The sequence below is a fragment of the Enterobacter sp. AN-K1 genome (genome assembly GCF_020971765.1).
In the GTDB taxonomy this organism is placed as follows: Bacteria; Pseudomonadota; Gammaproteobacteria; order Enterobacterales; family Enterobacteriaceae; genus Enterobacter; species Enterobacter hormaechei_C.
On the sequence record NZ_CP087390.1, the window covers coordinates 1999827 to 2057497 of the forward strand.

At 56.1% G+C, this 57671-nt stretch carries 46 protein-coding genes and 1 rRNA gene (2 of these 47 cut by a window edge); 25 read left to right on the forward strand and 22 right to left on the reverse strand.

Annotation, left to right across the window (positions count from 1 at the left end; translation table 11 throughout):
* From LOC22_RS09655 to pepQ, 5 genes are all read right to left on the reverse strand, one after another.
* Positions 1–47, reverse strand: a 16S ribosomal RNA gene (locus LOC22_RS09655); it reaches 1495 nt to the left of the window's first position.
* Between the two features lie 355 nt (positions 48–402).
* The gene (gene hemG / locus LOC22_RS09660) at positions 403–948 is read right to left on the reverse strand and encodes a menaquinone-dependent protoporphyrinogen IX dehydrogenase (RefSeq protein WP_017382603.1); all 546 of its coding nucleotides are present in this window, start codon (positions 946–948) and stop codon (positions 403–405) included.
* 10 nt (positions 949–958) lie between these two features.
* Positions 959–2410: a Trk system potassium transporter TrkH gene (trkH, locus tag LOC22_RS09665; protein ID WP_006808591.1), complete on the reverse strand. Its 1452-nt coding sequence runs from the start codon at positions 2408–2410 to the stop codon at positions 959–961.
* A 41-nt stretch (positions 2411–2451) separates the two neighbouring features.
* Positions 2452–3066 (reverse strand): IMPACT family protein, encoded by a 615-nt coding sequence (locus LOC22_RS09670; protein ID WP_015572737.1) that lies wholly within the window; start codon positions 3064–3066, stop codon positions 2452–2454.
* Positions 3066–4397: a Xaa-Pro dipeptidase gene (gene pepQ, locus LOC22_RS09675; protein WP_017382602.1), complete on the reverse strand. Its 1332-nt coding sequence runs from the start codon at positions 4395–4397 to the stop codon at positions 3066–3068. The genes LOC22_RS09670 and pepQ overlap by 1 nt, the downstream gene beginning before the upstream one ends.
* Positions 4398–4587: 190 nt before the next feature.
* Here pepQ and fadB point away from each other — a divergent pair, with 190 nt between their 5' ends.
* Both fadB and fadA read left to right on the forward strand, forming a co-directional pair.
* A complete protein-coding gene (gene fadB / locus LOC22_RS09680) occupies positions 4588–6777 on the forward strand; it encodes a fatty acid oxidation complex subunit alpha FadB (protein ID WP_023295588.1) in 2190 nt (729 codons plus the stop codon).
* A gap of 9 nt (positions 6778–6786) precedes the next feature.
* Positions 6787–7950 carry an acetyl-CoA C-acyltransferase FadA gene (gene fadA, locus LOC22_RS09685; protein WP_000416981.1) on the forward strand — a complete coding sequence of 388 codons (1164 nt, stop codon included), beginning with the start codon at positions 6787–6789 and terminating at the stop codon, positions 7948–7950.
* Between the two features lie 142 nt (positions 7951–8092).
* Here fadA and glyS read toward each other — a convergent pair whose 3' ends face one another.
* The 3 genes from glyS to LOC22_RS09700 all read right to left on the reverse strand — a co-directional run bounded on the left by glyS (position 8093) and on the right by LOC22_RS09700 (position 11549).
* Positions 8093–10162 carry a glycine--tRNA ligase subunit beta gene (gene glyS, locus LOC22_RS09690; protein ID WP_015572740.1) on the reverse strand — a complete coding sequence of 690 codons (2070 nt, stop codon included), beginning with the start codon at positions 10160–10162 and terminating at the stop codon, positions 8093–8095.
* A 9-nt stretch (positions 10163–10171) separates the two neighbouring features.
* Entirely contained in the window at positions 10172–11083 is a 912-nt protein-coding gene (gene glyQ, locus LOC22_RS09695) for a glycine--tRNA ligase subunit alpha (protein ID WP_003860141.1), read from the reverse strand.
* A 160-nt stretch (positions 11084–11243) separates the two neighbouring features.
* Positions 11244–11549, reverse strand: coding sequence for a YsaB family lipoprotein (locus LOC22_RS09700; protein WP_230239508.1), 306 nt, complete (start codon positions 11547–11549; stop codon positions 11244–11246).
* 184 nt (positions 11550–11733) lie between these two features.
* On the opposite strand from LOC22_RS09700, the gene LOC22_RS09705 reads away from it, so the two are divergent.
* Positions 11734–12729: an acyltransferase gene (locus LOC22_RS09705; protein ID WP_023304607.1), complete on the forward strand. Its 996-nt coding sequence runs from the start codon at positions 11734–11736 to the stop codon at positions 12727–12729.
* Between the two features lie 52 nt (positions 12730–12781).
* Here LOC22_RS09705 and xylB read toward each other — a convergent pair whose 3' ends face one another.
* A complete protein-coding gene (gene xylB / locus LOC22_RS09710) occupies positions 12782–14236 on the reverse strand; it encodes a xylulokinase (protein WP_032669007.1) in 1455 nt (484 codons plus the stop codon).
* Positions 14237–14295: 59 nt separating this feature from the next.
* Positions 14296–15618 (reverse strand): xylose isomerase, encoded by a 1323-nt coding sequence (xylA, locus tag LOC22_RS09715; RefSeq protein WP_026080557.1) that lies wholly within the window; start codon positions 15616–15618, stop codon positions 14296–14298.
* Positions 15619–15989: 371 nt separating this feature from the next.
* On the opposite strand from xylA, the gene xylF reads away from it, so the two are divergent.
* From xylF to xylR, 4 genes are all read left to right on the forward strand, one after another.
* Positions 15990–16982 carry a D-xylose ABC transporter substrate-binding protein gene (gene xylF, locus LOC22_RS09720; RefSeq protein WP_006808602.1) on the forward strand — a complete coding sequence of 331 codons (993 nt, stop codon included), beginning with the start codon at positions 15990–15992 and terminating at the stop codon, positions 16980–16982.
* A gap of 72 nt (positions 16983–17054) precedes the next feature.
* Complete coding sequence (locus LOC22_RS09725; protein ID WP_015572746.1) at positions 17055–18596, forward strand: xylose ABC transporter ATP-binding protein; 1542 nt, start codon at positions 17055–17057, stop codon at positions 18594–18596.
* On the forward strand, positions 18574–19755 hold the full coding sequence (gene xylH, locus LOC22_RS09730; RefSeq protein WP_003860151.1) for a xylose ABC transporter permease XylH: 1182 nt from the start codon (positions 18574–18576) through the stop codon (positions 19753–19755). Before LOC22_RS09725 ends, xylH begins: the two co-directional genes overlap by 23 nt.
* A gap of 33 nt (positions 19756–19788) precedes the next feature.
* Positions 19789–20967 carry a D-xylose utilization transcriptional activator XylR gene (xylR, locus tag LOC22_RS09735; RefSeq protein ID WP_003860152.1) on the forward strand — a complete coding sequence of 393 codons (1179 nt, stop codon included), beginning with the start codon at positions 19789–19791 and terminating at the stop codon, positions 20965–20967.
* A gap of 35 nt (positions 20968–21002) precedes the next feature.
* On the opposite strand, the gene LOC22_RS09740 is transcribed toward xylR, so the two are convergent.
* Positions 21003–21827, reverse strand: coding sequence for a protein bax (locus LOC22_RS09740; RefSeq protein ID WP_023295596.1), 825 nt, complete (start codon positions 21825–21827; stop codon positions 21003–21005).
* A gap of 314 nt (positions 21828–22141) precedes the next feature.
* Between LOC22_RS09740 and LOC22_RS09745 the strand changes: the two genes are divergently transcribed.
* Together LOC22_RS09745 and avtA are read left to right on the forward strand one after the other, a co-directional pair.
* Entirely contained in the window at positions 22142–24172 is a 2031-nt protein-coding gene (locus LOC22_RS09745) for an alpha-amylase (protein WP_230239509.1), read from the forward strand.
* Positions 24173–24350: 178 nt separating this feature from the next.
* Positions 24351–25604: a valine--pyruvate transaminase gene (gene avtA, locus LOC22_RS09750; protein ID WP_015572749.1), complete on the forward strand. Its 1254-nt coding sequence runs from the start codon at positions 24351–24353 to the stop codon at positions 25602–25604.
* Positions 25605–25611: 7 nt separating this feature from the next.
* Here avtA and LOC22_RS09755 read toward each other — a convergent pair whose 3' ends face one another.
* Positions 25612–26067 (reverse strand): 4Fe-4S dicluster domain-containing protein, encoded by a 456-nt coding sequence (locus tag LOC22_RS09755; protein ID WP_230239510.1) that lies wholly within the window; start codon positions 26065–26067, stop codon positions 25612–25614.
* A gap of 3 nt (positions 26068–26070) precedes the next feature.
* Complete coding sequence (gene yiaJ, locus LOC22_RS09760; protein ID WP_015572751.1) at positions 26071–26889, reverse strand: IclR family transcriptional regulator YiaJ; 819 nt, start codon at positions 26887–26889, stop codon at positions 26071–26073.
* 224 nt (positions 26890–27113) lie between these two features.
* On the opposite strand from yiaJ, the gene yiaK reads away from it, so the two are divergent.
* The 8 genes from yiaK (at position 27114) to araD (ending at position 34692) form a co-directional block, all read left to right on the forward strand.
* Positions 27114–28112 (forward strand): 3-dehydro-L-gulonate 2-dehydrogenase, encoded by a 999-nt coding sequence (gene yiaK / locus LOC22_RS09765; RefSeq protein WP_015572752.1) that lies wholly within the window; start codon positions 27114–27116, stop codon positions 28110–28112.
* Between the two features lie 10 nt (positions 28113–28122).
* Positions 28123–28590, forward strand: coding sequence for a YhcH/YjgK/YiaL family protein (locus LOC22_RS09770; RefSeq protein WP_015572753.1), 468 nt, complete (start codon positions 28123–28125; stop codon positions 28588–28590).
* 26 nt (positions 28591–28616) lie between these two features.
* Positions 28617–29543 carry a DUF4862 family protein gene (locus LOC22_RS09775; RefSeq protein ID WP_015572754.1) on the forward strand — a complete coding sequence of 309 codons (927 nt, stop codon included), beginning with the start codon at positions 28617–28619 and terminating at the stop codon, positions 29541–29543.
* A gap of 45 nt (positions 29544–29588) precedes the next feature.
* Positions 29589–30908: an MFS transporter gene (locus LOC22_RS09780; RefSeq protein ID WP_017693796.1), complete on the forward strand. Its 1320-nt coding sequence runs from the start codon at positions 29589–29591 to the stop codon at positions 30906–30908.
* A gap of 76 nt (positions 30909–30984) precedes the next feature.
* Positions 30985–32490: an FGGY-family carbohydrate kinase gene (locus LOC22_RS09785; RefSeq protein WP_015572756.1), complete on the forward strand. Its 1506-nt coding sequence runs from the start codon at positions 30985–30987 to the stop codon at positions 32488–32490.
* Positions 32487–33140, forward strand: a complete 654-nt coding sequence (gene ulaD / locus LOC22_RS09790) for a 3-keto-L-gulonate-6-phosphate decarboxylase UlaD (RefSeq protein WP_017693795.1) — start codon at positions 32487–32489, stop codon at positions 33138–33140. Before LOC22_RS09785 ends, ulaD begins: the two co-directional genes overlap by 4 nt.
* Positions 33141–33142: 2 nt before the next feature.
* Positions 33143–34003: an L-ribulose-5-phosphate 3-epimerase gene (locus LOC22_RS09795; protein WP_045616101.1), complete on the forward strand. Its 861-nt coding sequence runs from the start codon at positions 33143–33145 to the stop codon at positions 34001–34003.
* The gene (gene araD, locus LOC22_RS09800) at positions 33997–34692 is read left to right on the forward strand and encodes an L-ribulose-5-phosphate 4-epimerase (protein WP_032649826.1); all 696 of its coding nucleotides are present in this window, start codon (positions 33997–33999) and stop codon (positions 34690–34692) included. The genes LOC22_RS09795 and araD overlap by 7 nt, the downstream gene beginning before the upstream one ends.
* Here araD and LOC22_RS09805 read toward each other — a convergent pair whose 3' ends face one another.
* Entirely contained in the window at positions 34693–35511 is an 819-nt protein-coding gene (locus LOC22_RS09805; RefSeq protein ID WP_123060853.1) for an AraC family transcriptional regulator, read from the reverse strand. It lies immediately after the preceding gene.
* A gap of 225 nt (positions 35512–35736) precedes the next feature.
* Here LOC22_RS09805 and LOC22_RS09810 point away from each other — a divergent pair, with 225 nt between their 5' ends.
* On the forward strand, positions 35737–37137 hold the full coding sequence (locus LOC22_RS09810; protein WP_230239511.1) for an MFS transporter: 1401 nt from the start codon (positions 35737–35739) through the stop codon (positions 37135–37137).
* A 10-nt stretch (positions 37138–37147) separates the two neighbouring features.
* Complete coding sequence (locus LOC22_RS09815; RefSeq protein WP_230239512.1) at positions 37148–39097, forward strand: glycoside hydrolase family 127 protein; 1950 nt, start codon at positions 37148–37150, stop codon at positions 39095–39097.
* Positions 39098–39229: 132 nt separating this feature from the next.
* Here LOC22_RS09815 and aldB read toward each other — a convergent pair whose 3' ends face one another.
* Positions 39230–40768: an aldehyde dehydrogenase AldB gene (aldB, locus tag LOC22_RS09820; RefSeq protein WP_006808612.1), complete on the reverse strand. Its 1539-nt coding sequence runs from the start codon at positions 40766–40768 to the stop codon at positions 39230–39232.
* Positions 40769–40934: 166 nt separating this feature from the next.
* Between aldB and LOC22_RS09825 the strand changes: the two genes are divergently transcribed.
* A complete protein-coding gene (locus LOC22_RS09825; protein ID WP_015572761.1) occupies positions 40935–41819 on the forward strand; it encodes an ROK family protein in 885 nt (294 codons plus the stop codon).
* Positions 41820–41822: 3 nt separating this feature from the next.
* On the opposite strand, the gene selB is transcribed toward LOC22_RS09825, so the two are convergent.
* The 3 genes from selB to LOC22_RS09840 form a co-directional block, all read right to left on the reverse strand.
* The gene (gene selB / locus LOC22_RS09830; protein WP_017693788.1) at positions 41823–43661 is read right to left on the reverse strand and encodes a selenocysteine-specific translation elongation factor; all 1839 of its coding nucleotides are present in this window, start codon (positions 43659–43661) and stop codon (positions 41823–41825) included.
* The gene (selA, locus tag LOC22_RS09835; RefSeq protein WP_023304616.1) at positions 43658–45043 is read right to left on the reverse strand and encodes an L-seryl-tRNA(Sec) selenium transferase; all 1386 of its coding nucleotides are present in this window, start codon (positions 45041–45043) and stop codon (positions 43658–43660) included. Before selA ends, selB begins: the two co-directional genes overlap by 4 nt.
* Before the next feature lie 103 nt (positions 45044–45146).
* On the reverse strand, positions 45147–45755 hold the full coding sequence (locus LOC22_RS09840; RefSeq protein ID WP_015572763.1) for a glutathione S-transferase: 609 nt from the start codon (positions 45753–45755) through the stop codon (positions 45147–45149).
* 436 nt (positions 45756–46191) lie between these two features.
* On the opposite strand from LOC22_RS09840, the gene LOC22_RS09845 reads away from it, so the two are divergent.
* The 4 genes from LOC22_RS09845 (at position 46192) to LOC22_RS09860 (ending at position 50357) form a co-directional block, all read left to right on the forward strand.
* The gene (locus LOC22_RS09845) at positions 46192–48099 is read left to right on the forward strand and encodes a PTS mannitol transporter subunit IICBA (protein WP_015572764.1); all 1908 of its coding nucleotides are present in this window, start codon (positions 46192–46194) and stop codon (positions 48097–48099) included.
* A gap of 101 nt (positions 48100–48200) precedes the next feature.
* Positions 48201–49349 (forward strand): mannitol-1-phosphate 5-dehydrogenase, encoded by a 1149-nt coding sequence (gene mtlD / locus LOC22_RS09850; RefSeq protein ID WP_017382581.1) that lies wholly within the window; start codon positions 48201–48203, stop codon positions 49347–49349.
* The gene (gene mtlR / locus LOC22_RS09855) at positions 49346–49936 is read left to right on the forward strand and encodes a mannitol operon repressor MtlR (protein WP_015572766.1); all 591 of its coding nucleotides are present in this window, start codon (positions 49346–49348) and stop codon (positions 49934–49936) included. Before mtlD ends, mtlR begins: the two co-directional genes overlap by 4 nt.
* Positions 49937–49994: 58 nt before the next feature.
* Positions 49995–50357, forward strand: a complete 363-nt coding sequence (locus LOC22_RS09860) for a YibL family ribosome-associated protein (RefSeq protein ID WP_015572767.1) — start codon at positions 49995–49997, stop codon at positions 50355–50357.
* 32 nt (positions 50358–50389) lie between these two features.
* On the opposite strand, the gene LOC22_RS09865 is transcribed toward LOC22_RS09860, so the two are convergent.
* From LOC22_RS09865 to LOC22_RS09880, 4 genes are read right to left on the reverse strand one after another with little or no spacing between them, the layout of a single operon-like run.
* The gene (locus tag LOC22_RS09865; RefSeq protein WP_230239513.1) at positions 50390–51484 is read right to left on the reverse strand and encodes a fimbrial protein; all 1095 of its coding nucleotides are present in this window, start codon (positions 51482–51484) and stop codon (positions 50390–50392) included.
* Positions 51485–51493: 9 nt separating this feature from the next.
* Positions 51494–53974: a fimbria/pilus outer membrane usher protein gene (locus LOC22_RS09870; protein WP_230239514.1), complete on the reverse strand. Its 2481-nt coding sequence runs from the start codon at positions 53972–53974 to the stop codon at positions 51494–51496.
* Between the two features lie 4 nt (positions 53975–53978).
* Positions 53979–54653: a molecular chaperone gene (locus tag LOC22_RS09875; protein WP_214603547.1), complete on the reverse strand. Its 675-nt coding sequence runs from the start codon at positions 54651–54653 to the stop codon at positions 53979–53981.
* 30 nt (positions 54654–54683) lie between these two features.
* Positions 54684–55265 (reverse strand): fimbrial protein, encoded by a 582-nt coding sequence (locus LOC22_RS09880; RefSeq protein ID WP_015572771.1) that lies wholly within the window; start codon positions 55263–55265, stop codon positions 54684–54686.
* A gap of 1098 nt (positions 55266–56363) precedes the next feature.
* Here LOC22_RS09880 and lldP point away from each other — a divergent pair.
* A protein-coding gene (gene lldP / locus LOC22_RS09885) for an L-lactate permease (protein WP_003860175.1) crosses the window boundary here: on the forward strand, positions 56364–57671 show its 5' portion. 348 nt of this gene lie beyond the right edge of the window; 1308 of the gene's 1656 nt are visible here — the first part of the coding sequence; its start codon is at positions 56364–56366; its stop codon lies beyond the right edge, outside the window.

The following is a 57671-nucleotide window of genomic DNA, read 5'->3' on the forward strand; positions in this document are numbered from 1 at the left end:
GCCTGCCGCCAGCGTTCAATCTGAGCCATGATCAAACTCTTCAATTTAAAAGTTTGATGCTCAATGAATTAAACTTCGTAATGAATTACGTGTTCACTCGTTGAGACTTGGTATTCATTTAGTGTCCGAGGACATTAAGAATCCATGTCACTTTGAGTGCCCACACAGATTGTCTGATAAATTGTTAAAGAGCAGTGCCGCTTCGTTTTCGCTGCGGCGCGGGGTGTGCATATTACGCTTTCCCGCTTCAGAGTCAAGCGTTTGTTTTGCTTTTCTCTGCTGACCCGGCGGCTTGCGTGCCGTTGTTCCGTGTCAGTGGAGGCGCATTATAGGGAGTTCTTCTGAAGTGACAAGCACTAAATACAAAAAACTTTCCGTTCGCTCACTTTTCAAACTCAACGCTTATTTATCCCGCGCATCGTCCGTTAAACGCGCAATTTCACGGGCAAAACTGGCGACCTGGGCCCAGTCGGTATAAACCACTTCTTTACGCGTATCCGTTTCCCCGCCCGTCATTTTCATGATCAGGCGGATCATAAAGCGGTCATACCAGCGGTAACGCGGGTAACGCAGCGCGCCAGCAAAGACAGAACAGATATCGGGCTGCCATGGCGAACTTAGCAAAAACTTGCGCGTATAGCTGTTGGTCTGCGGCGTACGCTTCTCCGCTTTACGGGCAACCAGGTTGACCGAGTAAAACGCGCCAGGCAGTTGAGCGAGCTCCGCCGTATGCTTTTTCACAAAGCGATCCAGCGCCGGATGGAAATGGCCGTAACGAATTGAAGCGCCAATGACCACGCGGTCGTAATCCTGCCAGGCAATCTGCTCTGTGCGATTCAGGTTCACCACATCAGAATAAATGCCCAGCTCTTTGAGTTCAGAAGCCAGATATGAAGCAATCTCACGCGTTTGTCCGTCACGCGTTGAGAAAAGAATTAACGTTTTCACCAATGTCTCCTTACTCACGCCAGAATGTTGGGGTAAACAGCACCAGCAGCGTAAAGACCTCAAGACGCCCAAACAGCATATTGGCGATTAAGATCCACTTCGCCACCGGGTTCATACTGGCGAAGTTATCCGCCACGACGCCCAGCCCCGGCCCTAGGTTGTTTAACGTTGCCACCACAGAGGCGAAGGCAGAGAAATCATCCACGCCCGTGGCGATAATCGCCAGCATACTGACAATAAAGACCAGTGCATAAGCGGAGAAGAATCCCCACACCGCTTCGAGGATGCGCTCCGGCAGCGCGCGGTTCCCCAGCTTAATACTGTAAACCGCATTCGGGTGGACCAGACGTTTCAGCTCACGGTTCCCCTGCTTGAACAGCAGCAGGATGCGGATCACCTTCAGACCGCCGCCCGTTGACCCGGCGCAACCGCCGATAAACGCAGAGCACAACAGCAGCACCGGCAGGAACAATGGCCAACGCGCAATACTGTCCGTGGTGAAACCAGCGGTTGTCGCCATCGATACCACCTGGAAGAAGGCCTGGTTCAGGGTCGTGACCGCCGAGTTATAAACATCGTGGAACCACAGTACCAGGGTACAGATAACCACCAGGGTCAGCTGGACGCCAATAAACATCCGGAATTCCGGGTCGCGCCAGTACACCTTCAGGCTCCGTCCGCTAAGCAACGAGAAGTGTAGACCGTAGTTACAGCCTGAAATCAGCAGAAAGATGGCAATGATGGTATTGATTGTCGGGCTGTCGAAGTAGCCGACGCTGGCATCGTGGGTGGAGAACCCACCGATAGCAATAGTCGCAAAGCTGTGTCCGATGGCATCAAACGCAGGCATCCCGGCAAACCACAGCGCCAGCGCGCAGGCCACCGTCAGCAGGACATAGATAAGCCACAGGGTTTTCGCCGTCTCCGCAATACGTGGGCGCATCTTGTTATCTTTCAGCGGGCCGGGCATCTCTGCCCGGTAGAGCTGCATCCCCCCGACGCCCAGAATGGGCAGGATAGCCACCGCCAGGACGATGATCCCCATACCGCCGAACCACTGGAGCATCTGCCGGTAAAAGAGAATCGCATGCGGGAGCGAATCCAGCCCCACCAGCGTGGTAGCCCCGGTGGTCGTTAATCCGGAGAACGATTCAAAAAACGCATCCGTGACGGTGAGATTCGGTTGTTCGGAGAAGATAAACGGCAGCGCACCCACGCTTCCCAGTACCGTCCAGAACAGGACCACAATCAGAAACCCCTCCCGGGATTTCAGTTCACCTTTCTCACGGCGGTTTGGCCACCACAGCAGGGAGCCAATCGTCAGCGCGACAAAAAAGGTTTGCGTAAATGCACGCCCCGCGCCGTCCCGGTAGATGAGCGCCACCAGTCCGGGAATGATCATTGTCCCGGAGAAAAGTATGACCAGCAATCCAACGATTCGGGTAATGGCACGAAAATGCATCTCTGCCGCTTCCTTAGGTATTCAAAATTGTGAGGTGGGGATTATTCTTCAATCGGCAGTAATTGCAATGAACCGCGACTAAAATCAGCGAGTTTTGCTGAAAAAGCAGCCAGTTCCGCCTGAGGAAGCGCCACGCGTAATTGCACCATTGCCTGATAATCACTGTGTGCGATGACACCGTTAAACTGTTTAAGCAGTGCTTCGATACCCGATAGCTGGGCGTAATCGCATAACAAAGTATATTCCGTAAGTGGCGTTTTGCGGGTTGTTATCAGCAGATTAAGCGCTTGCTGGACACCACCTCCGTAGGCTTTAACCAGCCCTCCGGTGCCTAACAAAATGCCCCCGTAGTAGCGGACAACAACGGCGGTGATTTCACCCACGCCGCTGCCCATCAACTGGGATAGCATCGGTTTTCCGGCCGTACCCGCCGGTTCACCGTCGTCAGAAAACCCGAGCTGCTGTGAGTCGTCTGGCGGCCCTGCGACCCACGCCACACAGTGATGGCGGGCATCGGGGTGCTGCGCGCGGACGGACTCGACGAACGCCTTCGCCGCCTCCACGCCGTCGGTATGCGCCAGCAGCGTGATAAAGCGGCTTTTCTTGATTTCCTCAACAAAGGTGACCGGCTCGGCCGGTATCAGCCAGCTTTCCATCAGGCCAGCTTCAGATCTCGCGTCATGTTCTCAATGCTGTTCTCGTGAATAACCACGTTATCCTCGATACGAATGCCGCCATACGGCTTCAGCGCTTCAATTTTCTCCCAGTTGAAGTGCTTGCTGAATTGCCCTTCGCGCCACGGTGCCAGCAGGGATTCAATAAAGTAGATGCCCGGCTCGATGGTCAATACCATACGCGGCGCCAGAACGCGGGTGCAGCGCAGATAAGGATATTTAGACGGTGCCGCCAGGTGCGTACCGGTATCATCCTGCATAAAGCCCGCGACGTCATGAACCTGCAAACCCAGCGGGTGACCGATACCATGCGGCATAAATGGCCCGGTCAGATCGTTCTCAACCATCGCCTCTTCGCTCATGTCTTTGACAATCTGATGCTTACGCAGCAGTTTAGCGATGCGCTGATGGAACTGGATGTGATAATCCACGTAGCTGGTTCCGGCCTTCATGGTGCCAATCAGCGCCAGCTGTTCGTCGTTCACGTCTTTGATCAATTGCGCAAAATCGGTGTCCGCATTCGCCGCCCAGGTACGGGTCAGGTCTGCCGCATAACCATTGTACTCAGCCCCCGCGTCCAGCAGGAAGCTGCGCATCTCAGCCGGAACCTGATGATCCAGTTTGGTGTAGTGCAGAACCGAGGCATGTTCATTCAGCGCCACGATGTTGCTGTACGGCACGTCGGTATCGCGGTGGCCGGTCGCCGTCAGGTAGGCCTGATTAATATCGAACTCGCTCATACCGGACTGGAACGCTTCGTGCGCCGCACGGTGGCCATTCACCGCCGTTTTTTGCGCTTCACGCATGCAGTAAAGTTCGTAGTCGGTCTTGTAGGCGCGATAGTAGTGCAGATAATCCAGCACGCCTTTCGGGTTGAGTTTATCTGCCGGAATATCCAGACCCAGCGCACGCTCAGGAACCGGACCAATGTAGCCGATGTTGCCGCGCGCCGCTGGCAGCTGGCTGCCAATGCCGTCTGCTTTTGGCAGCGCAATCACGTCAATTTCTTCGGTCCAGAATGAGGTCGGCAGCGGCTCCACGTTGTGCCAGTAATCGACCGGCAGGTAGAACCACAGTTTCGGCTTGTTCACGCCATCCACCAGCAGCCAGCAATTTGGAACCTGCGTGACAGGCACCCAGGCTTTAAACTGCGGGTTAACCTTGAAGGGATAAGCATGGTCATCAAGAAAAGTATTCATCAGCTCGCCGGAGTGGATCAGCAGGGCATCCAGCTTGAAGCGGGCCAGTACATCGCGGGTACGTTCCTGTAGGGTAACGATATGATTTTTATAAAGCGAAGCCAGTGAGTCCATCATTCTTCCTTTCGTTTTTTTGACCTCAAGTCATCGCATCTTAGCACACCTCACTGCGGCTGCGTGATTTCCACCGACCGTGATCAGCGCAGCAATTTCTTAATGACTAATTTGCATTTTATTAACATAAATTCCACACTCCGTTTCATCTGGTATGACCAGATCCAATTGCTGGATTCAGGAGACCGACATGCTCTACAAAGGTGACACCCTGTACGTAGACTGGCTGGAAGATGGCATTGCCGAACTGGTGTTCGATGCCCCCGGCTCAGTGAACAAGCTTGATACCGCGACGGTGGCCAGTCTTGGCCAGGCGCTGGATGTACTTGAAAAGCAATCAGATTTGAAAGGGCTGCTGCTGCGCTCCAACAAAGCGGCCTTTATCGTTGGCGCGGATATCACCGAATTCCTGTCGCTGTTCCTGGTGCCCGAAGAACAGCTGAGCCAGTGGCTGCACTTTGCCAACAGCGTTTTTAATCGTCTGGAAGATCTGCCTGTCCCGACCCTTTCCGCCGTTAACGGCTACGCGCTGGGCGGTGGCTGCGAGTGCGTGCTGGCGACCGACTACCGTCTGGCGACGCCGGACCTGCGCATCGGCCTGCCGGAAACCAAGCTGGGCATCATGCCGGGCTTTGGCGGTTCCGTGCGTATGCCGCGCATGCTGGGTGCCGACAGCGCGCTGGAGATCATTGCCGCGGGTAAAGATGTCGGCGCAGAACAGGCGCAGAAAATCGGCCTGGTGGACGGCGTGGTTAAGCCTGAAAAACTGATTGAGGGTGCTATCGCCATCCTCCGTCAGGCGATTAATGGCGATCTCGACTGGAAAGCCAAACGCCAGCCGAAACTGGAGCCGTTGAAGCTCAGCAAAATTGAAGCCACCATGAGCTTCACCATCGCCAAAGGCATGGTGATGCAGACGGCGGGTAAACACTACCCGGCGCCGATCACAGCGGTGAAAACCATTGAAGCGGCAGCCCGTCTGGGCCGTGATGACGCTCTGAAGCTTGAAAACCAGAGCTTTGTCCCGCTGGCGCACACCAACGAAGCCCGCGCGCTGGTTGGTATCTTCCTTAACGATCAGTTCGTGAAAGGCAAAGCCAAACAACTCACCAAAAACGTTGAAACGCCAAAACACGCGGCGGTACTCGGCGCGGGCATTATGGGGGGCGGCATCGCCTATCAGTCTGCCTGGAAAGGCGTGCCGGTGGTGATGAAGGACATCAACGAGAAATCCCTGACGCTGGGCATGACCGAAGCGGCCAAGCTGCTGAATAAACAGCTTGAGCGCGGCAAAATTGATGGTCTGAAGCTTGCAGGCGTGATCTCCACCATCCAGCCAGTGCTGGAATACAGCGGTTTCGACCGTGTGGACGTGGTGGTTGAAGCGGTCGTCGAGAACCCGAAAGTGAAAAAAGCGGTGCTGGCCGAAACCGAAGACAAGGTGCGTCCGGAAACCGTGCTGGCCTCTAACACCTCCACCATTCCTATCAGCGAACTGGCGAGCGTGCTGAAGCGTCCGGAAAACTTCTGCGGGATGCACTTCTTTAACCCGGTGCACCGCATGCCGCTGGTCGAAGTGATCCGAGGGGAAAAAACCTCCGACGAAACCATCGCCAAAGTGGTGGCGTGGGCGAGCAAGATGGGCAAAACGCCGATCGTGGTTAACGACTGCCCGGGCTTCTTCGTTAACCGCGTGCTGTTCCCGTACTTCGCCGGTTTCAGCCAGCTGCTGCGCGACGGCGCAGACTTCCGCAAAATCGACAAAGTGATGGAAAAACAGTTCGGCTGGCCGATGGGCCCGGCGTATCTGCTGGACGTTGTCGGCATCGACACTGCCCATCACGCGCAGGCGGTGATGGCGGCGGGCTTCCCGCAGCGCATGCAGAAAGATTATCGCGACGCCATTGATGCCCTGTTCGACGCCAACCGCTTCGGGCAGAAAAACGGTCTGGGCTTCTGGCGCTATAAAGAAGACAGCAAAGGCAAACCGAAGAAAGAAGAAGATCCGGCGGTGGATGGCCTGCTGGCCGACGTCAGTCAGCCAAAACGCGACTTCACCGACGATGAGATCATCGCACGGATGATGATCCCAATGGTCAACGAAGTGGTGCGCTGCCTCGAAGAAGGCATTATCGCCAGCCCGGCAGAAGCGGATATGGCGCTGGTGTACGGCCTCGGCTTCCCTCCGTTCCACGGAGGCGCGTTCCGCTGGCTGGATACGCTCGGCAGCGCCCGCTATCTCGATATGGCTCAGCAGTACCAGCACCTCGGCCCGCTTTATGAGGTGCCGGAAGGGCTGCGTAACAAAGCGCGCCATAACGAACCCTACTACCCAGCAGTTGAGCCAGCCCGTCCGGTTGGCGAACTGAAAACGGCTTAAGGAGTCACAATGGAAAAGGTTGTCATTGTTGATGCGATTCGCACCCCGATGGGCCGTTCAAAAGGCGGTGCGTTCCGTAACGTGCGCGCGGAAGATCTCTCCGCGCACCTGATGCGTAGCCTGCTGGCGCGTAACCCGGCGCTGGACCCAGCAGCGCTGGACGATATTTACTGGGGCTGCGTGCAGCAGACGCTGGAGCAGGGCTTTAACATCGCCCGTAACGCGTCCCTGCTGGCGGAGATCCCGCATTCGGTTCCGGCCGTCACCGTCAACCGTCTTTGCGGTTCGTCGATGCAGGCGCTGCACGACGCGGCACGGATGATCATGACCGGCGATGCGCAGGCCTGTCTGGTGGGCGGCGTGGAGCACATGGGCCACGTGCCGATGAGCCACGGGGTCGATTTCCATCCTGGCATGAGCCGCAACGTGGCGAAAGCCGCCGGTATGATGGGCCTGACCGCCGAGATGCTCTCCCGTCTGCACGGCATCAGCCGTGAGATGCAGGATGCGTTTGCCGCACGCTCGCATGCCCGCGCCTGGGCCGCCACGCAGTCTGGTGCCTTTAAGAATGAGATCATCCCAACCGGCGGTCACGACGCAGACGGCGTACTGAAGCAGTTCAGCTACGACGAAGTTATCCGCCCGGAAACCACGGTCGAAGCGCTTTCTACCCTGCGTCCGGCATTTGATCCGGTCACCGGCACGGTAACGGCGGGCACCTCGTCTGCCCTGTCCGACGGTGCCGCCGCGATGCTGGTGATGAGCGAAAGCCGCGCCCGCGAATTAGGCCTGACGCCACGCGCCCGCGTGCGTTCGATGGCGGTGGTGGGCTGCGACCCGTCAATCATGGGCTACGGTCCGGTTCCGGCGTCAAAACTGGCGCTGAAAAAAGCGGGGCTGAGCGCAAGTGATATCGATCTGTTCGAGATGAATGAAGCCTTCGCCGCACAGATCCTGCCGTGCATTAAAGATCTGGGCCTGATGGATCAGATCGACGAGAAGATTAACCTCAACGGCGGCGCGATCGCGCTCGGACACCCGCTGGGCTGCTCCGGGGCGCGTATCAGCACCACGCTGATCAACCTGATGGAACGCAAAGATGCCCAGTTCGGGCTGGCAACGATGTGTATCGGGTTGGGTCAGGGTATCGCGACGGTGTTTGAGAGGGTGTAAAGAAAAAGTATCTCAAAGTAACGTAGGCCCGATAAGCATCGCGCCATCGGGCTTTTGCCGGGAGGCGCTACGCTTTCCCGGCCTACGAAGAGAAAAAGTTTAGTTGCCGTTCTTCCCGCCTGTCAGGGGCGGGTTTTTTACGTTATTGCAGCAGCGAAATATCCGCCACGCGCAGGAACAGCTCACGCAGTTTCTCAAGCATTGAGAGACGGTTAATCCGCAGCTCTTTATCTTCCACGTTCACCATCACCTTCTCGAAGAAGGCGTCGATGACGTCACGCAGCTCCGCCAGCTCCACCAGTGCTTCCTGGTAGCGACCTTCCGCGAAATACGGCTCCAGCTTGTCGCGCAGCACCACAACCTGCATCGCCAGAGAAATCTCTTCCGGCTCTTTCAGGGTTGCAGCGTTGACGCGCTCGTTCAGCGTTTCGTCGGATTTCGCGAGGATGTTGGATACACGCTTGTTGGCCGCGGCCAGCGCAGACGCCGCTTCCAGCGTACGGAAGTGGGATACCGCTTTCATACGCGCATCGAAATCTGCCGGACGGGTCGGACGACGCGCCAGCACCGCCTGAATGGTATCAACGGAGTAACCTTCGTCCTGATACCACGCGCGGAAACGACCGAGCATAAAGTCGATAACATCATCCACAACCTTCGCGTTGGTCAGCTTATCGCCGTACAGACGTACCGCTTCTTCGGTCAGCGTTTGCAGATCGAGGTTAAGGTTCTTCTCTACGATGATTCGCAGCACGCCCAGCGCAGCACGACGCAGCGCGAACGGGTCTTTATCGCCTTTCGGATGCTGACCGATACCGAAGATACCCGCCAGGGTGTCCATCTTATCGGCAATCGCCACGGCGCAGGCAACAGGGTTAGACGGCAGATCGTCACCGGCAAAGCGCGGCTGATACTGCTCGTTCAGGGCTACCGCCACGTCTTCCGCTTCGCCATCGTGACGCGCGTAGTGCATGCCCATCACGCCCTGGGTGTCGGTAAATTCGAACACCATGTTGGTCATCAGGTCGCACTTGGAGAGCAGGCCCGCGCGGGTAGCGTGGTTAACGTCGGCGCCAATTTCACGGGCAATCCAGCCGGACAGCTCCGCGATACGGTCGGTCTTGTCGCGTAGCGTACCCAGCTGCTGCTGGAACAGTACGGTTTGCAGACGCGGCAGGTTGTCTTCCAGACGTTTTTTACGGTCGGTATTGAAGAAGAACTCGGCATCCGCCAGACGCGGACGCACCACTTTCTCGTTACCGGAGATAATCTGGCTCGGATCTTTCGATTCGATGTTCGCCACGAAGATGAAGTTTGGCAGCAGCTTGCCGTCGTTGGCGTAAACCGGGAAGTACTTCTGGTCACCCTTCATGGTGTACACCAGCGCTTCTGCCGGAACGGCCAGGAATTTCTCTTCGAATTTCGCGGTCAGTACAACCGGCCATTCGACCAGCGAGGTCACCTCTTCCAGCAGGCTGTCGCTCAGATCGGCATTACCGCCAATTTTGCGCGCCGCGTCTTCTGCGTCCGCTTTGATTTTGGCTTTACGCTGTTCGTAGTCAGCAATGACCTTGCCGCGCTCCAGCAGGATCTGCGGGTACTGGTCAGCATTGTCGATAGTGAACTCCGACTCGCCCATAAAGCGATGGCCGCGGATCACGCGATCGGACGCCACGCCCAGAATGGTCGCCGGGATAACGGTATCGCCCAGCAGCAGGGTCACGGTGTGAACCGGACGCACAAAGTGTACGTCGGACGCGCCCCAGCGCATCAGCTTAGGAATCGGCAATTTTGCCAGCGAGGTCGCGATCATGTCAGGCAGCAGCGCTTCGGCGCTTTCGCCTTTCACATGGGCACGGTACAGCAGCCATTCACCTTTGTCGGTGGTCAGACGCTCAGCCTGATCAACGGTGATGCCGCAGCCGCGCGCCCAGCCTTCTGCCGCTTTGCTCGGCTTGCCTTCCGCGTCGAACGCCTGAGCAATGGCCGGGCCACGTTTTTCAACTTCACGATCCGGCTGGGACGCCGCCAGGTTTGCCACTTTCAGCGCCAGACGACGCGGCGCAGCAAACCACTCAATTTTACCGTGCGCCAGGCCAGCGTTATCCAGCTCAGCAGTGACGTTCGCAGCGAAAGATTCAGCCAGGCTGCGCAGGGCTTTTGGTGGCAGCTCTTCAGTGCCGATTTCCACCAGGAAAGTTTTCTCAGACATGGCCGCCTCTTATTTGTTTCGGTTGCACATCGGGAAGCCAAGGGCTTCACGGGACGCGTAGTAAGCTTCTGCAACGGCTTTGGTCAGGGTACGAATACGCAGAATGTAGCGCTGACGTTCAGTCACGGAGATCGCTTTGCGGGCATCCAGCAGGTTGAAGCTGTGGGCAGCCTTCAGAATACGCTCGTAGGCAGGCAGCGGCAGCGGAGTCTCCAGCGCCAGCAGCTGCTGGGCTTCTTTCTCGTACTGCTCGAAGCAGGTGAACAGGAAGTCCACGTCCGCGTATTCGAAGTTATAGGTGGATTGCTCCACTTCGTTCTGATGGAACACGTCGCCGTAGGTGGTTTTACCCAGCGGGCCGTCGCTCCAGACCAGGTCGTAAACGCTGTCTACGCCCTGAATGTACATGGCCAGACGTTCCAGACCATAGGTGATTTCGCCGGTAATCGGTTTACATTCCAGACCGCCAACCTGCTGGAAGTAAGTGAACTGGGTCACTTCCATGCCGTTCAGCCACACTTCCCAACCCAGACCCCAGGCACCCAGCGTTGGGTTTTCCCAGTTATCTTCCACGAAACGAATGTCGTGAATGGTTGGATCCATACCCAGCTCTTTCAGTGACCCGAGGTACAGTTCCTGAATGTTGTCGGGTGATGGCTTAATCACCACCTGGAACTGATAGTAGTGCTGCAAACGGTTCGGGTTTTCGCCGTAACGGCCATCGGTCGGACGACGGGATGGCTGCACATAGGCGGTCGCCATTGGCTCTGGCCCTAACGCGCGCAGGCTGGTCATCGGGTGTGAGGTGCCTGCGCCAACTTCCATGTCCAAAGGTTGAACAATGGTGCAGCCCTGACGAGCCCAGTAATCCTGTAAGGTCAGGATCAGGCCCTGGAAGGTCTTGGTATCAAACTTTTGCATAGTATTTCGTGCTGGATACGTGTGGTTTTAAATGGAAGGGATCAGTATACCCGCTGGCTGCAAGATATACAGTACGAAACGGGGTTGTTTAGGGAAAATTGGGGAATAAGCCCTACAGCCAGAACCTGCGAAGGCTCTGGTTGCTGCTTATACGAGCAATTTAACGCATTGAGAGATGTAAAAACTGGCCGTCTGCATCAAAAGAGCAGACAAAGCCCTCTTTACGCGCCGTATAGCCTTTCAGTTCATAGCTGCCCTGAAAGCGCTCGAAGCCGTTTATATGAATTTTCTGTGCTTCGGAATTATAGCGGTGAGCCGCCTGATCCCTGCACAGCTGTTCCATATTCAGGGAACGCTCCGGGCTCATTTTCCCCTGCTGCGCTTTTTGGACAGGTATCTCCTCAGAAGCACTGCATCCTGTTAATAAGAGCAGCAGAAAGAGTGACACCCCACGCTTCATTATCATTTTTATTACCGCCCTGGTCAGTGGCTGTTATTTTTAGTAGCAACACGTTTATAGATTAAAGTCCGTCATTCTGCGAATCTCGCCAGCTCCCTACAAGTTAGCCTGGCTAAACTCAGAATTTTCCAAGGGAAAAGTTTTACACAATCGCAGTCACACTTTTTTTATCAGGAATACAGAGGAACTGATGCAGTCAAAAATTAACTGGATTGATAACCTGCGGGGAATAGCCTGTCTGATGGTGGTGATGATCCACACAACGACCTGGTATGTCACGAACGCGCACAGTATCAGCCCTGTTAACTGGGATGTCGCCAATATTCTGAACTCGGCCTCCCGCGTGAGCGTCCCGCTGTTCTTTATGATTTCCGGTTTTCTCTTTTTTGGCGAGCGTAGCGCGCAGCCAAGACATTTCATCCGTATTGTCTCCTGTCTGCTGTTTTACAGCGCCATTTCGCTGCTCTATATCATCCTGTTCACTTCAATTAACGCTGAACGTTCCCTGCTCAATTTGTTGCAAAAACCGGTGTTCTATCATCTGTGGTTTTTCTTCGCGATAATCGTTATCTATCTGGTGTCACCGTTAATTCAGGTAAAAAACGTCAGCGGTAAAATGCTGCTGGCCTTGATGGTAATAATCGGGATCGTGGCCAACCCGAATACCGTTTCACAGAAAATTGATGGCTTTGAATGGCTGCCCGTTAACCTTTATATCACCGGAGATACGTTTTATTACGTGCTGTACGGCATGCTGGGGCGCGCCATTGGCATGATGGAGACGCAAAAGCGAGGAATAAACTGGCTATGCGCGGCCGCGTTTCTCGTCGGTGTGTTTATTATCTCTCGCGGGACGCTGCATGAGCTGCAATGGCGCGGCAACTTTGCCGATACCTGGTATCTCTACTGCGGGCCGATGGTCTTTATCTGCGCGATCTCTCTGCTGACGCTGGTTAAAAACACCCTGAATGCCCGCCCGCTTCCGGTGCTGGGGTTTATCTCTCGCCACTCGCTGGGCATTTACGGTTTTCACGCGCTGGTGATCCACGCCCTGCGCACCCGCGGCGTTGAGCTTAAAAGCTGGCCGGTGCTGGATATTGTCTGGATATTTACCGTTACGCTGGTTGTCAGCCTGCTGCTGTCAATGTTGCTGCAAAGAATCGATACGCGCCGGTTTGTAAGCTAACCCGGTTGAAGGCTGGTAGGCCGGGTAAGCGTTAGCGCCACCCGGCTCCTGTTTATGACATTAGCGGCAAAAGCTGCTGATAGATTTTGCGGAACACGTCTCGTCTTTCAGCATAGCGAGCATGATTTTTCGCATCAGGACGATGCTGCCGTTCAAGCGGCAGCTGGGGCAAAAGCTGGTGCAGTGGTTTATCCGGGTTCAGCGCAATTTGCGCCAGCCGTGCCGCACCGAGCGCCGGGCCGACATCGCCTCCCGTACGATAGTCCAGCTGCAACCCGCTGATATCGGAAAGCATTTGCCGCCAGTAGCTGCTTCGTGCACCGCCGCCAATTAACGTAATGCTGGATGGCGTCAGTCCACAGTCATGCACGACATCCATTCCGTCCGCCAGAGCATAGCCAACGCCTTCAAGCACCGCGCGCGCAAGCTCTGCCGGGCCGTGCTGATGGGTAAGACCGAAGAACACCCCTTTCGCTTCCGGGTTGTTATGCGGCGTCCGCTCGCCGGAAAGGTACGGTAAAAACCAGACCGCACCGGCATTATCATCTGCCTGCTGTGCCGCTGTGATAAGCGCCGGGACGTCCGCCATTCCGGTTAGCTTTGCCGCCCAGTCAAGGCAGGAAGCCGCGCTCAGCATCACCGACATCAAATGCCATTTACCCGGCAACGCGTGGCAGAAGCTGTGTACGGCGCTTCCAGGGTTGCTACGATACCCGTCACTGACGGCAAAATAGACGCCGGAGGTACCGAGTGAGAGCATGGCCTGCCCTGCCTCGACCATCCCCACGCCGACCGCACCCGCCGCATTATCGCCGCCGCCGGCGACGACAGGTACGGCTGGCATGTTCCAGCGTTCAGCAACAGAAGGCTGTAAAGCCCCCGTGATTTCACTGCCTTCAAACAGCGCAGGCATATGGTCGCGCGTCAGTTGGCAGGCATCCAGCATCGCCTCGCTCCAGTCCCGTTTCGCCACGTCGAGCCACATCGTACCCGCGGCGTCAGACATGTCGCTGGCAAAATCCCCCGTCATGCGAAAACGCAGGTAGTCTTTCGGCAACAGAACCTTCGCCACCTGACGAAAAATCTCAGGCTCATGGCGCTGCACCCACAGGAGTTTTGGCGCGGTAAAACCGGGCATCATCAGGTTGCCCGTAATTTCACGGGATGCAGGCACACGCTCCTCAAGGATCGCGCACTCTTCCGCACAGCGGCCATCGTTCCAGAGAATAGCCGGGCGCAGAACGCGATGCTGACTATCCAGCAACGTTGCGCCATGCATTTGCCCGGCAATGCCCAGCGCTTTCACGTCGCGCAGGCTATGCTGCTCGCCTAAGGCTTTCATCGCACGCTCTGTCGCCTGCCACCACTGCTCCGGATCTTGTTCCGACCAAAGCGGATACGGACGTGAAACCTGCAACTTTTCAGTCTGCGTGGCTAATACATCGCCCTGCTCGCTTAACAGGATGGCTTTCACCCCCGACGTGCCAAGATCGATCCCGATATACATGTGGTGGCTCCTTTGACGAAAATGCCCGGTGGCGCTGCGCTTACCGGGCCTGGATGCTGTTATTTATCGAACAGGTAGTGATTGACCAGGTTTTCCAGCAGCTCCTGATGGCCGCTCTGATGCTGCGGCGCAAGCTGATGCTGTTCAGCGTACTTCGCGATCTCCGCAAGCGATAACTGACCTTTCAAAATTTGCTGGCCCAGCTCACTGTTCCAGCCGCTGTAGCGCTTCGCCACGCGCTTATCCAGCTCACCGTCTTCAATCATACGGGCCGCTACTTTCAGCGCCAGCGCCATGGTGTCCATCGCGCCAATATGCCCGTAGAACAGATCGTATTTGTCGGTGCTCTGGCGACGCACTTTGGCGTCGAAGTTCAGGCCGCCGGTGGTGAAACCGCCCGCTTTGATGATCTCGTACATCACCAGCGCATTCTCTTCCACGCTGTTCGGGAACTGGTCGGTATCCCAGCCCAGCTGTGGATCACCACGGTTAGCATCGACAGAGCCGAAGATGCCCAGCGCAATCGCAGAGGCAATTTCGTGATGGAACGAGTGGCCCGCCAGGGTAGCGTGGTTAGCCTCAATATTCACTTTGATCTCTTTTTCCAGACCAAACTGCTTCAGGAAGCCATACACGGTGGCGACATCATAATCATACTGATGCTTGGTTGGCTCCTGTGGTTTTGGCTCAATCAGCAGCGTGCCGCGGAAACCGATTTTGTGTTTGTGGTCCACAACCATCTGCATAAAGCGACCAATCTGCTCACGCTCCTGACGCAGGTCGGTATTCAGCAGCGTTTCATAGCCTTCACGACCGCCCCAGAGTACATAGTTCTCACCGCCCAGCTGATGCGTGGCGTTCATCGCGGTCACGACCTGGGTTGCCGCCCAGCTGAAGACTTCCGGGTCCGGGTTGGTTGCCGCACCCGCGCCATAGCGAGGATTGGTAAAGCAGTTAGCCGTACCCCAGAGCAGCTTCACGCCGCTTTGCTGCTGTTTTTCAGCCAGTACGTCGACCATCTGCGCGAAATTGTTCAGATACTCTTTCAGCGATGCCCCTTCCGGCGACACGTCCACATCGTGGAAACAGTAGTACGGCACGTTCAGCTTATGGAAGAACTCGAACGCGACGTCGGCTTTACGCTTCGCCAGCTCAATGGCCTCGCCCGGCTGTTGCCATGGACGGTCAAAAGAGCCCACGCCGAACATATCGGCACCGTTCCAGCAGAAGGTGTGCCAGTAGCAGGCGGCAAAGCGCAAGTGATCTTCCATGCGCTTACCCAGCACCAGCTCATCCGGGTTGTAGTGACGAAATGCTAAAGGATTGGTCGTTTTCGTGCCTTCGAAACGAACGCGATCGAGTTGGTCGAAATAAGCTTGCATATTGAGCTCCATAATCAGGGTATGCGGCGTGGTCTTGCTTCTGGAGTAATAGTGAATAGACATTGGAGGTTGCTCAATTACGTTATTTCACACTGCTATTGAGAGAATGCGCAATTGTGCGCTGGCTCGCAAAATAATGCGCAGACAAACTATTTTTCGGCGCGCATTCCAGAATCAAATGTAATTAATAGGTTACGCTTTTTAAAATCCGATCGCGGTCATAAATTCAGAAATAAACCAAATATCGTAATGAGAAGATAAAAATCTGTAATTGCCAGCAGGCCTTTCCACGTTAAAAATTTGCTGCGTCTCAGCAGTGAACGTTTCTTTTATCTCAGCTACACATACCCCTACAAAAAGGCCTAATAATTATGAAGATAAAGAACCTGACCCTAACGCTCTGCACTACTCTCCTGCTTGCAAGCTTTGCCGGCCACGCCAAAGAGGTCAAAATCGGCATGGCGATTGATGACTTACGCCTGGAGCGCTGGCAAAAAGATCGCGATATCTTTGTTAAAAAAGCGGAATCTCTCGGCGCGGAGGTGTTCGTTCAGTCCGCTAACGGCAACGAAGAGACGCAAATGTCGCAAATCGAGAATATGATCAACCGTGGCGTCGATGTGCTGGTCATTATCCCGTATAACGGCCAGGTATTAAGCAACGTGGTGAAAGAAGCGAAACAGGAAGGGATAAAAGTCCTGGCTTATGACCGCATGATTAATAATGCCGATATTGATTATTATATTTCGTTCGACAATGAAAAGGTGGGTGAATTACAGGCTAAAAGCCTGGTCGCAAAAGTGCCTCAGGGGAATTATTTCCTGATGGGCGGCTCGCCTGTGGATAACAACGCCAAACTGTTCCGCCAGGGACAAATGAAAGTGCTGAAGCCGTATATCGACGAGGGCAAAATTAAAGTCGTCGGCGACCAGTGGGCTGACGGTTGGTTACCGGAAAACGCGCTGAAAATTATGGAAAACGCGTTGACCGCAAATAACAACAAAATCGATGCGGTGGTGGCCTCTAACGATGCCACTGCGGGTGGCGCCATTCAGGCGCTGAGCGCGCAGGGTCTGGCCGGGAAAGTCGCTATTTCCGGCCAGGACGCCGACCTTGCGGGTGTAAAACGCATCATCGCGGGTACCCAGACCATGACGGTGTATAAGCCCATTACCGAGCTTGCCAATACGGCCGCCGAAATTGCCGTTGAACTGGGCAATGGCCAGCAACCTAAAGCAGACGCGACGTTAAATAACGGCCTGAAAGACGTACCTGCTCGCCTGCTTACCCCTATCGAAGTCAACAAAGAGAATATTGACGCCACCGTGGTGAAAGACGGTTTCCATAAGAAGAGTGAACTGTAATCCAGCGCAGCCCCTGCCCGGCAGGGGCGCATTGACCTGCCCTGTTCATCTGTTGGGCTATGCGGAGCAGTTATGTCTTATTTACTTGAAATGAAAAGCATCACCAAAGCCTTCGGAGCGGTGAAAGCAGTCGATAACGTAAGCCTGCGGCTGAATCCCGGCGAAGTGATGTCGCTGTGCGGCGAAAATGGCTCGGGAAAATCCACGCTGATGAAAGTGTTGTGCGGGATCTACCCGCACGGCAGCTACGAGGGCGAAATCGTTTTTGCCGGTGAGGTGCTCCAGGCCACGCACATTCGCGATACCGAACGTAAAGGCATCGCTATCATTCACCAGGAGCTGGCGCTGGTGAAGCACCTTACCGTGCTGGAAAATATCTTTCTCGGTGCCGAACTCTCACGCCACGGCGTACTGGATTACGACACCATGACGCTGCGCTGCGAAAAACTGCTGGCTCAGGTGAGCCTGGCTATCTCACCGGATACGCGCGTGGGCGACTTAGGTTTAGGCCAGCAGCAGCTGGTGGAGATCGCCAAGGCGCTGAACAAACAGGTGCGCCTGCTGATCCTCGACGAACCAACCGCCTCACTCACCGAACAGGAAACCGCCGTACTGCTCAATATCATCCGCGATCTGCAAAACCACGGTATCGCCTGCATCTATATTTCGCACAAGCTCAATGAGGTGAAAGCCATTTCCGACACCATCTGCGTCATCCGCGACGGGCAGCACATCGGCACGCGTGAAGCAGAAGGCATGAGCGAGGATGACATCATCACCATGATGGTGGGTCGCGAACTCACCGCGCTGTATCCCAACGAACCGCACACCATCGGCGAAGAGCTCCTGCGCGTGGAAAACCTGACGGCGTGGCATCCCGTTAACCGCCATATCAAGCGCGTGGATAACCTCTCCTTCTCGCTGCACCGCGGCGAAATTCTCGGCATTGCGGGTTTAGTGGGTGCGGGAAGAACCGAGGCCGTGCAGTGTCTCTTTGGCGTCTGGCCGGGGCGCTGGGAAGGCAAAATTTATATCGACGGTCAGCCGGTAAAAATCGACAACTGCCAGCAGGCTATTGCTAAGGGCATTGCCATGGTGCCAGAAGATCGCAAAAAAGACGGCATCGTGCCGGTAATGGCGGTGGGAAAAAATATCACGCTGGCGGCGCTCAGCCAGTTTTCCGGCGCGCTGAGCAGCCTGGATGATGCCGCAGAACAGCAGTGTATTCTCCAGTCGCTTGCCCGGCTTAAGGTGAAAACCTCCTCGCCGGAGCTGGCGATAGGACGCTTGAGCGGCGGCAACCAGCAGAAAGCGATTCTGGCGCGCTGCCTGCTGCTTAATCCGCGCATTTTAATTCTGGACGAACCCACCCGCGGGATCGATATCGGCGCGAAGTATGAAATCTACAAGCTGATCAACCAGCTTGTACAGCAAGGGATTGCCGTCATTGTTATTTCGTCCGAATTGCCTGAAGTGCTGGGGCTGAGCGACCGCGTGCTGGTCATGCATGAAGGGAAACTCAAAGCCAACCTGAACAACCAGAACCTGACGCAAGAGCAGGTGATGGAAGCTGCCTTAAGGAGCGAACGCCATGTCGAAAAGCAACCCGTCTGATATCAAAGTCGCTGTTCCGACGCCCGGTGCGTTCGCAGGACTTAAATCGCTGAATCTGCAAGTTTTTGTAATGATTGCCGCCATTATCGTGATCATGTTGTTCTTTACCTGGATGACCGATGGATCCTATTTAAGCGCACGTAACGTCTCTAACCTGCTGCGTCAGACCGCCATCACCGGGATCCTGGCGGTGGGGATGGTCTTTGTGATTATCTCAGCGGAAATTGACCTGTCGGTAGGGTCGATGATGGGTCTGCTCGGCGGCGTGGCGGCAATTTTTGACGTCTGGCTCGGCTGGCCGCTGCCGCTGACGATTGCGGTCACGCTGGTGCTGGGTCTGCTGCTGGGGGCGTGGAATGGCTGGTGGGTGGCCTACCGTAAAGTCCCGTCGTTTATCGTCACCTTAGCGGGGATGCTGGCCTTCCGCGGCATTCTGATTGGGATCACCAACGGCACCACCGTCTCCCCGACCAGCGCCTCGATGTCCCAGATTGGCCAAAGCTACCTCTCTGATGGCGTCGGTTTTACGATCGGCGTGGTTGGGCTGATGGCGTTTGTCGCGTGGCAATGGCGAGGACGCATGCGTCGCCAGGCGCTGGGGCTGGCCTCGCCTGCCTCAACCTCGGTTGTCGGCCGTCAGGCGCTTACTGCGGTGATTGTGCTGGGGGCCATCTGGCTGTTAAACGATTATCGCGGTGTCCCAACGCCCGTTCTGCTGCTGGCGCTGTTGCTGTTAGGTGGGATGTTTATGGCCACACGTACCGCATTCGGTCGCCGTATTTATGCCATCGGCGGCAATCTGGAAGCCGCGCGTTTATCTGGTATCAACGTAGAACGCACCAAACTCGCCGTCTTTGCCATCAACGGCCTGATGGTGGCCATCGCGGGGCTGATCCTCAGTTCGCGACTGGGGGCGGGCTCCCCGTCTGCGGGTAACATTGCCGAGCTGGACGCCATCGCCGCCTGCGTGATTGGCGGGACCAGCCTCGCCGGGGGCATTGGCAGCGTGGCGGGGGCGGTGATGGGCGCATTTATTATGGCTTCGCTGGATAACGGGATGAGTATGATGGACGTGCCGACGTTTTGGCAGTATATCGTCAAGGGTGCCATTCTTTTGCTGGCAGTCTGGATGGACTCTGCCACCAAGCGGCGCGCCTGATAACACTATCGTGACTAATTTGGGAAATGAGCCATGTTTGAAAAGCGTCACCGCATTACGTTGTTATTCAATGCCAACAAAGCCTATGACCGGCAGGTGGTTGAAGGGGTTGGCGAATATTTGCAGGCGTCGCAATCCGAATGGGATATTTTCATCGAAGAAGATTTTCGTACCCGTCTGGAGAACATCAAAGACTGGCTGGGAGACGGGGTCATCGCTGACTTTGACGACCCCGTGATTGAACAGTTGCTGAGTGGCGTCGACGTGCCTATCGTGGGCGTTGGCGGCTCTTACCATACACCGGAACATTACCCCCCCGTTCACTACATCGCCACGGATAACCATGCTCTGGTCGAGACCGCCTTCCTCCATTTAAAGGAGAAAGGCGTACATCGTTTTGCGTTTTACGGATTGCCCGCCACCAGCGGAAAGCGCTGGGCGATGGAGCGTGAATATGCCTTCTGCCAGCTGGTTGCCCAGGAGAAGTATCGCGGCGTCGTTTATCAGGGGCTGGAAACCGCGCCAGAAAACTGGCAGCACGCACAAAATCGCCTGGCTGACTGGCTGCAAACTCTGCCGCCCCAGACAGGGATTATCGCCGTGACGGACGCCCGCGCCCGCCACGTATTACAGGTGTGCGAACATTTGCATATTCCGGTGCCTGAAAAGCTGTGCGTGATTGGTATTGATAACGAAGAGCTTACGCGCTATCTGTCGCGCGTGGCGCTCTCATCCGTGGCTCAGGGTACCCGTCAGATGGGCTATCAGGCCGCAAAGCTGCTGCACAGACTGTTAGACAACGAATCCCTGCCGCTCCAGCGTCTGCTGGTTCCGCCCGTTCGCGTGGTCGAGCGTCGCTCAACTGACTACCGCTCCTTAAACGATCCGGCCGTGATTCAGGCGATGCACTACATTCGCAATCATGCCTGCAAAGGGATTAAGGTCGATCAGGTGCTCGATTCGGTCGGCATTTCACGTTCGAATCTGGAGAAGCGGTTCAAAGAGGAAGTCGGTGAGACGATTCACGCCGTGATCCATGCGGAAAAGCTGGAGAAAGCGCGCAGTCTGCTGATCTCCACCTCGCTGTCGATCAACGAGATTTCACAGATGTGCGGCTATCCGTCGCTTCAGTATTTCTATTCGGTGTTCAGAAAAGAGTATGACACCACGCCGAAGGAGTACCGGGAACGGTACAGTGAAGTCCTGCTCTAGAAAAAAGAACGCCTTCCAGTGGAAGGCGTTTTTCATTACATATGTGCGGCAATCAGACGCTGGTTATCCTGGTACATGGAGAACAGGTAATTGTTATAACGCTGTCCCTGAGTGGAATAACCTTTCAGCTTGTGGATCATCGCCGTAGCCGTTACTTCCTGATCCGCCTTACGCAGCTGAGCGCGTGACTTACGGAACGAGGAGTAGGCCGGATGGGTGTTCAGGTTCACCACATAGGCATTCACGGAATCTTTCACCGATTCAAACTGTGAATAGCCCTTCACCTTGCCGGGTGCATTAGTACAACGACCTTTTGCGCATTTCATGCCAAACAGATTGTTGTTGTTGCGCGCCAGCTTCGAGGTGCCCCAACCGCTTTCGGCGGCGGCCATTGTCGCGACCATACTGCCTGGAATAATGTCCACACGCTCTAACAGAGTGTTCCACGGCACACGACGCGTGTTCCCGCTCCACTTCACTTTATAGCGTTTGGCGATGTCTTTCAGGCGAGTGCGCTCAGACGGCGACCAGCGGCTATCGTACTGTTTGGAGATCAGCCAGTTACGATCCGCAGTAATCGCGGCATTTTGACTTTTAATGTAAGGCATTACCGTCCGGAGAAACGCTTTTTTCCTTGGTGTCCCGGAAGGGTATTTTCGCAAATCAGGAAGTGAACTACTCTTTGCACTATTGCGAGAATACTCTTGTTTACTGCTAACCTTACTGCTTGTCGTCTTTATTACGTGGGCTTTCTTACTCGTTGTATCCGCGTGCGTCTTTGCAAGCACCTCACCTGAAAATGCCATGGTGAGTAACATGAGTATCGCGGCCCCATATCGTCGAATGGGAGTCGATATCATTAGGTCTCCTGGTCGGATATAAACATTCCAACACCTTATTTTCTTCAAAAATTTGAGAGCGGAATCTCAAATCATACCAAAAATAGTCCTCAAGAGCACGTATACAAATAGTCCAATTCCGAAACTATGTCATCCGGAACATGCTCATTAAATCACCAGCACTGGAAAAATGTGCGCGATATCGCAGATAACTGCCTAATTTTGCGCGGGATCACTCATCCCTTCGCGTCCTCCTGGCAGAAAGCCTCAGAGGAGGAGTTTTTCCCCTGAGCCGAGTGGCACACTGGTCAAAAATGCCGCGACAGGAAAATGGAATGAAACGCACTGCATTAGCTGTTCTGATGTTACCCGCATTCGCGCATGCCGACTGGTCAACGCCGGGATTTAACGCGTTTAGCGCTGAAGGTACCGGCGTCTTTACCAGCCAGGCAACGCTTGCGAAGGGTACCCGCCCGCTGACGTTGAGTTTTGATAACGCGTGCTGGCAGCCGACAGGTGCCATTAAGCTCAACGAGATGCTGTCGCTCAAACCCTGCGAAGGGACCCCACCGCAGTGGCGGTTATTCCGTGACGGCGTTTATCAGATGCGTATTGATACGCGCTCGGGAACGCCGACGCTGATGTTGACGGTACAAAGTGCGGCGCCACAGCCTGTCGCAAACGTTACCCGCCAGTGCCCGAAGTGGGACGGCAAACCGCTCACGATCGATGTCGTTAACACCTTTCCGGAAGGCACGGTGGTGCGTGATTTTTACAGCAAACAGACCGCGACCGTTCAAAACGGCAAAGTAATTCTTCAGCCAGCCGCCAACAGCAATGGCCTGCTGCTGCTTGAGCGCGCCGAGACGGACAAACCCGCGCCATTCAGCTGGCAAAACGCCACCGTCTATTTCGTGCTGACCGATCGCTTCGTAAATGGCGACCCCACCAACGACAACAGCTATGGCCGCCATAAAGACGGTATGCAGGAGATTGGTACTTTCCACGGCGGCGATCTGAAAGGGCTTACCAGCAAACTGGATTACCTTCAGCAACTGGGCGTGAATGCGCTCTGGATAAGCTCACCGCTGGAGCAAATCCACGGCTGGGTTGGCGGCGGCACCAAAGGGGATTTCCCCCACTACGCCTATCACGGCTATTACACTCAGGACTGGACGAAACTCGACGCCAACATGGGCAGCGAAGATGATTTACGCCAGCTTGTCGACGACGCGCACAGGCGCGGTATCCGCGTCCTGTTTGACATTGTCATGAACCACGCGGGTTATGCGACGCTTGCAGATATGCAGGAGTATCAGTTTGGCGCGCTCTATTTGCAGGGCGATGAGCTGAAAAAAACCCTCGGCGAGCGCTGGACTGACTGGAAGCCAGGCGCCGGTCAAAGCTGGCACAGCTTCAACGATTACATCAACTTCAGTGACAAAGCCGCATGGGAAAAATGGTGGGGTAAAAAATGGATCCGTACCGATATCGGTGATTATGACAACCCGGGCTTTGACGATCTGACCATGTCGCTGGCCTTCCTGCCGGATCTGAAAACGGAATCTAAGATCCCGTCAGGTTTGCCGAACTTTTATCAACACAAGCCCGACACCAACGCGAAAGTGATGACGAATTTCACGCCGCGAGATTACCTGACCCACTGGCTCAGCCAGTGGGTACGTGACTACGGCATCGACGGCTTCCGGGTCGATACCGCTAAGCACGTTGAGCCTGAAGCCTGGCAGCAACTGAAAAACCAGGCCAGCCAGGCGCTGGCCGCGTGGAAAGCCGCCAACCCGGACAAAAAACTCGACAATGCGCCATTCTGGATGACCGGTGAATCCTGGGGCCACGGCGTGATGCAGAGCGATTATTACCGCCACGGTTTCGATGCGATGATCAACTTTGACTATCAGGAGCAGGCGGCGAAAGCGGTGGACTGTCTGGCCGATATGGATTTGACCTGGCAGCAAATGGCAGAAAAGCTGCAAAGTTTTAATGTGCTGAGCTATCTCTCCTCCCATGATACGCGTCTGTTCCGTGAAGGGGGCCAGCGCGCCGCTGAGTTACTGCTGCTGGCACCGGGAAGCGTCCAGATCTATTACGGCGATGAATCAGAGCGTCCATTCGGCCCGACGGGCTCCGATCCGCTACAGGGAACCCGTTCGGATATGAACTGGCAGGACGTCACGGGTAAACAGGCGTTAACTGTCGCCCACTGGCAGCTTCTGGGGCAGTTCCGCGCCCGTCATCCGGCGGTGGGTGAAGGCAAGCAAACAACGCTGTCAATGAAAGAGGGCTACGGCTTTGTGCGCGAGCACAAGGGCGATAAGGTGATGGTGGTGTGGGCGGGTAATCAATAGACCCCCTCACCCTAACCCTCTCCTCAGGGGGAGAGGGGCATTCACCAGAACAATTCACCACACAAATACAAACCTACCACATAAAACAACAAATCCGACCACATCCGCCGATTTGCACCAACACGGTGCTGGCGTTATGGTTACTGCCTTTCATATTAAGCCCGACAGATCACCTGCTATGACGTTTTCACTATTCGGCGACAAATTTACCCGCCATTCAGGCATTACCCGCCTGATGGAGGATCTCAACGACGGGCTGCGCACCCCAGGCGCTATCATGCTTGGTGGCGGAAACCCGGCTCAAATTCCGGAGATGAACACCTACTTCCAGACGCTGCTGGCAGAGATGCTGGAAAACGGTAAAGCAACCGATGCGCTATGTAATTACGACGGCCCTCAGGGTAAAACAGAACTACTGACGCTTCTGGCGGCAATGCTGCGGGAAGCGCTGGGTTGGGATATCGAACCACAGAATATTGCACTGACAAACGGCAGTCAGAGCGCGTTTTTCTACTTATTCAATCTGTTCGCCGGACGCCGCGCCGACGGCACCACGAAAAAAGTGCTGTTCCCGCTGGCACCGGAGTATATCGGCTATGCCGATGCCGGCCTCGAAGAAGACCTGTTTGTTTCCGCACGTCCGAATATCGAGTTGCTGCCAGAGGGCCAGTTCAAATATCACGTCGATTTTGAACATCTGCATATCGGTGAAGAGACGGGCATGATCTGCGTATCACGTCCCACCAACCCGACGGGCAACGTGATCACCGACGACGAGCTGATGAAGCTGGATGCGCTGGCGAATCAGCACGGCATCCCGCTGGTGATCGATAACGCCTATGGCGTACCGTTCCCGGGGATCATCTTCAGCGAAGCGCGTCCGCTGTGGAACCCGAATATCATCCTCTGCATGAGCCTCTCCAAGCTGGGCCTGCCGGGCAGCCGCTGCGGCATTATCATTGCTAACGAGAAAATCATCACCGCCATTACCAACATGAACGGCATTATCAGCCTTTCCCCTGGCGGCATCGGCCCGGCGATGATGTGCGAGATGATCAGGCGTAACGACCTGCTGCGCCTGTCGAATGAGGTGATCAAGCCGTTTTACTCTCAGCGCGTTCAGGAAACCATCGCCATCCTTCGCCGCTACTTACCGGAAGAACGCTGCCTGATCCATAAACCGGAAGGGGCAATTTTCCTGTGGCTGTGGTTTAAGGATCTGCCCATTACGACAGAGCTGCTTTATCAGCGTCTGAAAAAGCGTGGCGTGCTGATGGTGCCAGGGGATTACTTCTTCCCGGGGCTGGATAAGCCGTGGCCGCACACGCACCAGTGCATGCGCATGAACTACGTCCCGGACCCGGAAAAAATCGAAGCGGGTGTGAAAATTCTCGCCGAGGAGATTGAGAACGCCTGGCGCGAGGCCGGTTAATAAAACCTCAGGCCAGATTACGCAGCCGTTCCGCGCGTAATCTGGCGGGGTCTATGCAGCGCAGCGCGTGGGTGGGGCAGGCTTCGACGCAGGCGGGATCGCCCTCGCGATGCGCGCACAAATCACATTTCAGCGCCTGAACGCGATCTTCCACGACCCGAACCTGCATTGCCCCGAACGGGCACGCCACCATACAGCTTTTGCAGCCGATACAGCGGGCCTGCTCAACGAGCCAGGCTCCCGCAGCGCGGTGAATGGCCCCCGTCGGGCAGACATTCGCGCAGGGCGCATCTTCACACTGGTGGCAACCCACGGCCGTGGTGAAGGTTGCCCCCTTAACCACGCGGATCCGTGACGTAAACGCTTCTGGCGTGGCGCTGCTTTGATGCGACATCATGCACGCCACCTCACAGGTGCGGCACCCGATACATTTTTCAGGAACCGCCAGGATAAATTGGTTCATCAGTTACGCCTCGCGCACGTTAAACCCCAGTTCTTTCGAGATAGCTTCCGCCGTGTCACGCAGCGGTTTTAGCAAGTTTTTCTCGCCCACCTGCTTCATGCGCGACGTCGACAGTGAAATGGAGATGGCATAGGGCACGCGCCCGTGAATATCAAAGACCGGCACGGCGATACATGACACACCCAGCTCGTTCTCTTCTTTGTCCATCGCCATGCTGTGATCGCGAATTTCCGCCAGCTCATCATACATCGCGCTCAGTTCGGTGATGGTGTTGCGGGTCAAAGGTTGGATCTGTTCCTGGTGGCTTTCCCAGTAGCTCGCCACGTAATCCTGATGACCAAACGCCATATAGATTTTGCCCATCGCAGAACAATAGAGCGGCATATGCTGGCCGATATATGCGCGCGTGCGCAGCATACCGGTTGTCGGCTCAAGCTTATAAATCAGGATCGCGTGATCATCTTCACGGCTGGAGAAGTTGACCGTTTCGCCGGTGGCAATGTTCAGCGCCTCGAGGTGCGGCGCCGCCACGTGAATAATATTGAGCGATGAAAGCGCCTTTTGCCCGACGGCGATAAATTTGGTGGTCAGACGATAACTCCCTGCCGCCGGCGCCGGCGTCACGTACCCGCACGACTGCAACCCCTGCAATAACCGGTGCACGGTGCTTTTATTCAGCCCCGCCAGTTCTGATAAATGCGCAAGCGGACACCCGTTCGGATAGTTACTGAGGATTTCAATCAGCATCAGGCCGCGAAACAAGCTCTGGCTACCTGCTGGCCTCTCTTTTTCTTGCGTCATTTCGCTCTCTTTTATGCTCATCAAATGGCTCCTGTTTATCGCGCCCTGATGGTAGCGCAAAGTGTGGTTTAGTTCACGATCTCAACAGAAAAAACACAACCATTTGATTTTAATCGATTTTGAAAAACGTGAATGTCGTTGATCTGACAAAATTTGATCGTTATATTTGAAATCAGATTTCGTATAGTGAAATTTAGCGATAAAAAAGCACTCGCACTTGCCCCTAAAAAAACAGGAGAACAGGGATGAAAGTGACCTTCGAAGAGTTGAAAGCGGCGTTCAATCGGGTTCTGCTCGATCGCGGTGTAAAAGCGGATACCGCAGACGCCTGCGCCGAGATGTTCGCCCGCACCACGGAGTCCGGCGTTTATTCACATGGCGTCAACCGCTTCCCGCGATTTATTCAGCAGCTTGACGCAGGCGACATCATCCCTGACGCCCAGCCGAAACGCGTAACGACATTAGGCGCCATCGAACAGTGGGATGCCCAGCGTTCCATCGGCAACCTGACGGCAAAGAAGATGATGGACCGTGCTACCGAGCTGGCGTCCGATCACGGTATCGGCCTGGTGGCGCTGCGTAACGCTAACCACTGGATGCGCGGCGGCAGCTACGGCTGGCAGGCGGCGGAGAAAGGCTATATCGGCATCTGCTGGACCAACTCTATTGCCGTGATGCCCGCGTGGGGATCAAAAGAATGCTGCATCGGCACAAACCCGCTGATCGTCGCTATTCCGTCGAATCCAATCACCATGGTCGATATGTCGATGTCGATGTTCTCCTACGGCATGCTGGAGGTGAATCGCCTGGCCGGACGCGAATTACCGGTAGACGGCGGCTTTGACGATGAAGGCAATCTGACCAGAGAGCCGGGCGTGATTGAGAAAAACCGTCGCATTCTGCCCATGGGCTACTGGAAAGGTTCCGGCTTATCGATTGTGCTCGACATGATCGCCACCCTGCTCTCTGACGGCGCGTCCGTTGCAGAAGTGACCCAGGACAACAGCGACGAATACGGCGTATCGCAGATCTTTATCGCCATCGAAGTGGATCGCCTGATCGACGGTCCAACCCGCGATGCCAAACTACAGCGCATCATGGACTTCATCACCACCGCAGAACGCGCTGATGAAAATGTCGCCGTCCGTCTGCCAGGCCATGAGTTCACACGCCTGCTGGAGGAGAATCGCCGCAACGGCATCACGGTTGACGACAGCGTGTGGGCGAAAATCCAGTCTCTGTAAGGAGTGGGTCATGATATTCGGACATATTGCACAGCCAAATCCATGTCGCCTGCCGCTGGCGATAGAAAAGGCGCTTAATTTTCTGCGTACCACGGATTTCACCACCCTGGCACCGGGCGTGATCGAAATTGAAGGCCGCAACATTTTTGCCCAGGTTCTCGACCTCACCACAAAGGAACAGCACGAGAACCGCCCTGAAGTCCATCGCCGCTATCTGGATATCCAGTTTCTGGCCTGGGGCGAAGAAAAAATCGGTATTGCTATTGATACCGGGAATAACAAAATCAGCGAATCATTGCTGGAGCAACGGGATATTATTTTTTATCACGACAGCGAACATGAGTCATTTATCGAAATGATACCTGGCAGTTACGCCATATTTTTCCCGCAGGATGTTCATCGTCCTGCCTGTATTAAAAACAAGGGATCTGCAATTCGTAAAATTGTGGTGAAAGTGGCCATCAGCGAATTAGATTAATTTTCTGATAAATACAGGAATGCGAAATGACCAACACCGGTTTTATTATTGGTGCGTACCCCTGTGCACCCTCATTTCACCAGAAAGGGGAGCAGGAAGAATACGCCTTCTGGCGGGAACTTTCCGACACGCCAAATATTCGCGGGCTGGAACAACCTTGCCTTGAAAATCTCCATCCGTTTGGTGATGAATGGCTGTTTCGTCATACGCCGGGCGACTGGCAGATCGTTGTCACAGCCGTTATGGAAACCATGCGCCGCCGCGGCAGCAACGGCGCGTTTGGCCTGGCGTCCGCGGACGAAGAACAGCGTAAAGCGTGCATTGAATATTACCGCCATCTGCATCAAAAGATTGATGCCGTTAACACCCGCTTCCCCGGGAAAGTGATCGCTCTGGAAATGCAGGCCGCACCGCAGGCGGGTAATGATTCTGTCGAGCAAGCGACAGAAGCATTCTCCCGCTCAGTACGGGAAATCGCGAGCTGGGACTGGGGCTGCGATCTGGTGCTGGAACACTGTGATGCGATGAATGGCCCGGCGCCGCGTAAAGGGTTCTTGCCCTTAGAGCAGGTGCTGGAGGTAGTGAAAGAGACCGATATCAGCGTCTGTATCAACTGGGCACGTTCGGCCATCGAAGGTCGCAACACCGCCCTTCCGCTGGAACATGTTCAGGCGGCACTCGCTGCCGGGAAGCTGGGGGCGCTGATGTTTTCGGGCACGACCCCTCACGGTGAGTATGGAGAATGGCAGGATCTGCACGCGCCGTTTTCTTCGTTCTGCGCCGACAGTCTCATGTCCACTGAACATGTAAAAACGCTGTTTACTGCGGCGAGCGCCGCAACATTGAAATTCTCCGGTATTAAATTACTGGAAATAAATGCTAATGCTGACGTCAGCCATCGCATCGCTATTTTGCGCGACGGCATTAGCGCTATGAATAAAGCATCACAATAAAAATAAAGAATACATTTTCCGGTTACCTTCACTGAGATATTAACTATGAATATTTCTTCAAATGCTCTACACGCGGACATTCCGCGCCAGCGCTGGCTAAGGATCATTCCCCCTATTCTTATCGCCTGCATTATTTCCTATATGGACCGCGTAAATATAGCTTTTGCGATGCCCGGCGGTATGGATGAAGAGCTGGGCATTTCCGCCACGATGGCGGGCCTGGCGGGGGGGATCTTTTTTATCGGCTATTTGTTCCTGCAAGTTCCCGGCGGCAAAATTGCCGTGCACGGCAGCGGTAAGAAGTTTATCGGCTGGTCGCTGGTTGCCTGGGCGGTGATCTCGGTTCTGACCGGGCTTGTGACCAACCAGTATCAGCTGCTGGTGCTGCGCTTCTTACTCGGCGTGGCGGAAGGTGGGATGCTGCCCGTTGTGCTCACGATGATCAGTAACTGGTTCCCGGATGCCGAGCGCGGCCGCGCCAACGCGATTGTGATCATGTTCGTGCCCATCGCCGGGATCATCACCGCCCCGCTGTCGGGCTGGATTATTACCGCTCTCGACTGGCGCTGGCTGTTCATTATTGAAGGTCTGATGTCCGTTGTTGTGCTGGTGCTGTGGGCGTTCACCGTCTATGACCGGCCGCAGGAAGCACGCTGGATCTCTGAGGCCGAGAAAAACTACCTGGTACAAACCCTGGCGGCAGAGCAGCAGGCCATTGCGGGTAAAGAGGTGAAAAACGCCTCGCTCAGCGCGGTGCTGTCTGACAAAACCATGTGGCAGCTGATCGCCCTCAACTTCTTCTACCAAACTGGCATTTACGGTTACACCCTCTGGCTGCCCACCATTCTGAAAGAACTGACGCACACCAGCATCGGCCAGGTGGGAATGCTCGCCATTCTGCCTTACATCGGCGCCATTGCCGGCATGTTCCTGTTCTCTACGCTCTCTGACCGCACCGGCAAGCGCAAGCTGTTTGTCTCCCTGCCATTGATTGGCTTTGCGCTCTGCATGTTCCTCTCCGTGGCGCTGAAAGAGCACACCTGGCTGGCCTATGCCGCGCTGGTGGGCTGTGGCTTCTTCCTGCAATCCGCAGCGGGGGTGTTCTGGACCATACCGGCGCGTCTGTTCAGCGCTGAGATGGCGGGTGGCGCTCGCGGCGTGATTAATGCCCTGGGCAACCTCGGCGGGTTCTGCGGTCCTTATGCGGTAGGCGTACTGATCACCCTGTACAGCAAAGACGCAGGCGTTTACTGCCTGGCAGTTTCGCTGGCGCTGGCATCGCTGCTGGCCCTGCTGTTACCGGCGAAATGCGATGCCGGAGCAGAGCCCAACCCCACGGTGACTCCACATAAACGTGCGGCCTGAGGCCCTCACCTGACCCACTAAACCAAACCGTAGGCCGGGTAAGCGAAGCGCCACCCGGCAATTAAGCGAGAAGAAGATGAGTGAAAAAGAGCCCTTCTGGCTGGGTATCGATTGTGGCGGTACTTATCTGAAAGCCGGTTTATACAACAGCCAGGGCAAAGAAGTCTGTATTGAACGCCGCTCAGTGGCCACGCTCAGCCCCCGCGCCGGCTACGCCGAGCGGGATATGCACCAGCTCTGGCAGCACTGCCACAAAACTGTCGCCCTGCTGCTCAAAAATTCAGGCGCTGACGGCGGTCAGATCAAAGGCGTTGGCATTTCAGCCCAGGGCAAGGGGCTGTTTCTGCTCGATAAACAGGATCGCCCCTTGGGTAACGCCATTCTCTCCTCCGATCGCCGTGCGCTGGAGATCGTGCAACGCTGGCAGCAGGACGGTATACCCGAAAAGCTCTATCCGCATACTCGCCAGACGCTGTGGACGGGGCATCCGGCCTCACTCCTGCGCTGGGTTAAAGAGAACGAGCCGCAGCGGTATCAGCAAATTGGCAGCGTGATGATGGCGCACGATTACCTGCGCTGGTGTCTGACCGGGGTCAAAGGCTGCGAAGAGAGCAACATCTCGGAATCCAATCTCTACAACATGAATACCGGGCAGTACGATCCGCAGCTCACGCGCTGGCTCGGCATCAGCGACATTGACGGTGCCCTGCCGCCTATTATCGGTTCAGCAGAAATTTGCGGGGAAATCACCGCTCAGGCAGCCGCACTGACCGGTCTCACGGCGGGTACTCCCGTCGTTGGTGGACTGTTTGATGTGGTTTCCACCGCGATCTGCGCCGGGCTGCATGACGAACATACGCTAAATGCCGTAATGGGGACCTGGGCCGTAACCAGTGGGATTGCCCACGGCATCCGCGACAACGAGCCTTTCCCCTACGTCTATGGCCGCTACGTCCATCCGCAGCAGTTCATCGTTCATGAAGCCAGCCCCACGTCGTCCGGCAACCTGGAATGGCTGACGGCCCAATGGGGCGATATGTCATTCGATGAGATTAACCACGCCGTGGCCAGCCTGCCAAAAGCTGAAAGCGATGTGTTCTTCCTGCCTTTCCTCTACGGCAGCAACGCCGGGCTGGAGATGACCAGCGGCTTCTATGGCTTGCAGGCGCTGCATACCCGCGCGCACCTCCTCCAGGCGGTTTATGAAGGGGTGGTATTCAGCCACATGACCCACCTCAACCGTATGCTCGAACGCTTTCCCCACGTGCAGGCCCTGCGCGTGACGGGCGGCCCAACCCATTCGGACGTGTGGATGCAGATGCTCGCGGACGTCAGCGGCCTGGCGATTGAACTCCCGCAGGTGGAAGAGACCGGCTGTTCCGGTGCGGCGCTGGCCGCGCTCGTCGGTACAGGCCTCTATCCCGATTTTTACGCCGCTCAGCGCGCCCTCAGGCATGACATCCGGATGATTGAACCTGACATGCGTGCCCATGCCGCCTACCAGCGCAAATATCACCGTTACCAGCTACTGATTTCAGCATTACAGGGCTATCACGCCCGTGTTAAGGAGTACGACCTATGAGCCGACCATTATTGCAGCTGGCGCTCGACCACACCTCGCTTCAGGCCGCGCAGCGCGATGTCGCGACGCTTTCCGATCACGTCGACATCGTCGAAGCCGGCACCATTCTATGCCTGACCGAAGGGCTAAACGCCGTTCGCGCCCTGCGTGCGCAGTGTCCGGATAAAATTATCGTGGCGGACTGGAAAGTCGCCGATGCCGGAGAAACGCTGGCTGAGCAGGCGTTTGGCGCAGGCGCAAACTGGATGACCATCATCTGTGCCGCCCCGCTGGCCACCGTTGAACGTGGCCACGAGGTCGCACTGCGCGGCGGCGGCGAGATCCAGATGGAGCTGTTTGGCAACTGGACGCTGGACGACGCGCGCGCGTGGCATCGCATCGGGGTGAAGCAGGCGATTTACCACCGCGGGCGCGACGCACAGGCCAGCGGCCAGCAGTGGGGTGAGGCGGATCTCAGCAAAATGAAGGCGCTGTCCGATATCGGTTTGCAGCTTTCTATAACTGGCGGTATCACCCCCGCTGACCTGTCGCTGTTTAAGCAGATCAACGTCAAAGCCTTCATTGCCGGGCGCGCGCTGGCAGGCGCCGATAATCCGCCGCAGGTGGCACAGGCATTCCATTCGCAAATCCGCGACATCTGGGGAGAGTAACCATGCGTCAGCATCCGTTAGGCATTTACGAAAAAGCGCTGCCAAAAGATCTCTCCTGGCCGGAGCGCCTGGTTCTGGCAAAAAGCTGCGGCTTCGATTTTGTGGAGATGTCGGTGGATGAGACCGACGAGCGTTTATCGCGCCTTGAATGGAGTACCACGCAGCGCGCCTCTCTTGTGGAAGCGATGCTGGAGACCGGCGTGGCCATCCCGTCGATGTGCTTGTCTGCCCATCGTCGCTTCCCGTTTGGCAGCCGCGATGAAATCGTGCGCGAACGCGCCCGCGAGATCATGACCAAAGCCATCCGGCTGGCCCGTGATTTGGGTATTCGCACCATCCAGCTTGCGGGTTATGACGTGTACTACGAGGAGCACGACGAGGGCACGCAACAGCGCTTTGCCGAAGGGCTGGCGTGGGCCGTAGAGCAGGCTGCCGCCGCGCAGGTAATGCTGGCGGTAGAGATCATGGACACTGCGTTTATGAACTCCATCAGCAAGTGGAAAAAGTGGGACGACATGCTCGCCTCGCCGTGGTTCAGCGTTTACCCGGACGTCGGCAACCTGAGCGCGTGGGGCAACGACGTCACCGCCGAGCTGACGCTGGGCATTGACCGCATCGCCGCTATCCACCTGAAAGATACCCGGCCCGTAACCGAAAAAAGCCCCGGACAGTTCCGCGATGTGCCCTTTGGCGAGGGCTGCGTCGATTTCGTTGGCGTGTTTAACACGCTGAATCAACTTAATTATCGCGGCGCATTTCTGATTGAAATGTGGACCGAGAAAGCCAAAGAGCCGGTGCTGGAGATCATCCAGGCGCGCCGCTGGATTGAAGCCCGAATGCAGGAAGGAGGCATGACATGTTAGAACAACTCAAAGCCGAGGTGCTGGCGGCAAATCTCGCCCTGCCCGCCCACCAGCTGGTGACGTTCACCTGGGGCAACGTCAGCGCGGTTGACCGTGCCAGCGGCATGATGGTGATCAAACCATCCGGCGTGGAGTACGACGTGATGAACGCAGAAGATATGGTGGTGGTAAATATCGCCACGGGTAAAGTGGTCGAGGGGAGTAAAAAGCCCTCCTCCGACACCCCGACCCATCTCGCGCTGTATCGTCGTTACCCGGAAATTGGCGGCATTGTGCATACCCATTCCCGCCACGCCACCATCTGGTCGCAGGCGGGGCAAGATTTACCCGCGTGGGGAACGACGCACGCGGACTATTTCTACGGTGCGATCCCCTGCACGCGGCTGATGACCCCGGCTGAAATCGCGGGTGAATATGAATACCAGACGGGGGAAGTCATTATCAAAACCTTCGAGGAGCGCGACATAAGCCCGATGCAGGTCCCGGCGGTGCTGGTTCATTCTCACGGCCCGTTTGCCTGGGGCAAAGACGCTGCCGATGCGGTACACAATGCCGTGGTGCTGGAAGAGTGCGCCTATATGGGGCTTTTCTCGCGCCAGCTTGCACCTCAGCTTCCGGTTATGCAGCAGGAATTGCTGGATAAGCATTACCTGCGCAAGCATGGCGCAAATGCCTATTACGGCCAGTGATCATCCGGAATTAATATGCTCTTTACAGTACCGCCGTTTCCAGACGGCGGGCGTTAACCCGGTATGTTTTGAGAATATTTGCCGGAAATAACCCACGTCATTAAAACCGCACCGGGCGGCCACTTCAGTTAATGAGGCCGCATCGTTCAGCAGCAGTTTTTCAGCGGCCCTGACGCGCTGGCGGTGAATTGCCTCCGTCAGGGTTAAATGAAACGTCCGACGAAATACCCGCCCCAGGTAATCTGCGTTGCAGTGCAGCTCTTTTGCCAGCTGCGAAGTGGACAGGGGCAAATGAAAGTGCGTGCGGATAAGCTGCTTGGCCTTCCACGCCATTGCTGCGCCCGCATCATCCGCTTTATCTTCATATCCCGGCGAGAGCGATATCTGCTGCAAAATTAACAGCAAAATTATCTCCAGCGCCTGGCTACGCTGTAATTTTTCCTGCTCGCTTAAAAACTGACGGAATAACGCAATAACATATTGCGGATCCCGCACGCTACAGTGTTGCTCAATCGACAGCGGCGTCGCGCCTGGCAACACCGGCAAGCGTTCATCCACCTCAAAATGCAGCCAATAAAATTTGAGATCGCCCGGAAAATCTTCCACGCCGACATGCCGTCGCTTCGGCCAAAGTAATAAACTCTCGCCAGCGTTTACCTCAAACAGCGTATTTTCCTCCTGGATCGTTAATGTCCCTTTTTCGACAAAAATTATCTCCCACGAAGATAATTTTCGTGCGGGATGACGGCCCACGCCCCGGGAGATAAATAACCCGCCATTTTGAACCTTGATCGGAAGTGCTATGGATAATTCAAGCATGGATATTCATTTTTCCGCTTTTATAGTGGCTGATATTGTCTTTATCCCTTGATTATTAATAAATATCAGCAGAACGGCTCGATCAAACTCACAGTTTTACCATCAGGTCGGAATCGTCACCTTTTTATACTTTTCCCTTCCCTTGTTGGTCTGCCCGTTGAATGCAGAATAAATGGGGTACCTTGCACAAATACGATAAAAAATCGTTTATCGAGGAGTTACCCCATGACTTCCACACCGATTACAGACGCAGAAGTTGCAAAACAGGCAGCCGATGACCGGCTGTCAGTCCGCGAGAAAATTGGCTACGGCCTGGGCGACGCGGGCGGCACGGTAATTACCTGCCTGATCATGAACTTTCTGACCTTTTTCTATACCGATGTATTTGGCCTGACGCCCGCGCTGGTGGGCACGCTGTTTATTGCCCTTCGGGTATTTGACGCGATTTCCGATCCGGTGATGGGCGTGATTGCCGACCGCACGCAGAGCCGCTGGGGGCGTTTTCGTCCCTGGCAGCTGTGGGTCGCGCTTCCCATCGGGATCGTCGGCGTGCTGACCTTCACCGTCCCGGACGCCAGTATGGGCGTGAAAATCGCCTGGGCGTTCGGCACCTATCTGTTGCTTTCAGTGGGCTATACCGCCATCAACGTGCCATATTGCGCGCTGATCAACACCATGACCACCCGCCACAACGAGGTTATATCCTGCCAGTCCTGGCGCTTCGTACTGTGCGGCGTGGCGGGCTTTCTGGTCTCCGTTGGCCTGCCGTGGCTGGTGTCAGAGCTGGGACAGGGCAATACCGCCCGGGGTTATCAGCTGGGCGTCGGCGTGCTGTGCACCATCGCCGTGGTGATGTTCCTGTGCTGCTTCTTCTGGGTGCGCGAGCGCGTCCCGCTTGCGCGGATGGGTAAATTCACCCTGCGCGAGCACCTGGCGGGCCTGCGGAAAAACGATCAGCTGCTGCTGATGCTGGTGATGTCGTTTCTGCTGATCAACGTCTTCAACATTCGCGGCGGCGGATACATGTACTTCATCACCTACGTGCTTCAGGGCAGCACGGCGTACACCTCGCTGTTTTTCACCATGGTGACCTTTGCCGCTATTCTGGGCGCGGTGATCGTCAGTCCGCTGTCGCGGCGGATTGATACCGTCAAACTCTACTACTACACCAACCTGATACTCGCTGCGCTTGCGGTGGGAATGTGGTTCCTGCCGGGTGGCCCGGCGCACCAGACGCTCTGGTTGATCGTGATTTTAAGTAACGGCGTGATCCTGGGCTTCACCCTGCCGCTGCACTTCTCGCTGATGGCCTTTGCCGATGACTACGGCGAATGGAAAACCGGCGTGCGCTCATCGGGGATGAACTTCGCCTTCAATCTGTTTTTCATCAAGCTCGCGTGGGCATCCAGCGCTGGGATCATCAGCCTGGTGTTTATTGCCGTGGCCTATCAGCCAGGCGCAGGTAACCAGACACCCGCCTCATTGCAGGGCATCACCGCCATGGAGACGCTGCTTCCTGCCCTTTTCCACCTGCTGCTGGCGGTCGCTATCCGCTGGTGCAGGCTTAACAATCCCGTGATGTCGCGCATTGCCACCGATTTGCGCCAGCGTCATGTACAGTCCTGAGGAGAACGATATGACCATAATGGAAGCCGACCTGCATCAGCTGAAAATCAACGACCCGTTTCTTGGTCAGTACCAACGGCTGGTCCGCGATGTGGTGATCCCCTACCAGTGGGATGCGCTTAACGATCGCGTGGCGGAGGCCGAACCCAGCCACGCCATCGCCAACTTCCGCATTGCGGCCGGTCTGGAACAGGGGGAGTTCTACGGGATGGTCTTTCAGGACAGCGACGTGGCGAAATGGCTTGAAGCCGTGGCGTGGTCGCTGTGCCAGAAGCCGGATGCTGAACTGGAAAAAACCGCCGACGAGGTGATCGAGCTGGTCGCAGCGGCGCAGTGCGAAGATGGCTATCTCAATACCTATTTCACGGTGAAAGCACCGGCCGAGCGCTGGACCAATCTGGCCGAATGCCACGAACTGTACTGCGCCGGACATATGATTGAAGCGGGCGTGGCGTATTTCCAGGGAACCGGAAAACGCCGCCCGCTGGACGTGGTGTGCAGGCTGGCGGATCATATCGACAGCGTGTTTGGCCCGGGCGAAAACCAGCTGCACGGTTACCCTGGCCACCCGGAAATCGAGCTGGCGCTGATGCGGCTGTACGACGTCACGCAGGAGCAACGCTATCTCAATCTGGTGAAATACTTTATTGAGGAACGCGGCGCGCAGCCTCACTTCTACGATATCGAATACGAGAAGCGCGGCAGAACGTCATACTGGAACACCTATGGCCCGGCGTGGATGGTCAAGGACAAAGCCTACAGCCAGGCGCATCTGCCCCTTGCGGAACAACAAACGGCCATCGGCCACGCCGTGCGTTTTGTCTATCTGATGGCGGGCATGGCACATCTGGCGCGCCTGAGCAGCGACGAGGGGAAACGTCAGGATTGCCTGCGGCTGTGGAACAACATGGCACAGCGCCAGCTGTACATCACCGGCGGGATTGGCTCCCAAAGCAGCGGCGAGGCGTTCAGCAGCGATTACGATCTGCCCAACGATACGGTCTACGCCGAAAGCTGCGCCTCCATCGGCCTGATGATGTTTGCCCGCCGGATGCTGGAGATGGAGGCGGACGGCCACTACGCCGACGTGATGGAGCGCGCGCTGTACAACACGGTGCTGGGCGGCATGGCGCTGGATGGTAAGCATTTCTTTTATGTGAATCCGCTGGAAGTGCACCCGAAAACCCTGGCCTTTAACCATATCTATGACCACGTCAAACCGGTGCGCCAGCGCTGGTTCGGCTGCGCCTGTTGCCCGCCGAATATTGCGCGCGTGCTGACCTCGCTGGGGCACTACATTTATACCGTTCGCCCGGACGCGCTGTTGATCAACCTGTACGTGGGGAACGACGTCGCCATTCCGGTTGGGGATAACATCCTCCAGCTGCGGATTAGCGGGAACTATCCGTGGCATGAGCAGGTGAAAATCGAGATTACCTCACCAGTTCCGGTGACTCACACGCTGGCCCTGAGGCTGCCGGACTGGTGTGCGGAACCGGCTGTTTCGCTCAATGGTCAGGCCATTACAGGCGAGGTCTCCCGTGGATACTTATACCTCAACCGAAGCTGGCAGGAAGGCGACACGCTGACGCTGACGTTACCGATGCCGGTCCGCCGCGTGTACGGCAACCCGCAGGTGCGCCAGCAGGCGGGGAAAGTCGCATTGCAGCGTGGACCGCTGGTTTACTGCCTGGAAGAAGCCGATAACGGCGCAAATCTGCATAACCTTTCCTTGCCCCAGGACAGCGCGTTTCGGGTATTTGAAGGCAAAGGCATTTTCGCGCACAAGATGCTGATACAGGCGGAAGGGATCGGGTGTCAGGCGAAGGACACTGATGCCCTGTGGCAGTACGACCACTCGCCGGTAGAACGTCAGCCCCGGACGCTGACCTTTATTCCGTGGTTCAGCTGGGCAAACCGGGGAGAAGGGGAAATGCGGATATGGGTGGATGAAAGCTGAATAACTGCGGCCTGTTGCCCTCACCCCAGCCCTCTCCCACGGGAGAGGGAGTAAAAAGTAGGCCGGGTAAGGCGTAGCCGCCACCCGGCTTTAACCCGGCTCAGGCCGCCCGGGACGGCCTGCGCGGGAAGATTAAAACAGCCCCAGCGGTTTATCGGAGTAGCTGACCAGCAGACATTTCGTTTGCTGGTAGTGCTCCAGCATCATCTTATGGGTTTCACGCCCGATGCCCGACTGCTTGTAGCCGCCAAACGCCGCATGAGCCGGATAGGCGTGATAGCAGTTTGTCCATACGCGTCCGGCCTGAATGCCGCGGCCCATTTTATAGGCCAGATTACCGTTACGACTCCAGACGCCCGCCCCCAGGCCATACTGCGTGTCGTTGGCGAGCTCCAGCGCCTCGTCCATGGTTTTAAACGTGGTGACGGCCAGCACCGGTCCAAAAATTTCCTCCTGGAAAACGCGCATGTTGTTCTTACCGAACAGGATGGTCGGCTCAAGGTAGTAACCCTCCTGCAAATCGCCGCCCAGCACCTTACGACGACCGCCGGTCAACACATCGGCCCCCTCTTTTTTACCGATATCAATATAGTTGAGGATGGTTTCCAGCTGGCCATGCGATACCTGCGCTCCCATCTGGGTGACGTTATCCAGCGGATTACCGCTGCGAATCGACTCCACGCGCCGGATCGCCCGCTCCATAAAGCGCTCATAAATGGATTCCTGCACCAGCGCGCGGCTCGGACAGGTGCAGACTTCACCCTGGTTGAACGCGAACAGCGCAAACCCTTCCAGCGCTTTGTCGAAGAAGGCGTCCTCTTCATCCATCACGTCGGCAAAGAAGATGTTCGGCGATTTCCCGCCCAGCTCCAGGGTGACCGGAATGATGTTCTGGGTCGCGTACTGCATGATCTGCTGACCCACTTCCGTTGAGCCGGTAAACGCCACTTTAGCAATACGCTTTGAAGTAGCCAGATATTCGCCGATCTCTCCCCCGGCCCCGTTGACCACGTTAATGACCCCCGGCGGCAACAGGTCGCCAATCACCTCCATCAGCAGCAGTACCGAAAGCGGCGTTAAGCGTGCAGGTTTCAGCACCACGCAGTTACCCGCCGCCAGCGCGGGCGCCATTTTCCAGCTCGCCATCAGCAGCGGGAAGTTCCACGGAATAATTTGCCCCACCACGCCGAGCGGCTCGTGGAAGTGATACGCCACGGTATCTTTGTCAACTTCACTTATTCCCCCCTCCTGGGCACGAATGCAGGACGCAAAATAGCGGAAATGGTCAATCGCCAGCGGCACGTCCGCCGCCATGGTTTCCCGGATCGGCTTGCCGTTGTCCCACGTTTCCGCGGTCGCCAGCAGCTCCAGATTCTGCTCCATCCGATCGGCGATTTTGAACAAAATGGCCGCTCTGTCCTGAACGGACGTTTGCCCCCACTTATCTTTCGCCTTATGCGCCGCATCCAGCGCTAAATCGATATCCCGCTTGCCCGAACTGGCAATTTCACACAGCGGCTGGCCGGTAACGGGCGTCAGGTTGGAATAGTATTCACCGTCGACGGGCGCCACCCAGTCGCCGCCGATAAAGTTGTCATAGCGGGGCTTCAGCTTAAGGGGAAAACCATACTCGCCTGGCTGGATACGCGATGAGGGAGGATTGTTTGTCATGACCGTCTCCTTGCAGTAGGTGTACAACAAGGGTAGTTCCGGCTGGTGATTTTCTCGCCAGCCGGTAACGGGTTTACGAGCCGTATCACGGATTACCGTACTTTACGTTTCGTTTCTGCCGCCGGAGCCATACTTAATAGCTCAGGGGCTCATGAGGAACGATGCAATGCAGCTATTTATCGGCTTTGACGTGGGCGGAACCCACATCAAACACGGCGTGATCAACGAAAACGGCGAAGAACTGACATCCGATGAATATGATACGCCTGACGATGAAAGCACCTTCAAACAGAAGTGGAAAGCGGTGGTGGATAAGTACCGCCAGGAGCATGAGATCGTCGGCATCGGCGTGAGTTTTCCGGGCCACATCAATCACCATACCGGCGAAGCGGCCAAGGCCGGGGCGCTGGATTACCTTGACGGTGAAAACCTGTGCGAGCTTTTCGCACAGCTGACCGATCTCCCCGTAACAACCGAAAATGACGCCAACTGCGCGGCGCTGGGCGAACGCTGGCAGGGCGCCGGTAAGGACTATGAGCATTTCGTCTGCATCACCATCGGCACCGGCATCGGCGGCGGTATCGTCATGGAGGGCGATCTCTACCGTGGGTCGCACTACCGGGCGGGTGAGTTTGGCGTGCTGCCCGTTGGCAACAACGGCGAGCCGATGCACGAAGTGGCGTCCGCCAGCGGCCTGATGAAAGCCTGCCGCCGCGCGCTGGCCGTGTCGGAAGATGAGATGCCTGATGGTGAGGAGCTGTTTAGACGCATGGACAGCGACGTGCATCTGCGTGAGGCCATAGAAGAGTGGGCGCATTTCCTCTCGCGCGGCATCTACAGCGTGATCTCCATGTTTGATCCGCAGGCGGTGCTGATTGGCGGCGGCATTAGCGAGCAGGAGAAAATCTATCTCCTGCTGGATAAATACCTACAGCGATTCGAGGAGTGGGAAGCGCTCCGGGTGCCCATCCTTCCCTGCGAGCTGGGTAACCAGGCGGGAAGGCTGGGCGCGGTCTGGCTGGCTAAGCAGAAGCAGGCGCGCAGCGCTTAACGCTTAGGGAAATAACTGCGCGTCGCGTAGCACATGGTCATTGCCACGACGACGCGTAAACCCGATGCGGTTGAAATACTCCAGGATCTGAATCGCCAGTTTGCGTCCCACGTTCAGCCGATCGCGGAAGTCTGCGGCGCAGGTTGATCCGCGCGCCTGATCCAGCTCCCGGATCAGGTTCGCAAACGCCACGATCCGATCGTTGCGGTAATAACGATCTTTCACGATCGCCACAATCATCCCCTGCTGCGCCGCATGGCGCAGTACCTGACGCATCAGCTGCTCATCGGTATTGGTTTCACGCGCCAGATCGCGCACCCACCACGGTTCATCGCCAAACAGCGCCGCCACTTTTTGCCAGACCGCGTCCTGCTCAGCGGTAAAACCGGCCTTGTGTTCCGGCAGGTGTAGCCAGCCGTGATGACTTGCAATCACGCCGCTTTCACGCATGTTTTCAATCAGCAACAGCACCAGCGCGTCGTCTTCCATGGGCAACGCCATGCGCCGCAGACGTTCACGGCCCGGGCCGGGCTCATCCTGATGCTGTTCATGGTAGGTCGCCAGCGTGCTCAGCACTTTGCGCTGCCAGCGCGCCGCCACCGGCGCGTTCAGCAGGCTGTTCCCGGCCTGAATAAAACCTGGCTCCTGCGTCAGAAGACGCAATCCTTCGCCGCTGAGCTGGCGCGCCCAGGCGAACGCCGCCAGATCCACCGCACCCCGCTCAAGGTGGATATCTAACGCAGACTTATCATCGCGGGCCTGGGCCAGCGCGGCCAGCCACTGTAAATACTCGGGCTTACGCTTGCCGCGACGGGGCGGATCCAGCATGACCACGCGCGCGCCCGCCAGCGTTTCCCGCGCCGAAATATCGCGCAGAACCAGGCGGTCGTTATCCGCCAGCCAGAGCGGGGAGTCGAACACCAGTTCGGCGAGATCGTTTTCCAGCAGCGACACGCGTCCGGTGATGTGGCTGGCCGCGTGGTGGATATGCAGCGGCTGCCACTGGGTCAGCGGGGTATGGGTCTGGAGAGAAACGATGATCCGTTCAGAAGGCTCCGGCGGCGCGTCGGCCAGCAGCCAGTCGCCGCGGTTAAGCTGGTCTTTTTCGGCATCACCGGCAATATTCAGCGCGATACGCTGCCCGGCGTGGGCCTGTTCCACCGGCTGGTTTTGCGCGTGAAGCCCGCGCACGCGCATCGGTTTGTTCACGCCCGTCAGCCACAGGGTATCGCCCACGTTCACTTCGCCGCTCAGCGCGGTGCCGGTCACCACCAGCCCAGCCCCTTTCACGGTAAATGCCCTGTCGATCGCCAGACGGAAGCGGTGATGGCTGGCATGTTCACGAGACGGGATCTGCTGCAAATGGTCGCGAAGAGCGTCGATACCGCGGCCTTCTGTCGCCACGGTGACAAACAGTGCGGCATCCCTAAAACCGTACTCACTCAGCGCCGCCAGCACCTCTTCACGCACCTCGTCGATACGCGCCTCATCCACACGGTCCGCTTTGGTGAGGGCGACGGTCAACTGCGGGTTTCCCGTCAGCTGGAGGATCGCCAGATGCTCGCGCGTTTGCGCCATCACCCCGTCATCGCACGCGACCACCAGCAGGGCGTGATCGATCCCGCCCACGCCCGCGAGCATATTGGAAAGAAACTTCTCGTGGCCGGGCACATCGATAAAGCCGAGCACGCGACCGTCGGGCTGCGGCCAGTAGGCGTAACCCAGGTCAATGGTCATGCCGCGCTTTTTCTCTTCCGGCAGGCGATCGGCATTCACGCCCGTAATGGCCTGCAATAACGTGGTTTTGCCGTGGTCAACGTGACCGGCGGTGGCAATAATCATTTCAACATCATCTCCAGAAACCGCACTTCATCTTCCAGACAGCGTAAATCCAGCCACATGCGCCCGTCACCGATCCGGCCAATCACCGGCGTCGGTAATGCGCGCCAGCGCGCCGACAGCGCCTCAAGCTGGCTTCCGCGTCCGTCGCGCGGGGTGAACGTCAGCGCTTCGCTCGGTAACCTGTCCACCGGCAGCGAGCCGCTGCCAATTTGCGACAGGCAAGGCTCGATACGAACGTCAAACTCAGGGTAATGAGGAGCAACCTGCGGCAGTAGCGCTTCCGCCTGCGCGCGAATGGAGGCCGCATCACGGCTCAGCAAACGCAACGTGGGCAGGCGGTCAGCCAGTTTCTCCGGGTGGAGATAGAGCCGCAGCGTGGCTTCCAGCGCGGCCAGCGTCATTTTATCGGCACGCAGGGCGCGCTTCAGCGGGTGCTGCTGTAGCTGCGCAATCAGCTCGCGCCTGCCGACGATAATCCCCGCCTGCGGCCCGCCCAGCAGTTTATCGCCAGAGAAACTGACCAGGCTTACGCCCGCGGCAACCATTTCCTGCACCATGGGCTCTTTCGGCAGACCGTACTGGCGCATATCCACCAGCGACCCGCTGCCGAGATCGGCAATCACCGGCACGTTTAGCTCGCGCCCAATGGCGGCCAGTTCGGCCTCTTCCACCGTTTTGGTGAAACCCTCAATGTGGTAATTGCTGGTATGCACTTTCATCAGCAGGGCGGTGTTTTCATTCACCGCCGCGCGATAATCTTTTGCATGGGTACGGTTGGTTGTGCCCACTTCATGCAGCGTGCAGCCCGCCTGGCGCATGACGTCCGGAATACGAAACGCCCCGCCGATCTCCACCAGCTCGCCGCGAGAGACGACAACCTCTTTTCCGCTCGCGGTGGCCGCCAGCATTAACAGCACCGCCGCCGCGTTGTTATTCACAATGCAGGCATCTTCCGCGCCGGTGATCTGGCAGAGAAGATCCGCCAGCGCGCGATCGCGATGCCCACGCCCGGCGCCGTCCAGATCGTACTCCAGCGTCACCGGCGAGCGCATGGCACGGGTGACGGCCTCTGTTGCCTCTTCGGCCTGCTGTGCCCGGCCCAGATTGGTGTGCAGAACCGTGCCTGTCAGGTTAATAACCGGGCGCAACGCGCTTTGCCCGTGCTTGCTCAGCCTGCGTTCAACTTCCTGCTCCCACGCCACGCACCAGCCGGGTAGCGCGTTCTCAGCCTGAATATGGCGACGCGCATCGTCCTGAAGCTGGCGTAGCATGTCGACCGTTGCAGTATGGCCAAACTGCTCCAGCACCGCAGTGATGCGCGGGTCACGAAGCAGACGATCGGTAGCGGGGATCTGGCTGTAGAGGGAATGATGAGTAGTCATGAATGCGCCTGGCGAGTAAATATCTTCCCCCCTCCCGACGGGAGAGGGAGTTAACATGTGGGGGGATTGTACCGCCTCCCGCCAGGAAGTGTTATAACCCGCATCAAGCCTTTGGCGGTTCAGTCCGGGCAAAACTTTCGCGCTGGAAGAGCGTCTCCGCCAGTTTGACCAGCAGCGGACGATCCACGCACCAGCCCGGCGAGACGCGGCGGAAATTGAGGTAGCCAATGGCGCAGGCGATGGCGATCGTCGCCAGATTCAGGCTATCGCTCTGAATTTTCCCGTCGCGGATCAGCTGTTCGCACATATCCAGGCTGCGGCTGATTTTTTCGCGCTGGCGTAGCAGTTCATTTTCTGACTGCTGGGCGGCGGGCCTTGCCTGCTCGCGTACGGACGTCAATGCCGCATCCATAATGCCATCCGCCAGGGCTTCAATTTGCTTCATCGCCAGCGCTGCTTTTGGATCCGCCGGCAGCATGGCTGGCGCAACGCCAAGCAGCTCGATGTACTCCGCAATGATCGGGGAATCAAACCAGTAGTCGCCCTCGTCCGTTACCAGCGCCGGGACTTTCCCCAGCGGGTTGTACTGCGCAACGCCGTTCTCTGCGTTGTAGGGCTGTTCATTCACGAATTCAAATTCAATTCCTTTCTCCAGCAGGAGAATCGAAATCTTACGCACGAAAGGACTGGTATAACTGCCGATGAGTTTCATTGCTTATCCTTAATGCCCACAAAGAGGTCAGTATGGATCAAGCCGTGGAAAAAGGCAGGTGTGCGTATCGCATTCCTGCCATGAGGGGATACGGGAGAAATCTGCATAAAAATATTTTGTGAATCAAATCACAATCTGGAAACAAACAGCCAACTTAACATTGTGATATAAATCACAAAACACCGTCCATTTTGGCGCAATTTTGAGCGATGTATTTTTTTCACACACTCGTTATGTGATCGCGATCACTTCATTAATGTCCTCACCCCCTACATTCATGTGATTCAGATCACACAAAATTTCGCTGTCTGGACAGTTGAACGATTCAGTGCCAGATTTCACAGCATCAGAACAGGGCCCGGCTACCTCTGCCGCCGCACATTAACGATAAACCTCGGGCCACAAGCCTAAGCGTAAACATAAGAAGGGGTGTTTTATGTCATCCGATTTCAAGATCAAAGTGCAAAGCTTTGGTCGTTTCCTCAGCAACATGGTGATGCCAAATATCGGCGCGTTTATCGCGTGGGGTATTATCACCGCATTATTTATTCCGACAGGGTGGTTGCCTAACGAAACGCTGGCAAAACTTGTTGGCCCAATGATTACCTATCTCCTGCCACTGCTCATCGGTTATACCGGTGGTCGTCTGGTGGGCGGTGACCGTGGTGGCGTCGTGGGTGCCATCACAACCATGGGTGTTATCGTCGGTGCGGATATGCCGATGTTCCTCGGTGCGATGATTGCCGGTCCTCTCGGCGGCTGGGCGATCAAGAAATTCGACGTCTGGGTTGATGGCAAGATCAAATCCGGCTTCGAAATGCTGGTGAACAACTTCTCTGCGGGCATCATCGGCATGATCCTCGCGATTCTGGCGTTCCTCGGCATTGGTCCGGCGGTTGAAGTGCTGTCCAAGCTGCTGGCGGCGGGCGTTAACTTCATGGTGGCGCACGACATGCTGCCGCTGGCGTCTATCTTCGTTGAACCGGCGAAAATCCTGTTCCTGAACAACGCCATCAACCACGGTATCTTCTCACCGCTGGGTATTCAGCAGTCACACGATCTCGGCAAGTCCATCTTCTTCCTGATTGAAGCGAACCCGGGTCCGGGTATGGGCGTTCTGCTGGCATACATGTTCTTTGGTCGCGGCAGCGCGAAACAGTCTGCTGGCGGCGCGGCGATCATTCACTTCCTGGGCGGTATTCACGAAATTTACTTCCCGTATGTGCTGATGAACCCACGTCTGATCCTGGCCGTTATCCTTGGCGGTATGACCGGCGTGTTCACCCTGAGCGTGCTGGGCGGTGGTCTGGTGTCTCCTGCTTCTCCGGGCTCTATCCTGGCGGTGCTGGCGATGACCCCGAAAGGCGCCTACTTCGCGAACATCGCGGCGATCTGTGCGGCCATGGCGGTCTCCTTCGTGGCCTCCGCTATCCTGCTGAAAACCAGCAAGGTAAAAGAAGACGACGATATCGAAGCGGCAACCCGTCGTATGCATGACATGAAAGCCGAATCCAAAGGCGCAACGCCGCTGGCGGCGGGTGATGTCTCTAACGACCTGAGCCACGTGCGTAAAATCATCGTGGCCTGTGATGCCGGTATGGGCTCCAGCGCAATGGGTGCGGGCGTACTGCGTAAGAAAGTGCAGGATGCGGGTCTGACCAACATCTCCGTCACCAACAGCGCGATTAACAGCCTGCCGCCGGACGTTGACCTGGTGATCACGCACCGCGATCTGACCGAACGCGCTATGCGTCAGGTACCGCAGGCGCAGCACATTTCCCTGACCAACTTCCTCGACAGCGGCCTGTACGCCAGCCTGACCGAACGCCTGGTGGCGGCGCAGCGCCATGAAGATAACGAAGTGAAAGTGCGTACCAGCCTGCAAGACAGCTTCGACGAGAGCAACGCGCATCTGTTCAAACTGGGCGCTGAAAACATCTTCCTTGGCCGCACGGCCACCAATAAAGAAGAGGCCATTCGCTTCGCCGGTGAGCAGCTGGTGAAAGGCGGCTACGTTCAGCCTGAGTACGTTGAGGCGATGCTGGAACGCGAAAAGCTGACCCCAACCTACCTGGGTGAATCCATCGCGGTTCCGCACGGTACGGTGGAAGCCAAAGACCGCGTGCTGAAAACCGGCGTGGTGTTCTGTCAGTATCCTGATGGCGTGCGCTTCGGTGAAGAAGAGGACGACATCGCCCGTCTGGTGATTGGTATCGCCGCTCGCAACAACGAGCATATCCAGGTGATTACCAGCCTGACCAATGCGCTGGATGACGAAACGGTTATTGAGCGTCTGGCCAACACCACCAGCGTTGAAGAAGTTCTGGCCCTGCTGAACAAATAACAGCGCCTCTTCCCTCTCCCCCCGGGGAGAGGGCTAGGGTGAGGGGAAAACGTTCCTCACCCCAGCCCTCTCGGGTAAAAACATTGATGAAGGTTAACACTATGAAAGCATTACATTTTGGCGCAGGTAATATTGGTCGTGGCTTTATCGGTAAACTGCTGGCAGACGCGGGCATTACCCTGACATTCGCCGATGTGAATCAGGTGGTTCTGGATGCCCTGAATGCCCGTCATAGCTATCAGGTTCACGTGGTGGGTGAAAACGAACAGGTTGAAACGGTCTCTGGCGTCAACGCGGTAAGCAGCATTGGCGACGACGTGATTGACCTCATCGCGAGCGTTGATCTGGTCACCACCGCCGTGGGTCCGGTGGTGCTTGAGCGTATCGCCCCGGCGGTTGCGAAAGGCCTGGCGAAGCGTAAAGCACAGGGCGTTGAAACACCGCTGAACATCATCGCCTGTGAAAACATGGTGCGCGGCACCACGCAGCTGAAAGGCCACGTTCTTGCGGCCGTCGCCGACGAAGATAAAGCCTGGGTTGAAGCGCACGTGGGTTTTGTGGATTCCGCCGTGGATCGCATCGTTCCGCCTTCAGCATCCGCCACCAACGATCCGCTGGAAGTGACCGTGGAAACCTTCAGCGAGTGGATCGTGGATAAAACCCAGTTTAAGGGCGCGCTGCCGACCATTCCGGGAATGGAATTAACCGATAACCTGATGGCATTTGTCGAACGTAAACTCTTCACGCTGAACACCGGGCATGCTATAACCGCGTACCTCGGAAAATTGGCCGGTCATCAGACGATTCGTGACGCGATCCTCGATGAGAACATCCGTGCGGTGGTCAAAGGGGCAATGGAAGAGAGCGGCGCGGTGCTGATCAAACGCTACGGTTTTGATGCTGATAAACACGCGGCATACATCCAGAAAATCCTCGGTCGTTTTGAAAACCCGTATCTGAAAGATGACGTTGAGCGCGTGGGTCGTCAGCCGCTGCGTAAACTGAGCGCGGGCGACCGCCTGATTAAACCGCTGCTGGGCACGCTGGAATACGGCCTGCCGCACGCAAACCTGGTGAAGGGCATCGCTGCCGCCATGCACTACCGCAGCGAGCAGGACCCGCAGGCGATTGAGCTGGCTCAGCTGATTGATGACAAAGGCGCGCAGGCTGCGCTGGCGCAGATCTCCGGTCTGGATGCCAACAGTGACGTAGTTGCGGAGGCGGTCAGCGCATACAACGCAACCAAATGATGCAGAGTCCGGCGCAGGTTAGCCTGCGCCCGAATAACAGATTGTCAGATATGCAGGCAATAATGGAACAAACCCAGGCCTTTGAAAATCGTGTGCTTGAGCGTCTGAATGCTGGCAAAACCGTACGAAGTTTCCTGATTGCCGCCGTCGAGCTGTTAACCGAGGCGGTGAACATTCTGGTGCTTCAGGTGTTTCGCAAAGACGACTACGCGGTAAAGTATGCTGTAGAACCGTTACTGGACGGAGACGGACCGCTGGGCGATTTATCGGTACGGCTGAAGCTGATTTACGGTCTTGGCGTGCTGAACCGCCAGGAGTATGAAGACGCCGAGCTGTTAATGGCGCTGCGCGAAGAGCTCAATCATGACGGTAATGAGTACACCTTTACCGATGATGAGATACTGGGGCCCTTCGGCGAACTGCACTGCGTATCCGCGCTCCCTCCCGCACCTCAGTTTGATAACAGCGACCCTGAGCTGTACGCGATGCAAAAGCTGCGTTATCAACAGGTTGTGCGCTCCACCATGGTGCTTTCCCTGACTGAGCTGATTTCTAAAATCAGCTTAAAAAAAGCGTTTCAGAAGTAAGCCCTCACACATTGGTGTATCCTTCCCTGTAAATTCCCCGTTTTCAGAGTTATTTGTCATGAAAGAAGTCGAAAAGAACGAAATTAAACGCCTGAGCGACCGTCTGGATCTGATCCGCCATCAGATGGCTGGCCTCTCCCTGGTCGATTCCGCCGAGAAGTATGCCGAGCTGGAAAAAGAGTCCGTGAAGCTGGAGGCGGAAATTGAACGCCTGCGCGAAGTGAAAGGCCAGAAGCTGAGTAAAGAAGCGCAGAAGCTGATGAACATGCCGCATCGCCGCGCGATCACCAAAAAAGAGCAGGCCGACATGGGCAAGCTGAAGAAAAGCGTCCGTGGCCTGGTAGTGGTGCACCCGATGACTGAGCTTGGTCGCGAAATGGGCCTGAAAGAGATGACGGGTTTTTGTAAGACCGCGTTCTGATCGTCCTCCCCTGCCGCTGCGGCAGGGGAAACTCAGTTGTAAATCAGGTTAAACGTCGCCATCGCATCCGCTTTTCCCGCCGTCACGTTCTCTTCCGTCTGAAGGTAATGCGCATCAAACCAGAAGGTTTGCGTCTGGTTATCCCCCACTTGCCCAAATGCTGACACCTGTGGGGTGTTCCACGGTACCACCTGCCCCTGAACCGAACCGGTATTGTCACCGTAAAGCAGTTCGATCCCGACACCGCTGGCGCTATCCTCCTGCTTCGTCAACGCCAGCGCCCGATCGTTGCCCGGCGTGGTATCGCCAAAGAAACCCATCTTCACCGCCGTGTTATTTTCGCAGGTCACCGGAATGCTGAAGCGTCCGCCTCCGGCGCGGGAGCCTATGCCATGAAATTCACGCTGGCTCACGCTCCCCATGGGAACAAGAATGCTGCGAGAGCCCACTGAACAGCTGGTACGCCTGACGGTGAAGCTGGCGAGATGGATCTGTACCGGTGTCGCCACGTTGGTGGCGCTGGCTTGATTTTCTCCCGCCTGCAATATCAGCGATCCGACATTTTGCTCCTGGGAATTAGCGTTATCGTCAGGCATGGCGCTGGTCGTTGGAATTTTGTAAAACACCACCCAGAACTGCATTTTATACATTGAGGCGCTGGCAAAGGCGGGGTTTTGCGATGCGTCGCAAATGCGCCGGGACTCATTGCCATTCACCTGACTTGTGCCGTCAATATAGCGTACTGCATCGGCGCCGCAGTACTGCTGTTCCCGGAACCCCAGTGCGTAGCCGATGCCGTCGATCTGAGTTTTATAGACGTGACGTGACGCACCGTCTTCACCAACCACGCTGCCGACAGGGTTATCCACGTCGACAAAGCCGATACTACGCCAGGCATCATTCCCGCCATCACAGCTGTAGAAATCCGCCCCGGTAGACTGTATCGGCGCAGATATCGGCGTCCAGTCCGCCGTGCCGGGCGCATACCCTATGGCGTAGGGCACCTGAACGACCCACTGATCGCGCGTGGTGCGGCAAGATGAGGTCTGAGCATGGGCATGAAAACTCAGCATGCCAAAAAGCGAAAGAAGGCTCAGGTAGAAAAACCAGTGAATAAAACGACGCATGATATTCCTCTAATGGCACTCAACGGATAGCGTGGCGATACCGGGGGCCATATGAGCTTTCCCCAGTCTGAAAGGTGTCTGGCATTGCTGCTGCTCCCCGTCCTGATACCAGCTGACGCGCAGGGTGCCGCGCTCTGGTACCCCGCTCAGGTAGGCCTGACCGCCGTCAGCGACCATGCTTCGGTTTGCAGAATGGCGGTTCTGCTCCACCACTTCAGCCTGCGCGCCAAACGGCAACGGTTCGCCGTGGTAGCGCAGGGAAAACAGAACGCGATAACCAATGTGGGTTTTGTAATTGGCCAGCACCACCGCGCCGCTGGTGGGAATGAGCGTCAGACCGCTCTGCTCAACGTCGACGTTCTCACCCAGCGTCGCCGTATCAAGACTGACGGTATTTTTGCGATACGCCGAGAGCGTTGGCATGACCGCATAGCCGCGGCTGTCGGTATGGATCCCGTTGTAGCCCTCCGGCTCAACGTTAGCCGCGCCGGGCACGCGTAGCAGGGCGACGGTATCGCCCAGCGGCTGGCTAAGCGTGACGCCATACTGCGTGGCGATAACGCCTCCGGCGAGTCCGAGGCTCGCGTTGCTACCGCTTCGGCTGTGGTCATAACCGAGGCTGACGTTGCCGTAGCCACCGTTGTATTGCAGCGCCAGGCTGGTACTGTCGGCTTGTCCCTCGCTGGCCTTACTCTGCTGAACGCTGTAATTAAGGTTGCGATTCGCCAGCGCACTGCCGTTGAGTGACACCTGCTGCGTGGTCATCCCACGATTGTTGTGGTTGATGAAGTAACTGACCGAGCTGTCCGGTAACCAGTGACCAAGCGGAACATTGACGTTAAACGACACGGTACGATCGGGATGCTGCTCAAGCGCTGAGTCGGTGTAGTCATACCCCGCGCCCCAGGTAATGCCTCGCCAGCTGGTGTACCAGCCAATGTGGATGGTTTTATCCTGCCCGGACGTATGCCAGTAATCCTGCATCCATGCCGAGACGCTGAGGCTGCCGAACTGACCCAGCGTCTGTGAGAAGGTGACCTGCGAGCGGCTACGGCGATTATTGAGTTGCAGCTGTTGGCTGTCAGACTGATTCAGTTCACTGAATTCATAGTAATTGCGCGAGGCATAGCGATAACTCGCCAGGTTGAAGGCGGTGCCGGTAGCGCTGAAATCTTTCTGATACTGAATGCGCCACGCCTGCCCCATCGCGCTTTTGCCATTGGGTAAACGGCTTTTTGCCAGCGTATCGTCAATGCCCAGCGAGCCAAATGCGCCAAACCCTCTGCCTACGCCAATTGCACCGGCCTGATAGTTGCTCGCCGTACGAAAGCCGCCATACACCGTCATCCTCGAGAGCAGGCCGTAGAAGAAAGCGCCTTCAACAAACTCAGGTGAACGCGCATCGCCGGAGCCGGAGTGAAATCGTCCGGCGTTGAGGCTGTATTTCAGGCTGCCCAGGCGTCGCATAAACGGCACCGCAGAATAGGGTTGGGTAAAGACGCGCGTTGAGCCGTCACTTTCCGTGACCGTCACCTGTAGATCGCCACTTTGTGCGCCGGGGAACAGATCGTTAATGATAAATGGCCCGGCGGCCACCCAGGTTTCATAGATCACATAGCCATTTTGCGAAACGGAGACTTTAGCGAAGCTGTGTGCGACGCCGCGGATGGTTGGTGCGAAGCCGCGCTGGCTGTCGGGCAACATGCTTTCGCTTGATGTAAGCTGTACCCCGCGAAACGCCACGCTATCGAAGACGTCGCCTGCGGTCCAGGCATCGCCGATCCGTAGCTGGCTGTTAAGACGGCGAATATCCCGGGTCAGCCAGCTACTTTGCGACTGAAAATGGTCGCCGCCCGCGTCGCTGTGGCTCCAGGCGGAGGTGTTGCGCAACCGCCACGCCCCCAGATTGATACCGTTACGCAGGCTCAGATAGCTGGATGTCGTGACGCCACGCTGATGATGTGCCTGGCCGCCCGACAGACTGTAATCAGTAAAGGCCGCCGGGATACCATCGTCCCACTGCGACTGCGGCACGTAGCCACGGCTGCGGTGTTTCATCGCCGCCTGCGGCAGGCTGAGAAAGAGACGCTGCTGGTTGAAATCATAGGAGGTTCGCGCTGCCGGAATGAAATCCGCGAGGTGCGTGAGCGCTTCTCCCTCCCGCAACCGTGAGAATGCAGGAATGGCCCTGACATTCACCCCAAGCGCTTCCAGCAGCGATACGCTAAAAACGGGTTGCAGGCTGCCTTTCTCATTGACGAAGGTGATCTCCTGATGCCGCTCCTCGCGTCCGTTAATCTCCAGCGTCACGAGCCAGGTGCCTGGCATCTGCCCGCCCTTTTCAGAGAAATAGTGCAGATCCGCCGTTTTCTGTTCGGTAGAGGAAAGCTCCAGCGCGGCGGGATCAAAGTAATCCTCGGCCATCCCCGCGCGGCTGAAGCTAAGCAGCAACACCGAAAGCGGCGCGTAACGAAACAGGCGAAAAGACATGGTCTTAAAGAGGCTGGGTGTGGGTGGCGGTGATGGCACCAAAATCATTAATAGCCGACCAGCTTACGCCCCCGGAGGCGGACACAGGCCATTCGCGGGTTTCCCCTGGACCGATCATGCCCGGCTGCTCAATTTTATGCCCGCCAACGGTCAGCCGATAAAAAGAGACGTAGTATGGCGTCGGGTTAGCGGCCTTAAGCCCTTTTCCCGTCCGCGAAAACGTTATTTTCTGCCAGGCAGTGGCAGCGTCCCCTTTAAGGTTGTCCGGGCGGTAGAAAATTTTAAATTTCGATTTAACGTTAACTTGTAATTCGTTGCTGCTCTCTTTTGGCTTTGGCGCAATCGCTTTAATATCGAGCCAGAATACAGATTCACGATCTGTGGGCAGCGGAGCGCCGGTATATTGAATACGCAGCGTGTTGGTCTGCTCCGGATCAAGTCTGAACAGAGGTGGTGTGACAATAAATGGCGCAGCGTTATTTTTATCCTGCCCATCACCTTCAACCCACGACTGAATAAGATAGGGAACCGCACTTTCCATATTAGAAACAGAAAATGCCACCTCCTTGCTGTGTTGTGGGTATACGATCCGTGTTCCCCCCATTACAACGCCAGCGGAAACTGACGCAGAACTAACCATTAATGCAGTGAGCATAATATACGATAAACGTTTCATCATTATTATCTCTGGAGGTGGCTGAGAGTGAAATCAGTTATAAACCATCAGGAAGTTGGAAACGGCATTGACGTCGCCCGCGTTAATTTCCGAACCGTCTTTGTCGAGAGAGGCATAAAACGTTAATTCAGCATTGCCTTCAGCATCCGGTGCGGTTGTTTCAGATACCGTACCCGGTTTAATCGCGGTGCTGCGATCGCTGTTATAAAGCTTCACGCCGACGCCCGTCGCCATACCTTCGCCTGGCGTAACCTGTAGCAGTGTGTCATTCACCGTATCTTTGGTTCCGTCAAACAGTACCGCAACCGATTCAACCGTCTCCGGGCAGTTCTCTACGTTGATTTTGAACTCACGCGGCGTCGTTTCGCTGTGATCGTCGAAGTAGCTTTTCGCCCACGCGCCGAGGTCTACCGTTTTGCTTTTTGACGCAGGGGTAATATCACAGGAAATAAGGGTGATTTTCCCGGTAAAGTTGATCACGCCGCCTGTGCTCTGCGAGCCAGCGCCTGTATCCAGGGAAGCATTAACACCAGAATCACTGCTTGCCAGTACTGATTGAGAAGATAACAGCAGCCCCGCCGCGGCAATCGCCAGCGCCACATTTTTGATTTTCATTTGGAACACTTTCCCCTCTGTAAATTAAACAGATATAGACTTGTTGTACCAGGTACAATAACCGCTATAAGGATTTAAAAACGCCACCAAAAGGGTTTTAGCAGAATGGGTGACGCGACCTTATAGAATAAAGCAGGGTCCATCCCATGGTGATAATCCGTATATTTTCAGAAGGCCATACACAGATATCCTGCAACTGAGGAAATGACTTCTGGCCGAAAATAACACTGAATACGTTGTGGTTAGTAATAAATTTAATATCTTCTGTAACGTTGCTTCTGAATAAATAGTAAATCATATGCCTTTTAACGTCTACGTATTGAAAAGCAGTACGCCGCGTCTGTAAACACTCTATAATTAACACTCAGCTAACAAATTTAACCCCTTTCGATTGCCCTGATAATTATTAATTTGCTTTTAATACCGTAACTAAATTACAAGAGAGCCAACTGATCATTGTTTGATCAATTTATTTCAGAATATTATTAGCCAAAAAATGTCACTTCAGCAAAAAATTCTTGCCCTTTATCCTGAAAAATCACGGTTAAACAGGATATTTCTTTATCGATCAGCAATTGATCGTTTGTAATACACTGTTAAAATCTATATGTGAAATTTACCTTAATTAAAATTTTTTGCTACAGCTTAGATTTCGCATTTTTAACCAAAAAAAATTTTATTTATAGGAAATAAATCACTCTGCTCACATATATACAGCTTTTCAAAAACACAAATAAAGCAAATAAACCTCATTCAATTCACGTAATATTATCACCTCCCCATTTTATTCAACATCTTTTACGCGTCGTATCTGCTCAAAAACGAATGTAATGCTCTCCACCTGACTACCGCTTCCATCGCACACGGTGAGTTAATTTTGCGGGTTTGGTCCTACCAATAATGCGCAAAGCTATCCATCGTTCACAGTTTTGATGCTCCACTTCACAAAACCATTGCCGAATAGCAACACTTGGTTAACCATTTATTGCCATTAACCCTACATCACAATATTGGATGGACCACTTTTACACTAAGTGTGACGCTGAGATGAGCAGAGACTCACCCGACGAACACCTGTGTGGTCCTCAGGAGACCTGCATGAGCCTCTGGCAACAAAACTACGATCCGGCCGGGAATATCTGGCTGTCGAGCCTGATCGCATCGCTACCGATCCTGTTCTTCTTCTTTGCGCTAATTAAGCTCAAGCTGAAGGGCTACCTTGCCGCAACGTACACCGTTGCCATCGCCCTGCTGGTGGCGCTGTTCTTCTATAAAATGCCGGTCGATCGCGCGCTGGCCTCCGTGGTGTATGGTTTCTTCTACGGCCTGTGGCCGATTGCGTGGATCATCATCGCCGCCGTCTTTGTCTACAAAATCTCGGTCAAAACCGGGCAGTTCGATATTATTCGCTCGTCGATTCTCTCTATTACACCGGACCAGCGTTTACAGATGCTGATTGTCGGTTTCTCCTTCGGGGCGTTCCTTGAAGGGGCGGCAGGATTTGGCGCGCCGGTGGCGATCACCGCCGCTCTGCTGGTCGGGCTGGGCTTTAACCCGCTGTATGCCGCTGGCCTGTGCCTGATTGTGAACACCGCCCCGGTGGCGTTTGGCGCGATGGGCATTCCGATTCTGGTGGCGGGCCAGGTAACCGGGCTGGACAGCTTCGAGATCGGCCAGATGGTGGGTCGCCAGCTGCCGTTCCTGACCATTATCGTGCTGTTCTGGATCATGGCGATTATGGACGGCTGGCGCGGCGTGAAGGAGACCTGGCCTGCGGTGATGGTAGCGGGCGGTTCGTTCGCCATTGCCCAGTATCTCAGCTCCAACTTCCTCGGCCCGGAACTGCCGGACATCATCTCTTCCCTGGTGTCGCTGGTCTGTCTGACGCTGTTCCTGAAACGCTGGCAGCCGGTACGTATCTTCCGCTTTGCTGACATGGGCGCATCGCACGTGGATCAGACGCTGGCGCGCACCGGCTATACCGCCGGACAGATTGTGCGCGCATGGTCACCGTTCCTGTTCCTGACCGCCACCGTGACGCTGTGGAGCATTCCACCTTTTAAAGCCCTGTTCGCCCCGGGCGGCGCGCTGTACGACATGGTGATTAATATCTCCGTGCCGTTCCTCGACAAAATGGTCGCCCGTATGCCGCCGGTGGTGCACGACGCCACGCCATATGCGGCAGTGTTTAAGTTCGACTGGTTCTCAGCCACCGGCACGGCCATCCTGTTTGCCGCTATCCTTTCCGTAGTGTGGCTGCGCATGAAGCCTGCCGCCGCGGTGCAGACCTTTGCGGCGACGATTAAAGAGCTGATGTTGCCGATTTACTCCATCGGCATGGTGCTGGCGTTCGCGTTTATTTCGAACTACTCCGGCCTGTCGTCGACGCTGGCGTTAGCGCTGGCG

Excerpts from the sequence above, each read along its gene's own strand:
- trkH (WP_006808591.1), bottom strand. The coding sequence starts at position 2,410 with ATGCATTTTCGTGCCATTACCCGAATCGTTGGATTGCTGGTCATACTT.
- LOC22_RS09670 (WP_015572737.1), bottom strand. The coding sequence starts at position 3,066 with ATGGAAAGCTGGCTGATACCGGCCGAGCCGGTCACCTTTGTTGAGGAA.
- pepQ (WP_017382602.1), bottom strand. The coding sequence starts at position 4,397 with ATGGACTCACTGGCTTCGCTTTATAAAAATCATATCGTTACCCTACAG.
- fadB (WP_023295588.1), top strand. The coding sequence starts at position 4,588 with ATGCTCTACAAAGGTGACACCCTGTACGTAGACTGGCTGGAAGATGGC.
- fadA (WP_000416981.1), top strand. The coding sequence starts at position 6,787 with ATGGAAAAGGTTGTCATTGTTGATGCGATTCGCACCCCGATGGGCCGT.
- glyS (WP_015572740.1), bottom strand. The coding sequence starts at position 10,162 with ATGTCTGAGAAAACTTTCCTGGTGGAAATCGGCACTGAAGAGCTGCCA.
- glyQ (WP_003860141.1), bottom strand. The coding sequence starts at position 11,083 with ATGCAAAAGTTTGATACCAAGACCTTCCAGGGCCTGATCCTGACCTTA.
- LOC22_RS09700 (WP_230239508.1), bottom strand. The coding sequence starts at position 11,549 with ATGATAATGAAGCGTGGGGTGTCACTCTTTCTGCTGCTCTTATTAACA.
- LOC22_RS09705 (WP_023304607.1), top strand. The coding sequence starts at position 11,734 with ATGCAGTCAAAAATTAACTGGATTGATAACCTGCGGGGAATAGCCTGT.
- xylB (WP_032669007.1), bottom strand. The coding sequence starts at position 14,236 with ATGTATATCGGGATCGATCTTGGCACGTCGGGGGTGAAAGCCATCCTG.
- xylA (WP_026080557.1), bottom strand. The coding sequence starts at position 15,618 with ATGCAAGCTTATTTCGACCAACTCGATCGCGTTCGTTTCGAAGGCACG.
- xylF (WP_006808602.1), top strand. The coding sequence starts at position 15,990 with ATGAAGATAAAGAACCTGACCCTAACGCTCTGCACTACTCTCCTGCTT.
- LOC22_RS09725 (WP_015572746.1), top strand. The coding sequence starts at position 17,055 with ATGTCTTATTTACTTGAAATGAAAAGCATCACCAAAGCCTTCGGAGCG.
- xylH (WP_003860151.1), top strand. The coding sequence starts at position 18,574 with ATGTCGAAAAGCAACCCGTCTGATATCAAAGTCGCTGTTCCGACGCCC.
- xylR (WP_003860152.1), top strand. The coding sequence starts at position 19,789 with ATGTTTGAAAAGCGTCACCGCATTACGTTGTTATTCAATGCCAACAAA.
- LOC22_RS09740 (WP_023295596.1), bottom strand. The coding sequence starts at position 21,827 with ATGATATCGACTCCCATTCGACGATATGGGGCCGCGATACTCATGTTA.
- LOC22_RS09745 (WP_230239509.1), top strand. The coding sequence starts at position 22,142 with ATGAAACGCACTGCATTAGCTGTTCTGATGTTACCCGCATTCGCGCAT.
- avtA (WP_015572749.1), top strand. The coding sequence starts at position 24,351 with ATGACGTTTTCACTATTCGGCGACAAATTTACCCGCCATTCAGGCATT.
- LOC22_RS09755 (WP_230239510.1), bottom strand. The coding sequence starts at position 26,067 with ATGAACCAATTTATCCTGGCGGTTCCTGAAAAATGTATCGGGTGCCGC.
- yiaJ (WP_015572751.1), bottom strand. The coding sequence starts at position 26,889 with ATGAGCATAAAAGAGAGCGAAATGACGCAAGAAAAAGAGAGGCCAGCA.
- yiaK (WP_015572752.1), top strand. The coding sequence starts at position 27,114 with ATGAAAGTGACCTTCGAAGAGTTGAAAGCGGCGTTCAATCGGGTTCTG.
- LOC22_RS09770 (WP_015572753.1), top strand. The coding sequence starts at position 28,123 with ATGATATTCGGACATATTGCACAGCCAAATCCATGTCGCCTGCCGCTG.
- LOC22_RS09775 (WP_015572754.1), top strand. The coding sequence starts at position 28,617 with ATGACCAACACCGGTTTTATTATTGGTGCGTACCCCTGTGCACCCTCA.
- LOC22_RS09780 (WP_017693796.1), top strand. The coding sequence starts at position 29,589 with ATGAATATTTCTTCAAATGCTCTACACGCGGACATTCCGCGCCAGCGC.
- LOC22_RS09785 (WP_015572756.1), top strand. The coding sequence starts at position 30,985 with ATGAGTGAAAAAGAGCCCTTCTGGCTGGGTATCGATTGTGGCGGTACT.
- ulaD (WP_017693795.1), top strand. The coding sequence starts at position 32,487 with ATGAGCCGACCATTATTGCAGCTGGCGCTCGACCACACCTCGCTTCAG.
- LOC22_RS09795 (WP_045616101.1), top strand. The coding sequence starts at position 33,143 with ATGCGTCAGCATCCGTTAGGCATTTACGAAAAAGCGCTGCCAAAAGAT.
- araD (WP_032649826.1), top strand. The coding sequence starts at position 33,997 with ATGTTAGAACAACTCAAAGCCGAGGTGCTGGCGGCAAATCTCGCCCTG.
- LOC22_RS09805 (WP_123060853.1), bottom strand. The coding sequence starts at position 35,511 with ATGCTTGAATTATCCATAGCACTTCCGATCAAGGTTCAAAATGGCGGG.
- LOC22_RS09810 (WP_230239511.1), top strand. The coding sequence starts at position 35,737 with ATGACTTCCACACCGATTACAGACGCAGAAGTTGCAAAACAGGCAGCC.
- LOC22_RS09815 (WP_230239512.1), top strand. The coding sequence starts at position 37,148 with ATGACCATAATGGAAGCCGACCTGCATCAGCTGAAAATCAACGACCCG.
- aldB (WP_006808612.1), bottom strand. The coding sequence starts at position 40,768 with ATGACAAACAATCCTCCCTCATCGCGTATCCAGCCAGGCGAGTATGGT.
- LOC22_RS09825 (WP_015572761.1), top strand. The coding sequence starts at position 40,935 with ATGCAGCTATTTATCGGCTTTGACGTGGGCGGAACCCACATCAAACAC.
- selB (WP_017693788.1), bottom strand. The coding sequence starts at position 43,661 with ATGATTATTGCCACCGCCGGTCACGTTGACCACGGCAAAACCACGTTA.
- selA (WP_023304616.1), bottom strand. The coding sequence starts at position 45,043 with ATGACTACTCATCATTCCCTCTACAGCCAGATCCCCGCTACCGATCGT.
- LOC22_RS09840 (WP_015572763.1), bottom strand. The coding sequence starts at position 45,755 with ATGAAACTCATCGGCAGTTATACCAGTCCTTTCGTGCGTAAGATTTCG.
- LOC22_RS09845 (WP_015572764.1), top strand. The coding sequence starts at position 46,192 with ATGTCATCCGATTTCAAGATCAAAGTGCAAAGCTTTGGTCGTTTCCTC.
- mtlD (WP_017382581.1), top strand. The coding sequence starts at position 48,201 with ATGAAAGCATTACATTTTGGCGCAGGTAATATTGGTCGTGGCTTTATC.
- mtlR (WP_015572766.1), top strand. The coding sequence starts at position 49,346 with ATGATGCAGAGTCCGGCGCAGGTTAGCCTGCGCCCGAATAACAGATTG.
- LOC22_RS09860 (WP_015572767.1), top strand. The coding sequence starts at position 49,995 with ATGAAAGAAGTCGAAAAGAACGAAATTAAACGCCTGAGCGACCGTCTG.
- LOC22_RS09865 (WP_230239513.1), bottom strand. The coding sequence starts at position 51,484 with ATGCGTCGTTTTATTCACTGGTTTTTCTACCTGAGCCTTCTTTCGCTT.
- LOC22_RS09870 (WP_230239514.1), bottom strand. The coding sequence starts at position 53,974 with ATGTCTTTTCGCCTGTTTCGTTACGCGCCGCTTTCGGTGTTGCTGCTT.
- LOC22_RS09875 (WP_214603547.1), bottom strand. The coding sequence starts at position 54,653 with ATGATGAAACGTTTATCGTATATTATGCTCACTGCATTAATGGTTAGT.
- LOC22_RS09880 (WP_015572771.1), bottom strand. The coding sequence starts at position 55,265 with ATGAAAATCAAAAATGTGGCGCTGGCGATTGCCGCGGCGGGGCTGCTG.